We start from the raw sequence: 57182 nt of genomic DNA, 5'->3' as shown, positions 1-57182 counted from the left end.
CCCTCGCCTCCTGGATGCGGCGGGCAAGCTCGGCGCGGTCGATGTCGCCGACGGCCACAGCCGATTCCGCCAGCAGCGTGCAGCCGGCCGGAACGATGTCGGCAAAGCCGCCGAACACCACGTAGCGTTCTTCCTTGCCGGAAGCGGTCTTCAACGTGACGACGCCCGGCTTGATCGTGGTCATGACCGGTGCGTGATGCGCCATCACGGTCATTTCGCCCTCGGCGCCTGGGATGACGACGGATTCGACCTGCTCGGAAACCAAGAGGCGCTCCGGCGAGACCAGTTCGAACTTGAAAGCTTCAGGCATGATCAATTTAGCGAATAGGGAATAGTGAGTAGCGAGTAGTGAAGAAACTCGTCCGGCTCATAGACCCCTATTCGCTACTCCCTATTCGCTATTCGCTTTGGCTTACGCCGCTTCAGCCGCCAGGCGCTGTGCCTTCTCGACCGCTTCCTCGATGCCGCCGACCATGTAGAAGGCGGCCTCCGGCAGGTGGTCATAATCGCCGTTGCAAAGGCCCTTGAAGCCCTTGATGGTGTCGGCGAGGTCGACCAACTTGCCCGGCGCGCCGGTGAACACTTCGGCGACGAAGAAGGGCTGCGACAGGAAGCGCTCGATCTTGCGGGCGCGGGCAACCGTCTGCTTGTCCTCTTCCGACAGCTCGTCCATGCCCAGGATGGCGATGATGTCCTGCAGCGACTTGTAACGCTGAAGGATCGACTGCACCTGGCGCGCGACCTGGTAGTGCTCCTCGCCGACAACCATCGGGTCGAGCATGCGCGAAGTCGAATCGAGCGGATCGACCGCCGGATAGATGCCCTTTTCCGAAATCGCGCGGTTGAGCACGGTCGTCGCGTCGAGGTGGGCGAATGAAGTCGCCGGTGCCGGGTCGGTCAAATCGTCGGCCGGCACATAGATCGCCTGCACCGAGGTGATCGAACCCTTGGTCGTCGTGGTGATACGCTCCTGCAGCGCGCCCATGTCGGTGGCCAGCGTCGGCTGGTAGCCCACGGCCGAAGGAATGCGGCCGAGCAGCGCCGACACTTCCGAGCCCGCCTGCGTGAAGCGGAAGATGTTGTCGACGAAGAACAGCACGTCCTGGCCCTGGTCGCGGAAGTATTCGGCAACCGTCAGGCCGGTCAGGCCTACGCGCGCGCGCGCGCCCGGCGGCTCGTTCATCTGGCCATAGACGAGCGCGGCCTTGGAGCCTTCGCCGCCGCCCTTCTTGTTGACGCCGGACTCGATGAACTCGTGATAGAGGTCGTTGCCTTCGCGGGTGCGCTCGCCGACGCCGGCGAACACCGAGAAGCCGCCATGCGCCTTGGCGACGTTGTTGATCAGTTCCTGGATCAGCACCGTCTTGCCGACGCCGGCGCCGCCGAACAGGCCGATCTTGCCGCCGCGGGCATAGGGGGCCAGCAGGTCGAGCACCTTGATGCCGGTGACCAGGATCTGCGCTTCCGTCGACTGCTCGACATAGGTCGGCGCCGGCTGGTGGATCGAGCGCATCTCGATGCCGTCGACCGGGCCTGCCTCGTCGACCGGCTCGCCGATGACGTTGATGATGCGACCGAGCATGCCAGGGCCGACCGGCACGGTGATCGGCGCGCCGGTGTCATAGACGTCCTGGCCGCGAACCAGACCTTCGGTGGAGTCCATGGCGATGCAGCGTACGGTGTTTTCGCCGAGATGCTGGGCCACTTCGAGCACCAGGCGATTGCCGACATTGATCGTCTCAATCGCGTTCAGGATCGCCGGCAGATGTTCGCCGAACTGCACGTCGACAACAGCGCCGATGACCTGGCGAACCTTGCCCGCCAAGCCGGTTTTCTTGATGGTAGCGGCCGGCGTATTCACGGCGGCGGCCTTGGTTGCTGCCGCCTTCTTGGCCGGAGCGGCCTTTGCTGCCGCCGGAGCCTTTGCTGGTGCCGCGGCCTTAGGGGCTGCCGTCTTCGGGGTCGCTGCTTTCGCCATCGTCTTTACCCTTTTCGTCTCTTTGTTTCTCACACGCTTGAGGTCGATGACCTCCTTGGGAGCGTGCCTAGAGCGCCTCGGCGCCCGAAATGATTTCGATCAATTCCTTGGTGATCTGCGCCTGCCGCTGGCGGTTGTAGGTGATCGACAATTTGTTGATCATGTCGCCGGCATTGCGCGTCGCATTGTCCATGGCGCTCATCTTGGCGCCCATCTCGCCGGCCGCATTCTCGAGCAGCGCGCGGAAGACCTGCACGGAGATGTTGCGCGGGATGAGATCGGAGAGGATTTCGCCCGGCTCCGGCTCGTATTCGTAGACAGCGCTGCCACCATCCTTCGCTTCAGCAGCATCCGAAACCACGCCCGCCGGGATAATTTGCTGCGCTGTCGGGATCTGGCTGATCACCGACTTGAACTGCGAATAGAACAGCGTGCAGATGTCGAAGCCGCCTTCGTTGAACAGGTGGATCACCTTCTTGGCGATGGCATCGGCATTGACGAAGCCCAGCGTCTTGACCTCGCGCAGATCGACACGCTCGATGATCAGCGCCCCGTAGTCGCGGCGCAATATGTCGAACCCCTTCTTGCCGACGCAGATGATCTTGACCTGCTTGCCGTCGGCCAGAAGCTTGCGGATGTGGTCACGGGCAAAGCGGGCGATCTGCGAATTGAAGCCACCGCACAGGCCGCGTTCGGCCGTGCAGACGACAAGCAGATGCACGTCGTCCTTGCCGGTGCCGGTCATCAGCGCCGGGGCATCGCCGCCGCCGCCGATCGCCTGGGTGATGTTGGCCAGCACCGCGCCCATGCGCTCCGAATAGGGACGCGCCGCTTCAGCCGCTTCCTGCGCGCGGCGCAGCTTCGCCGCGGCGACCATCTGCATCGCCTTGGTGATCTTCTGCGTCGCCTTGACCGAGGCGATACGGTTACGAAGGTCTTTTAACGAAGGCATGCTTCAAACCTGATCCCGTCCGGCCCACTCAAGCAAAGGTCTTGGCGAAGGCGTCGATCTCTGCCTTCAGCCTGGCGCGCAGATCGTCGGACAGCGCCTTCTCCTTGCGGATGCCGTCGAGCACGTCCTTGCCGGCCGAGCGCATGTGCGACAACAGCCCCTGCTCGAACTTGCCGACCTGGTTGATCGCCAGCTTGTCGAGATAGCCGTTGACGCCGGCGAAGATCACCGCGACCTGCTCCTCGACCTTGAGCGGCGAGAATTGCGGCTGCTTCAAAAGCTCGGTCAGGCGCGAGCCGCGATTGAGCAGGCGCTGCGTGGCGGCGTCGAGATCGGAGCCGAACTGCGCGAAAGCAGCCATTTCGCGGTACTGCGCGAGCTCGCCCTTGATCGACCCGGCAACCTGCTTCATCGCCTTGATCTGCGCCGAAGAGCCGACGCGCGACACCGACAGACCGACATTGACCGCAGGACGGACGCCCTGGAAGAACAGATTGGTTTCCAGGAAGATCTGGCCGTCGGTGATCGAGATGACGTTGGTCGGGATATAGGCCGACACGTCGTTGGCCTGCGTCTCGATGATCGGCAGCGCCGTCAGCGACCCGCCGCCATTGTCGTCGTTGAGCTTGGCGGCGCGCTCGAGCAGGCGCGAGTGCAGGTAGAAAACGTCGCCCGGATAGGCCTCGCGGCCCGGAGGACGGCGCAGCAGCAGCGACATCTGGCGATAGGCGACGGCCTGCTTCGACAGATCGTCATAGCTGATCAGCGCGTGCATGCCGTTGTCGCGGAAATATTCGCCCATGGTGCAGGCGGTGAACGGCGCCAGGAACTGCATCGGCGCCGGATCGGACGCGGTCGCAGCGATGATGATCGAATAGTCGAGCGCGCCGCGCTCTTCCAGCACCTTGACGAACTGCGCCACGGTCGAGCGCTTCTGGCCGACGGCGACATAGACGCAGTACAGCTTTTCCTTCTCCGGGCCGTTGTCGTGCACCGATTTCTGGTTGAGCATGGTGTCGAGGATGATCGCGGTCTTGCCGGTCTGGCGGTCGCCGATGACCAGCTCGCGCTGGCCGCGGCCGACCGGGATCAGCGCGTCGATGGCCTTGAGGCCGGTCGACATCGGCTCGTTCACCGATTTGCGCGGGATGATGCCGGGCGCCTTGACGTCGACGCGCTTGCGTTCGGTGGCCTGGATCGGGCCCTTGCCGTCGATCGGGTTGCCGAGCGCATCGACGACGCGGCCGAGCAGGCCCATGCCGACAGGCGCGTCGACGATGGCGCCGGTGCGCTTGACGGTATCGCCTTCCTTGATGTCACGGTCGGCGCCGAAGATAACGACGCCGACATTGTCGGCTTCGAGGTTGAGCGCCATGCCGCGGATGCCGCCGGGGAACTCGACCATCTCGCCGGCCTGGACATTGTCGAGGCCATAGACGCGGGCGATGCCGTCACCGACGGACAGCACCTGGCCGACTTCGGAGACCTCGGCCTCCTTGCCGAAATTCTTGATCTGGTCTTTCAGAATTGCGGAAATTTCCGCGGCGCGGATGTCCATCAGCCGACCTCTTTCAGTGCAAGCTTGAGCGAATTGAGTTTGGTTTTGAGCGACGTATCGATCTGGCGCGAGCCGATCCTGACCACCAGCCCGCCGAGCAGCGACGGATCGACGGTGACGGTGATCGCCACATCCTTGCCGGCGACGCTTTTCAGCGCCGCTTTCAGCTCGGTTTCCTGGGCAGGCGTCAGCGCATGCGCCGAGGTGACCTCGGCGGCGGTCTCGCCGCGGTGTTCGGCGGCGATCTGGCGGAACGCCTTGATCATTCCTGGCACGGCGAAAAGCCGGCGGTTCTGGGCAACGACGCGCAGGAAATTGCCAGTGAGGCCCGTGATCCCCGCTCTGTCGGCGATCGCGGCGATCGCCTTGGCCTGATCTTCGCTGGAGAAAACCGGGCTCCTGATCAGCCGCGAAAGGTCAGCGCTGCCTTCGAGCATCGCTTCGAAACTGTTGAGGTCGGTCTCGACGCTGGCCACCGAATTGGCCTGCAGCGCGAGTTCGAACAGCGAACCCGCATAGCGTTCTGCGACACCTGAGATTGGCGATGACGATTGGGCCACGGACCGTCTTTTCTCTTGTCTGACAGGCCGCAGATTGTTGGCGCGAGCAAAAACTCTGGCTAAATCTTTGACCTTACTGCATTTTTCCAAGCACGGAGGCGCGGCTTCCGCTATCCCCGGTCGAAAGTCGATTGCCGTCTAGCACAGGCATTTTCAGACCGCAATGCGTCGTCCGGCATGGTTTTCAGGCACTATTGTCGCATCCGCTCGCCGAGTTCAGCAACCAACCCCGGATTGCTCTGTGATTCAGGGCAAAAAGCCGAAGGCGAACGCGAGCGGCAGCGCCGCCAGCACCAGCTCGACGACGATGGATGCCCAGTTGAACGGCGTATTGGCGCCGTCCGACATCATCGACAGCAGCCGGCCGAAGGCGGTGAATAGCCAGGAGAAGCCGAGCGCCATGTAGAGCAGCGGCTGCGCCAAGAGGATGCAGCACAGGCTGACGCCGAGATAGAAGCCCGACATCCGGCCGCGCCCCTCGGCGATCGCCGCTGCCTTCTCCGGTCTGACCTGCAGCCGCAGGATGCGGAACGCCAGCTGTGGAGCCAGGAATAGCAACAGGCCGAGCAATAGAGTCGCGACCGCGCTCGACCATGCCAGCCACTCGCCCTGGCTCATCGGCCATGGAAACGCAAATTCCATCCTTGTCCCCTCGTAAATGGATATTCAAAATTTCGGGCATTCTAGCGAAGCAACTGACATGCGCCAGATGGGCCGTCGGCAATTTGCAGGGCGCGTCAGCTCAACGCGAGCGCGACCGTTGTCTCGACCGGGCTAACAGGACGTTAAACAATGGGCTGTTTTTTTCTGCACAATTCCTATATTGTGACTACATGAGACCACAAGGGGTTCCGCGCATGAAGACGATGCAACTGCGAGAGGCAAAGGCCAGCCTTTCCGCGCTCGTGGAGGCCGCTGAGAACGGTGAGCCCACGGTTATCACCAAGCACGGCAAGCCCGCAGTCATGGTGGTGCCAATCGGTGAGGGACGGAAACTTTATCCGCAGAACAGCCAAAAAGACTTCGTGGATTTCCTGCTTCGGTATCCAGGCGGCATCGAGCTTGAGCGAAACGAATCGCCGTCGCGGGAAGTGGAGTTTTGACCGGCTATCTGCTTGATACGTCTTTTCTCTCGGCATTTGCACCTGGTCGGCCTCTGCTTCCGTCACACGTGCAGAACTGGGTTGCTGTACAAGGAGAACGCGGCTCTTGGCAGCTCTCGTCGATCGTCATCTTGGAGGTGGAACGAGGAATCGCGAAACTGAAGCGGGCGGGCGGGCATATGAAGGCGGAGCGCATCAATGAGTGGTTCGAAAGGTTGCTTCTAGAGTTCAACCAGCGCATCCTTCCCATCGATTTAGCAATCGCGCGAGAAGCCGGAAAACTGGAAGACGCCACTATCGCCAGAGGCGCCAATCCGGGACTGGCGGACATTCTGATCGCAGCTACCGCCCGTTTGCACGGCCTGTCAGTTTTGACGGCCAACACCCGGCATTTTGCGATTCTCGACGTGCCTTACCTGAACCCATTCACCGAACGCGTCTCGAAAGGGTAATCGACACCTTACAAAAAGCTTTGCGGGTCGATATCGACCTGGACCCGCACCGAGGCCCTTATCTTCGGTCCCTCGGCCAGCATAGTGCGGATGAACCCTTGCATGTCGGCGCGCCGCTCGCCCTGGATCAGTAGGCGAAAGCGATGGCGGCCGCCGATCAATGACAGCGGCGCCTCGGCCGGACCGAGGACGAACAGGTCGATGGCTTGCGGCGCGGCACGGCGCAGGCCGCGGGCGTGCCCTTCGGCTTCCGCCCGAGTCGCCGCGCTGACGATGACGCCGGCGAGCCGGCCGAAGGGCGGCAGCCCCGCCCGCTCGCGTTCGGCGATCTCGCGCTCGTAGAAGGCCTCGGCATCGCCGGAGACGATCGCCCGCATCACCGGGTGGTCGGGTTGGAAAGTCTGCAGCAGGCCAAGGCTCTTCTTGCCGGTGCGGCCGGCGCGGCCGGTCACCTGGCTGAGCAGTTGGAAGGTGCGCTCGGCGGCGCGTGGGTCGCCATTGGCCAGGCCGAGATCGGCATCGACGACACCGACGAGCGTCATGTTGGGGAAATTGTGGCCCTTGGCGACGAGTTGCGTGCCGATGACGATGTCGGCCTCGCCATTGGCTATGGCTTCGAGCTCGAGCCGCAGCCGCCGCACGCCGCCCATCAGGTCGGACGACAGTACGATGGTGCGGGCATCAGGGAAATGCGCGACGACCTCCTCGGCGATGCGCTCTACGCCCGGCCCGCAGGCGACCAGATGATCGAGCGTGCCACATTCCGGGCAGGCCTCGGGCCGGCGTTCATTGTGCCCGCAATGGTGGCAGACGAGCTGACCGCGAAAGCGGTGCTCGACCAGCCAGGCCGAGCAGACCGGACAGCCGAAGCGGTGGCCACAGACCCGGCAGAGCGTCAGCGGCGCATAGCCGCGCCGGTTGAGAAACAGCAGCGACTGTTCCTTTCTTTCCAGCGTCTGCCGTATATGGCCGAGCAGTACAGGCGACAGGAAGCCGCCGCGTGCAGGCGGCGCACGGCGCATGTCGATCGTCTTGAGATCGGGAAGTGCCGCCTCGGCAAAGCGCGCCGAAAGCACCGCCCTGCTGTAGCGGCCCTGGCTGGCATTGACCCGGCTTTCGACCGACGGTGTCGCCGAGGCGAGCACGACCGGAAACCCGCCGATATGGCCGCGCACCACGGCCATGTCGCGCGCGTTGTAAAAGACGCGATCCTCCTGCTTGTAGGCGGGGTCGTGCTCTTCGTCGACGACGATCAGCCCAAGCTCCCTGAACGGCAGGAACAGCGCCGAGCGCGCGCCTGCGACCACCCGCACGCCGCCTTCCGCCACCTGCCGCCAGACCTTTTCGCGCATTCTTGGCGGCAGGTCCGAGTGCCACTCAGCCGGCTTGGCGCCGAACCGCTCCTGAAAGCGCTCGAGGAAGGCGTGGGTCAGCGCGATTTCCGGCAGCAGGATCAACACTTGCGTGCCGCGATCGAGCGCGGCCGCAACCGCCTCGAAATAGACCTCCGTCTTGCCGGATCCGGTTACACCGTCGAGCAGGGTGACGCCGAATATGCCGGCCGCGACATTGGCGCGCAGCATCTCGGCGGCATCGCTCTGGTCGGGCATCAGTGCCGGCACGGCGTAGCCGGGATCGGGTGCTGCGACCACCGGCCGCGGCGGGATCATCACCGTCTCGAATACCCCCTGCGCCCTCAGCCCGTCCACCACCGTCGACGACACGCCTGCCGCATGCGCCAGGCCCGACCGCGTCCAGGCGAGCCCACCTTCGGCCGTTTCCAGCACGCGCGTCCTCGCCTCCGTCATCCGGTCGGGCTTGGCGAAGGTGCGCTGCAGCCCTTCGATCCACGGCTCCGGATCGAACGCCTCCGGCGCCCTGAGCAGCATGCGCGCCACCATGCCGGGCGGCGACAGCGTGTACTGCGCCACCCAATCGACAAAACGCCGCATCGCGCGGTCGATCGGCGGGCAGTCGAAAACCTGCTCGATCGGCCGCAATTTCTTCGCGTCGACCTTTTCGACGGCGCCGTCCCAGACGATGCCGGCGACCTGGCGGGGCCCAAGCGGAACGCGCACGATCGAGCCCGGCACCACGCGCATGCCAGCCGGCACAGCATAGGTGTAGGGGCGCTCAGCAGGCATTGGGACCAGCACCGGTGCGGCCGCGACAAAGGGCGAATCTTCGATCATGAGGCGTGACCTTGCCCCGACTTTGGTCTAGATCAAAGTCCGACCCCGAATGTGCATGACCTGCACATGAAAAATCTTCAGGAGACCGCCATGAAATTTTTTGTCGACACCGCCGATGTCAAGGAAATCCGTGAGCTGAACGATTTGGGGCTGCTCGACGGCGTAACCACCAATCCGTCGCTGATCCTGAAATCGGGCGGCAAGATCGCCGACGTCACCAGAGAGATCTGCGAGATCGTCAAGGGACCGGTCTCAGCCGAAGTCGTTGCCACCGAGTACAAGGATATGATGGCGGAGGCCAAGATCCTGGCCAGGATCGCCGACAATGTCTGCATCAAGGTGCCGCTGACGCTCGACGGCCTGAGAGCCTGCAAGGACATCCGGTCGGACGGCCGCATGGTCAACGTCACGCTGTGCTTCTCGGCCACCCAGGCGCTGCTCGCCGCCAAGGCCGGCGCCTCCTTCATCTCGCCCTTCGTCGGCCGCATCGACGACAGCGGTTGGGACGGCATGGAACTGATTGCCGATATCCGCACCATCTACGACAATTATGATTTCCAGACCGAAATTCTGACCGCTTCTGTGCGCACGGTGAACCATGTCAAACAGGCGGCGCTGATCGGCGCCGACGTCATCACCGCCCCGCCGGCGACGCTCAAGGCGCTGGTCAAGCACCCGCTGACCGACAAGGGCCTGGAGCAGTTTCTCGCCGACTGGGCAAAGACCGGCCAGAAGATCGGCTGAAGCGAAATGTCCTACGTCGAACAAAAAAGGCCGAGCAATCGGCCTTTTGCTGACAGCGCAATCCGCCACAGACGGAGCGCTTCAATCCAGGATGGAAAGACCTAGCTTGCCGCCGGCTTGCCGTGCTTGATCAGATCTTGGGCGATCGACAGCCGCAGCACATCCGCCAGTTCGCGCGCCGCGCGGTTCTCGGCGTCGATCTGCGCCCGATACGACGCGAATTCCTGGCGCGGCCTATCGTATGAGGACGGGATAGAGCGCTTGCCCCTCGCTATGACCGTGCCGGTCTTGGCATCGCTCAGCACATAGTTGGCGGTCAGCGTCACTGTGCCGGCGGTCGGCTCGTCCTCGTCGGTCGTGACCTGCTCGATTGCCGCCGATTCGACGAGTTCGGAGACGCCGAGATCAAGCGAATAGACCGGCGAAGCAGGCTCGCCGGCGCCCTGGCCGAGCGCGAAGATCAGATTGTTGCGGACCTGCTGGGCGTAGCGGGTCTTGACCGGCTTGACCGAGATCGATGCCAGTTCGGCAGCAGCGCCGACCTGAGAGCCGGCGATCAGCGGCGCGCTTGAATAGAGCGGCCGCACCGTGCAGGCGGAAACCAGCGCCACCGAAGCGAGCAGCCCGTAGAGCATGATACGGCGCGGCGTCAGCTCCGCTTTTTTCGGATCAGGCAACAACATTGACGATCCTCTGCGGCACGATTATCACCTTGCGCGGCGCCTTACCTTCGAGCGCTTTCTGCACGAAGTCGAGAGCCAGAACCGCTTTTTCGACCGCACCTTGGTCCGCGTCGCGGGCAATTGTCAAATCGCCGCGCTTCTTGCCGTTGACCTGGACCGGCAGCACGATCTCGGCGTCGACGACAAGCGAGGGATCGTAGTCCGGCCAGGGCCGTTCGGCGACAAGGTCGGTGCCGCCGAGCGTCTGCCAGCACTCCTCGGCCAGATGCGGCATGACCGGCGCGATCAGGTGCACCAGGATCTCGACGGCTTCACGGCAGGCCGCTTGGAGCGCCGGACCGGCCTTGCCTTCGGCTGCCTCGTTGAGCGGTACGGTCAAGGCATTGGCGAGCTCATAGATACGGGCGATGGCACGGTTGAAGGCGAGCTTTTCAATATCCTCGCCGACAGACTTGAGGATCTTGTGCGCGGCCTTGGACACTGTTCCGGCCTCGCCGTCCTTCGCCGCCTCTGGCCGAACTCCGGCGAGCGAATCGGCAGCCGTCAACACCAGCCGCCAGATGCGCTGGATGAAGCGATGCGCGCCGGCCGCACCCTCGTCGGTCCATTCGACATCGCGTTCGGGCGGCGAGTCCGACAGCATGAACCAGCGCGCCGTATCGGCGCCGTAGCCGTCGGTGATCTCTTCGGGGCTAACGGTATTCTTCTTCGACTTCGACATTTTTTCGAGCGGACCGATCACCGCCTCTTCGCCAGTGGCGATTTCGAAGGCGCGGCGCTTGCCGTCGGCGTCCTCCAGCCTGACCTCGCTCGGCGCAAGCCAGCGGCCGTTCGAGGCGCCGCCAACCCGATAGGTCTCGTGCACCACCATGCCTTGCGTGAACAGGCCCCTGAACGGCTCGGCGAGATCGACATGGCCGGTCTCGCGCATGGCGCGGGTGAAGAAGCGCGAATAGAGCAGGTGCAAAATGGCGTGCTCGATGCCGCCAATATACTGGTCGACCGGCAGCCATTCAGTCGCGGCCTTGGGATCGGTCGGATCGTTGGCCCAGGGCGCGGTGAAGCGCGCGAAATACCACGACGAATCGACGAACGTGTCCATCGTGTCGGTTTCGCGCCGCGCATCCTTGCCGCAACGCGGGCATTTGACGTGCCGCCATGTCGAATGACGGTCGAGCGGATTGCCCGGCCGGTCGAACTCGATATCGTCAGGCAGCCTGACCGGCAGGTCGGCTTTCGGCACCGGCACAACGCCGCAATCCTCGCAATGGATCATCGGGATCGGGCAGCCCCAATAGCGCTGGCGCGAAATGCCCCAGTCGCGCAGGCGGAAATTCACCTTGCGCTCGGCCATCGGCCGGTTGCCGATGGTCTTCTGTTCGATCAGCTTCGCCACCTCGTCGAATGCCTGATCCGGCTTCATGCCGTCGAGGAAGCGCGAATTGATCATCACGCCGTCGCCGACATAGGCCTCGTCGATGATCTGGAAGCTTCCTTGATTCTCGCCTTCCGGCATCACCACTGGAATGACCGGCAGGCCGTATTTGTTGGCGAAGTCGAGGTCGCGCTGGTCACCGGACGGGCAGCCGAAAACGGCGCCGGTGCCGTAGTCCATCAGCACGAAATTGGCGACATAGACGGGCAGCGTCCACTTCTCGTCGAACGGATGGACGACGCGGATGCCGGTATCGAAGCCCTTCTTCTCGGCCGTCTCCAGGGCCGCCACCGACGTGCCCATGTGGCGGACCTCGTCGATGAACTTTGCCAGCGCCGGATTGTCTTCGGCCGCCTTTTTGGCCAGCGGATGGTCGGCCGCAATCGCCATGAAGGAGGCGCCGAAGATGGTGTCGGGCCTTGTCGTATAGACTTCGAGCTCATGCTCGCCGGCGACTGGCTTGGCCAGCGGCCAGCGGATCAGCAGGCCTTCAGAACGGCCGATCCAGTTCGCCTGCATCAGCTTCACTTTTTCCGGCCAGTCGTCGAGCTGGTCGAGCGAATCCAGCAGATCCTGCGCATAGTCGGTGATCTTGAAGAACCATTGCGTCAGCTCGCGCTGTTCCACCAGCGCGCCCGAGCGCCAGCCGCGCCCGTCGATGACCTGCTCGTTGGCAAGCACCGTCATGTCCTCCGGATCCCAGTTGACCTTGGAGGATTTGCGCGTCACCAGGCCCTTCTCGACGAAATCGAGGAACAGCATCTGCTGGCGGTGGTAATAATCGACATCGCAGGTAGCGAACTCGCGTGCCCAATCGAGCGACAGGCCCATGACCTTGAGTTGCTCGCGCATGGCAGCGATGTTCTGATAGGTCCAGTCCTTGGGATGGACCTTGTTCTGCATTGCTGCGTTTTCGGCTGGCATGCCAAAGGCGTCCCAGCCCATCGGGTGCAGCACGTTGAAACCCTTGGCCCGCTTGTAGCGCGCCACCACGTCGCCCATCGTATAGTTGCGGGTATGGCCGATATGGATGCGCCCCGATGGATAGGGGAACATCTCCAGCACGTAGTATTTCGGGCGCGGGTCATCGTTGTCGGCTTCGAACAGCTTCTTGGCGTCCCAGGCCTTCTGCCATTTGAGCTCTGACGCGCGCGGATTGTATCGTTCGGTTGCCATCGGGTGTTTTTCACTTAAAAGCATGCGCGAGCCGCCGGACAATGCCCGGGCGGCTCAGGAAATGTCGTCGCGGTGTTCACCATGGATTACCGGACCCGTCAACTGCGGCGATCCGGCGAAAAGCCAAACACAGGCAGGATATAGGCATGGCGAGCGCCGTCGAACAGCTTTTCACCGTCAAGGCAAGGATCGCCACTGCCGAGCGCGAGGCCGGACGCGAGGCCGGGGCGGTGACGCTGGTTGCGGTCTCGAAAACCTTCGATGCCACCGATATCCGGCCGGTTATCGAGGCCGGCCAGCGCGTCTTCGGCGAGAACCGCGTCCAGGAGGCGCAAGCCAAGTGGCCGGCGCTGAAGGAAGCTTTCCCCGACATCGAGCTGCACCTGATCGGGCCGTTGCAATCGAACAAGGCAAAGGAAGCGGTGGCGCTGTTCGACGTCATCGAAACCGTCGACCGTGAAAAGATCGCCGCCGAACTCGGCAAGGAAATCGCCAGGCAGGGCAGGACGCCAAGGCTCTACGTCCAGGTCAACACCGGCTCGGAGCCGCAAAAGGCCGGCATCGAGCCGCGCGAGGCCGTCGCCTTCGTGGCCCGCTGCCGCTCGGTTCACGCCCTCGCCATCGAAGGGCTGATGTGCATTCCGCCGGCGGACGAGAACCCCGGTCCGCATTTCGCGCTGCTAGAAAAGCTTGGGCTTGAGGCCGGCGTTGACAAGCTCTCTATGGGCATGTCCGGCGACTACGAAACGGCGATCGCCTTCGGCGCGACAAGTGTCAGGGTTGGATCGGCGATTTTCGGCGCCAGATGAGGCGCAGCCGGCCTTAGGCCACAGGCTGACGCTGACTATGCCAGCAATAGAAACGGAACGTTTCGTTCCTATATGGTTCGAGTTATCCCAAAGCCTCTGGAGCCACCATGCGTTACAATCAACTTGGAAATACGGGGATGTTCGTCTCCGAACTTTGCCTCGGTACGATGACATTCGGCGCCGCCGGCGAGAATGCCCAATGGGGCCTGATCGCCAGCCTCGACCAGGATGGCGTCGACGAGATCGTCGCCCGCTCGCTCGCCGCCGGCGTCAATTTCTTCGACACGGCGGATGTCTATTCCTTCGGCGCCTCGGAACGGCTTCTCGGCCAGTCGCTGAGAAATCTCGGCGTCAATCGGCAGGACGTGATCATCGCCACCAAGGTTCACGGCGCCATGGGCGGCGGCCCGAACCAGCGCGGTTCTTCGCGCGGCCATATCATGGATTCGGTCGAAGGTAGCCTCGAACGGCTGCAGCTGGACCATATCGATCTCTATCAGCTGCACGGCACCGACACGGTCACGCCGATAGACGAAACGCTGCGGGCGCTCGACGACCTGGTTGCCGCTGGCAAGGTCCGCTATGTCGGCGTCTCGAACTGGCAGGCCTGGCGCATCGCCAAGGCGTTGGGTATTGCCGAGCGCAAGGGCTTTGCCCGTTTCGAAACCGTCCAATCGTATTACTCGATCGCTGGCCGCGATCTCGAGCGCGAGATCGTGCCGCTGCTCAACGAGGAGAAGCTCGGGCTGATGGTCTGGTCACCGATGGCGGGCGGCCTGCTCTCGGGCAAGTACGGACCCGGTGCCCCCGGCAATGGCGAAGGTCGCCGCGCCAGCTTCAATTTCCCGCCGGTCAATGAGGACCGTGCCTGGGCAGCGGTCGCCGTCATGCGCGAGATCGCCGCCAAGCACGGCGTCAGCGTCGCCACGGTGGCGCTCGGCTTTGTCCTGGCCAAACCGTTCGTGATGAGCGTCATCATCGGCGCCAGCCGCATGGACCAGTTGGAACAGAACCTTGCGGCAACCGAGTTGAAGCTCGATGCCGACGATCTTGCTCGTCTCGACGAAGTCAGCGCGCTGCCGCCCGAATATCCGGGCTGGATGCTCGAACGCCAGGCGGCGGGCCGCAGGCCGGCGCCGTTCACGCCAAAGAAGTAGTTCCTTGTCGACGTGACATTTCGGCAGCCAAATTCGGGAGCCAAGTGGCTCCCGAATGCCTTCCGCTTCAGCCCAGCCGCGCGGTTTCGGCCAGGAAATCTAAAATGGCCCGTACCCGCGCCGGCAAATGCTTGCCTTGGCCGACATAAACCGCATGGGTCAGTTCCTCGTCGCCGGGGTTGAACTCTTCCAGCAGCGGCAGCAGCCGGCCGGCGGCAATGTCGGCCTCCACGTGCCAGCGTGCCAGCCGGGCGATGCCCGCCCCTGAGAGCGCCATCAACCGCATCGCCTCGCCGTCGCTGACCAGCGTGTTTCCAACGATCGATATGGTGATCGGCTTGCCGGCCGCGTCGACAAAAGGCCAGCCCTCGACGTGGCGCACGAAGCAGAAGCCCATCCGGTTGTGACGATCGAGATCGGCGGGCGTCTTGGGTGTGCCACGCGCTTCGAGATACGATGGCGCGGCAACGACGACCACTCGGCTCTGCCCGAGCTTGCGCGCCACTAGCCGTGATTCGCCGAGCGGGCCGGCACGTATGGCGACGTCGGCGCGCTCCTCCATCAGGTCGATAACACTGTCGGTCAACACCAGATCGACCGAGATTTCGGGGTATCGTTCTAGAAAACGCGGCAAAAGCGGGATCAGCCGGTGCTGCCCGAAAGGCACGTAGCTATTGATCCGCAGCCGGCCACGCGGCGCGGCGCCCGCCGCTGCCTCGCGCTCGGCTACCGCCATGTCGGCCAGGATGCGCACGCCGCTGTCGAAGAAGGCCGCCCCTTCCGGTGTCAGTCGCAGCTTGCGCGTCGAGCGGATGACCAGCCGGGCGCCAAGACGCCCCTCCAGCCGCGCGATCAGCTTGCTAACCGCCGACGGGCTCATGCGCAGCGCACGTGCAGCGGCCGAAAAGCTGCCGGCCTCGACGACGCGGACGAACACTTCGATCTCGCCGGAGCGGTTGATGTCGGGCCTGGCCATTGGTGAATCTATTTCACAGGCAATGTGCCCTAGGCAAGGCTGGTTCACAGTTCGGTGCATCACGATCTTTCGGGCCGGGCGTGAGAGGACACGGCGCCCGTCGTCGAAACTGGCCGTCATCGAAGTGGGAACCGCCATGCCTCTTGCTCTCTACGCTCTTGCCGCCGGCGCCTTCGGTATTGGCGTCACCGAATTCGTCATCATGGGCCTGCTGCTCGACGTCAGCACCGATCTCGGCGTCTCGATCTCAGCTGCCGGCCAACTGATTTCCGGCTATGCGCTGGGCGTCGTCATCGGCGCGCCGCTGCTGACGATCGCCACCGGCCGGTGGCCGCGCAAGACCGTGCTTCTGGCGCTGATGGCAATCTTCACGCTAGGCAACCTCGCGTGCGCGCTGGCCCCAGACTACTGGACGCTGATGGGTGCGCGCGTGCTCACCGCCTTCGCCCACGGCACCTTCTTCGGCGTCGGCTCGGTCGTGGCGACCGAGCTGGTGGCGCCCAACAAGAAGGCATCGGCGATCGCCCTGATGTTCACCGGCCTGACCATCGCCAACATCCTCGGCGTCCCCTTCGGAACATGGCTCGGCCAGGCCTTCGGCTGGCGCGCGACCTTCTGGGCGGTGACCCTGGTCGGCATGGTCGCTTTCGCCATCATCCTGCTGCTGGTGCCGCGCAGCCAGACAGCGCCTGAGCAAAGCAATTTGCGCGCCGATCTCGCCGTGCTCGGCCGCACGCCCGTCCTGCTTGGCTTTGCCACCACCGTGCTCGGCTATGCCGGCGTCTTCGCCGTCTTCACCTACATCGCCCCGTTGCTGACCGAGATCACCGGTTTTGAGGAAGCAGCGGTGTCGCCGATCCTGCTGGTCTTCGGCGGCGGCCTCATCGCCGGCAACCTCGCTGGCGGCAAGTTCGCCGACCGCTGGCTGGTGCCTTCCGTTCTCGGCAGTCTCGTCGTGCTGGCGCTGGTGCTCGGCACCATGACCTTCGCCCTGCACAGCCAGGTTATGGCCGTCATCTATGTCGGCCTGCTCGGCGCCGCCGCCTTCGCCACCGTGGCGCCGCTGCAGATGTGGGTACTGGAAAAGGCACAAGGCGCCGGCCAGAGCCTCGCCTCGTCCTTCAACATCGCCGCCTTCAATCTCGGCAATGCGGCCGGCGCCTGGCTCGGCGGCGTGGTCATCGCCCATGGCCCCGGCCTCGGCGCCGTCACCTGGGTCGCGGCCCTGCTGCCGCTCTCGGCGCTTTCCGTGGCAGCGCTGGCGCTACGCCTCGATCGCCCAACGCTCGGTGAACCGGCACCCGCCCGCTCGTAGCAACTCGAAGAACCCTTGTACACCATAGGAGAAACAGATGGATTATCGAAATCTTGGCGCATCGGGCCTGAAAGTCCCGGCGCTCTCGTTCGGCGCTGGAACCTTCGGCGGGTCAGGGCCGCTGTTCGGCGCCTGGGGCAACAGCGATGCGACGGAAGCCCGGCGGCTGGTCGACATCTGCCTGGAGGCGGGCGTCAACCTGTTCGACACCGCCGACGTCTATTCGAATGGCGCTTCCGAACAGGTGCTCGGCGAAGCGATGAAGGGCCGCCGCGATGCCGTGCTGATCTCGACAAAGACCTCGCTGCCGATGGGCGACGGTCCCAACGACGCCGGCTCGTCCCGCTCGCGCCTCATCAAGGCCGTCGAGGACGCACTGAGGCGTCTTGGCACCGACTACATCGACCTGCTGCAGCTGCACGCGTTCGACGCCGCAACACCGATCGAGGAGGTGCTATCGACGCTGGATAGGCTCGTGCGCGCCGGAAAGCTGCGTTATGTCGGCGTTTCCAATTTTTCCGGCTGGCAAGTGATGAAGTCGCTCGGCCTGGCGGACAGATACGGCTATCCCCGATACGTCGCCCACCAGGTCTATTACTCGCTGGTCGGGCGCGATTATGAATGGGAGTTGATGCCGCTCGGCCTCGACCAGGGCGTCGGTGCGCTGGTGTGGAGCCCGCTCGGCTGGGGCCGCCTGACCGGCAAGATCCGCCGTGGCCAGAAGCTGCCCGAGAAAAGCCGGCTGCACGACACGGCAAGCTTCGGACCGCCCGTCGACGACGAGCATCTCTATCGGGTCGTCGACGCGCTTGATGTTGTCGCCGAGGAAACCGGGAAGACCATACCGCAGATCGCCATCAATTGGCTGCTGCAGCGGCCGACCGTCGCCTCCGTCATCATCGGCGCGCGCAACGAGGAGCAGTTGCGCCAGAATCTCGGCGCCGTCGGATGGTCACTGACCCCGGATCAGATGAAAATCTTGGACACGGCAAGCGAGGTCACCGCACCCTACCCGTATTTTCCCTATCGCCGGCAGGAGGGTTTTGCCCGGCTGAACCCGCCCGCCGTCTGACGCTCCAAAAGCTGGGCGGCGGCTCCCAGGCTGCCGCCCGCGTGCTTTAATGCAGCACGAACTCGCCGTCGACCTTGCGCCATTCGTTCGGCGCGATCAGCTTCTGGTGCGTGTAGCTGACTGAATGCAGCGGGCCTTCGAGCTTGGCCTGCCAGAACTCGATGAAGCGGATAAGCACCGGAAATTTCGGGGCGATGTCGTAATCCTGCCAGATGAAGCTCTGCAGCAGATGCGGATGATCGGGAAAGTGATAAAGAATCTTGGCCGTGGTCAAGCCATAGCCCTTGAGCATCAGGTCCATTTCGGAATGGTCGCGCATTGCGGTCCCCTGGTTGATTCTCTTTCCTCCCAGCCTGAAATTGTGCACCCCATTTGCTTAATCGTCTATTGATATTTCTGCGGTCGAGCCAGATTTCTGCCGCAAAAACATGCGGTTAGCAGCCGTCTCGCTAGAGTGCTGACACCACCCGGGAAGGGACCTGCGGCATCCCGCCGCGCAAATCCAACGTCTAATGTTGCCGTCATCGCCGAACTGTTAATAATGCGCGCGAATTCGCGGCCGCAACGCTGCGATCCTGCCGGCAGTCAAGCCGGCGGTTTGGTTTCGGGAGGAAGGCGAAGAAATGTCCGATGTTCATGTCCATCGCGTCCAGCCGGCGTGGAAGAAGAACGCGCTGATCGACAATGACACCTACCTGAAATGGTACGCCGACAGCGTCAAGAGCCCGGACAAGTTCTGGGGCAAGCACGGCAGGCGCATCGACTGGTTCAAGCCGTACAGCAAGGTCAAGAACACGTCCTTCGACGGCAAGGTCTCAATCAAATGGTTCGAGGATGGCCAGACCAACGTTTCCTGGAACTGCATCGACCGGCATCTGAAGAAGCGCGGCGAACAGACCGCCATCATCTGGGAAGGCGACAATCCCTACGACGACAGGAAGATCACCTATAACGAGCTTTACGGACATGTCTGCCGCCTCGCCAATGTGATGAAGAAGCACGGCGTCAAGAAGGGCGACCGCGTCACCATCTACATGCCGATGATCCCGGAGGCCGCCTATGCGATGCTCGCCTGCACGCGCATCGGCGCCATTCATTCGGTGGTCTTCGGCGGCTTTTCGCCGGACGCGCTGGCCGGACGCATCGACGACTGCAAGTCGACCTTCCTCATCACCGCCGACGAAGGCCTGCGCGGCGGCAAGCCGATCCCCTTGAAGGAGAACACCGACAAGGCGATCGAGATCGCCGCCAAGGCCGGAACGAAAGTCGAAAAGGTCTTGGTAGTACGCCGCACCGGCGGCAAGACCGGCTGGGCCGCCGGGCGCGACGTCTGGTACCATGACGAGGTCGCGACGGTTAAGGCCGAATGCAAGCCCGAGAAGATGAACGCCGAGGATCCGCTGTTCATCCTCTACACGTCGGGCTCGACCGGCAAGCCGAAAGGCGTGCTGCACACCACCGCCGGCTATCTCGTCTATGTCTCGATGACCCACCAATATGTCTTCGACTATCACGACGGGGACGTCTACTGGTGCACAGCCGATGTCGGCTGGGTCACCGGCCACAGCTACATCGTCTACGGGCCGCTCGCCAACGGCGCCACCACGCTGATGTTCGAAGGCGTGCCGAATTACCCGTCGCAGTCGCGTTTCTGGGACGTGATCGACAAGCACAAGGTCAACATCTTTTACACCGCGCCGACGGCGCTGCGCGCGCTGATGGGCGCCGGCGACGCCCATGTCACCAAGACGTCGCGCAAGTCGCTGCGCGTGCTCGGCACCGTCGGCGAGCCAATCAATCCAGAAGCCTGGGAATGGTATTTCAACGTTGTCGGCAACGGCAAGGTGCCGATCGTCGATACCTGGTGGCAGACCGAGACCGGCGGCATCATGATCACGCCGGTTCCGGGCGCCACCCACCTCAAGGCGGGCTCGGCGACGCGGCCCTTCTTTGGCGTCAACCCGCAGCTGGTTGATGGTGACGGCAAGGTGCTGGAGGGTGAAGCCAGCGGCAATCTTTGTATTGCCGACTCATGGCCGGGCCAGATGCGCACCGTCTATGGCGATCACGACCGCTTCGTGCAGACCTATTTCTCGACCTACAAGGGCAGGTACTTCACCGGCGACGGCTGCCGCCGCGATGCTGACGGCTACTACTGGATCACCGGCCGCGTCGACGACGTCATCAACGTCTCCGGCCACCGCATGGGCACCGCCGAGGTCGAATCGGCGCTGGTTTCGCATGAGAAGGTCTCGGAAGCGGCCGTCGTCGGCTACCCGCACGATATCAAGGGCCAGGGCATCTACTGCTATGTCACGCTGATGGCCGGCGAGACGCCAAGCGAGGAATTGCGCCAGGAGCTCGTCGCCCATGTCCGCAAGGAGATCGGCGCCATCGCTTCGCCCGACAAGATCCAGTTCGCGCCCGGCCTGCCGAAGACCCGTTCCGGCAAGATCATGCGGCGCATTCTGCGCAAGATCGCCGAGGACGATTTTGCCGCGCTCGGCGACACCTCGACGCTGGCCGATCCGGCGGTCGTCGACGACCTGATCGCCAATCGGCAGAACAAGAAGAGCTGATGCAAGCCATATTGGGTGCCGTCACCGAGCTTTGGCGCTATCCCGCGAGCTCGCTCGCCGGCGAGCGCCAGCAGGCGATCTCGGTCGCCCGGCATACCGTTGAAGGCGACCGCCTGTTTGGTCTTATCGACACGTCGAACAATGAAATCGCACGGCCGGACCGCGAAGTGAAATGGCACAAGGTGCCCCGCATCCGAACCCGGCTGTCGCCGGCCGGCGCACTGGAGGTTGCGGTCCCGGATGGCGACTGGCTAGCCGCACCGGGCGCTGATAGCGACGGCGCCATTTCCGCCTATCTCGGCTTTGCGGCCTCCATCCGGCCGTTCCGCCGCGAGAATACTACACCGGGATACGCCGGTCCCCTGCTGGCGGAACGCTATGTCAAAGCCCCCATTCATCTGCTGACCACCGCTTCGCTGGCGCAGTTGAAGTTGCTGCATCCAGACGGCACCGCCGACCCGCGCCGCTTCCGCCCCAACATCGTCGTCGACATGCCGAAGATCGAGGGGTCATTCCCCGAAACCGAATGGATCGGGCGCAAGCTGGCGATCGGCGACCTGCTCCTGACCATCTCCGAGCCGTGCCGCCGCTGCGGCTTCACCATCATTGGCCAGGACGGGTTCGACCACGACCCGGCAATCCTGCGCAGCCTGGTCCGCCACAACGCCCATAATTTCGGCGTCTACTGCACTGTCGATCGACCGGCCCGCGTCGAGATCGGCGCCACGATGCGTCTGTAGCTATTAGTATAAATCCGCCCGCGTCGGCGGCAGGCCGCTTGGGCCGCGCGCGCGCCTGGTGGCGACGGTCTGGAAAATCTGCGCCGAGGCGCGTTCGAAGGTAATCGAGCAGCCGGTGAGATAAAGCAGCCAGAGCCGCGCCTTGGATTCGCCGACCTCGGCGATGGCCTCGTCAAAGCGTGCGTGGAGGCGCTCGGCCCATAGCCGGCAGGTGCGCGCATAGTGCTCGCGCAAGTTTTCGACGTCATAGATGAGGAAGCCGTGCGCCTCGAGATTGCCGAGCGTCATGCCGATCGTATCGAGTTCGCCGCCCGGAAAAATGTATTTGATCAGCGCTTTGAATTCCGGCCCCTTGCGCAGCGTCTTCTTCATGCTGCCCTTGTCGCGGCGGGTGATGGCATGGTGCAGATAGATGCCGCCGGGTTTGAGCAGGCGATGGATGGTCGAAAAATAGGCGGCATGGTTGGCAAGCCCCAGATGTTCGAACATGCCGATCGACGAGATCTTGTCGAAGGAACCGGACAGCTCGGCATAGGACTTTATCTCGATGGTGATGCGATCCTCCAGCCCCTCAGCGCGGATGCGTTCGCGGGCGAACTCGGTCTGTGCCTCCGATAGCGAAACGCCGTGGCCGACGACGCCATAATTCTTCACGGCATGGATGAGCATCGCTCCCCAGCCGCAGCCGATGTCGAGCAATCTGTCGCCGGGCTTCAGCCGAAGCTTGCGGCAGATATGGTCGAGCTTGTCTCTCTGCGCCTGATCGATATCGTTGGCGAAGTCCTTGAAGTAGCCGCAGCTATAGACCATGCGCTCGTCGAGGAAGAGCCGGTAGAATGCGTTGGAAATGTCGTAGTGATGCTGGATCGCCTCCTTGCTCGAACCGCTGACGTAAGGATTGCGGCCGGAAAGATCGGTTCGCGCCGTCATCTGTTTTCGCGAAAACAGCACCGCCGGCAGGTCGCGCAGGATCGCCAGCTTCGGCAGTGTCTTGAGCTTCGTCCTGAGCTTGCCGTGCGTGGGCAAGGCATAGAAATCGAACAGCGATCCGTCTTCGACGTCGACCGCCTTGGCAATCCACATCTCGATCAGCGTCGATAAAGAGGGCCGACGTACGATCTGCCAGACGATGTCCTGGTCGTTGATGGTGAGCACCGGGCCGGCAGCCGGGCCGATCCGCTCGCCCGTCCACAGCCTCACCGCAAAACCCGGCTTCATCGTTTCGATGACCGTCCGAACAATCCGGGCCGCTCTCTCGGCTGCCTCCATCCCCGTCCTCCCTTACCCGGCAAAATAGTGGCCCGGAACAATAGCGGCCCGATCTTGCCTGCCAGATCGGCCGGCCGCAAGCCGCCTGGGTGCGCAAGCACGCTTGTTCAGGATTTTTGGATGCCGCGCCTTGCCATTTCCCGGGTGACACCCCATCATGGGGGAGTGTTCAACAAATCGAAAGGAGGTGATCCGATGTCGAGTGATTTCGTTTTCCAGAACGTGGCCTCAGCGGATTGCACTTTCGGGAAGCAGTCTTCCCGTTAAGGCGCGAGATGCGCGGCTGGCGACCAGTGTCGCCGCCAGGAGCCGCGCCATGGACGGAAACACGGAGGGCCGCCGACTTCGCAAGAAGCGGCGGCCTTTTCCTTTTGAGCTGTTGTCCCCTATCTGGTTACGGTCAACATCTCGACGTTGCGCGCTATATCCTGGAAAGCCTGGTTGAGTTCGGTTCCATTGGCCGCCTGATAAAAGTGCTTGATCTTGGCGGTGTCCGGGCTGGCGCAATCCTGGAGCGTCGCCTTGGCATTCGTTTCGTTTAGGTCAAACCCAATGGTGAAGACCTCAATGCCCTTGTTGCGCATGGCAGCGCAGAGTGTCTTGGCGGCCGTGCGGGTCGGCTCCTTGCCGGCGTCATTGTAAACGTCGCTCACCGTGCTCGCATCGAAGTAGGATAGGTTGAATTCGCCGTCGGTCATCAGGATCGCGATTTTGGCGACCTTTTTTGGATCCATCTTGGCCGGCCGTTGCGAAGTCCTCATGATGCTCCCCCAGTTCTCCGACAGCATGTACCAGGTCCACTGCACGCCGATATGGCCGGCGGTGCCGCCGGATGCGACGAAATTCTTGATGACCGTCTTGAGCGCCGTCGCATCCGCCGTCAGCGGCATCAGCGTGGCGGCCGGGCAGGCGGCGGTGCCGGTTTGCCAAGCGAAGGACGACAGCAGGTAGTCGCGGTTGACCATGCTGGCGTCGGGGCCCGCGTCCGAATATTGATAGATCCCCTTGCGTTCGGTGGCGCAATTGTCCGGACGGATGAAGCCCGAGATATATTGCACGGCGTCATTGGCCGGCGCCTGTTTGCGTTGGCTGGTGCTGGTTTCCACATAGACGCTGCTGGGCGCAAGTGTACCCGCATTCACCGAATTTGCGTAAGGCACGATGGCAACCCGCACTCGTGGCTTGGAGGGGTCCTGACCGCCCAGGAAACTGTCGACGGCATTCGCCGCAGCCGTCCGCAGATCGATGATTTTCTGGCCGGCCATCGACCCGGTCACATCGAGCATCATTGCGACTTCGATCTGCTTGTCCGAATAGAGCGCCATCGTCGATGCGGGAACGCTTTGCATGCCACTCGTGCCGAAAAGCGGGAAATAGTAGCTGACATTGACATGGACATCCGCCTGGACCGTGTTTGCAGTCCGGTCGACGGTCAGCTTGTCGAGAACGATCTGGTTGTCCTGCAGGATACCCGCCGTGCTGTTGGCATCGAGAAAGGCCTGCACTGATTTGCTGGCGTCGGCCTCGCTGATGACGCCGGTTGTCAGGTCCCGCGCCGTCGAGGTGACCGCAGCGTCGACGACGCCTTGCAGGCTCGATTTCACATTGTAGAGTTGGGACACGTTGACGGCAAAGCCGACACTCAGCGCCAGCACCGAGCCGATTATACCAAACAGCACCGCGAAATTTCCGCTGCGATCCCCGGCAAAGCCGCCGATCGCCTGAACAAGACCCCCGAAACGCTGCATTCCTTCCGCCTCCATTCGCCACAGCCTGCAGCTGTCCGAAGGCGCATTGCAGGAATCCGGCCGGATCGCGCCGCCAGGCGCGAGAAAGCGAGCGGCTCTCGCTCAGGCCATTGTTTCCAAACGGTTTCAAGCGACGGCAAGGTAAACAGCCGGTAAATGAAAGTCGCGTCAGCGCGGCTTTGTTGACAAAGCGCTTACCATGATCAGGCTCGCAATTCAGGACGGCTGGACTGCGTCCCAATCCGGTACAGACGAGATGTATCGAACCGGATCAGCACGACCGCGGTGGCGGGAGATGGAAATCTGGACTGTGAAAGGACTATGCCAGCATCCGTGCGCTGATGGTCTTGTCGACGCCGCGATAAGGCGGCTTGAAGAGATTGCCTTCCTGCTCGTGCGTCCAGACCTTGAATCGGCTGAGCCGATGCGGGCCGAAACTGTGCAGCAGCGGCACGTCGGTGGCATCGCGGCCGCGCGCTATGACGACGCGGCCGATCCTCGGCACATTGTGGCGAGGATCGAACGTGTACCATCTGCCGTCGAGGAACACTTCCACCCACGCCGAGAAATCCATCGGCGCCGGATCGGCGGGTACGCCGATATCGCCAAGATAGCCGTTCACGTAACGGGCCGGGATATTCATGCAGCGGCAGAGCGTGATCGCCAGATGGGCAAAGTCGCGGCAGACGCCGACGCGCTCCTCATGCGCCTGCGCCGCCGTGCGGGTCGGGCGCGCATAGCCGTAGCCAAAGGACAGGCGGTTGTGGACATAGTCGACGATCGCCTGCACCCGCGCCCAACCCGGCGGAAGCTGGCCGAAAAGTTGCCAGGCGAGATCGCTGAGATGATCGGTCTCGCAGTAACGGCTGCCAAGCAGATAGCCGAGCACCTCGTCCGGCAATTCCGCGACCGGGACTTCCCCGGCCAGCGTGTTGACCTCGTCCGTCTCGCCACCGTCCTCGATCACCGCGTCATAGAGGATGCGAAAGCTTCCTGCCGGCGCCGTGAAGCGGCGGCAGCTATTGCCGAAAAGATCGTGGTAGACCCTGGTGGGCACGGATGGCGACGTCAGTACGCGCGTCTGCCGCTTGATGTCGGCCTGACGATCCCCGTGGATGTCGAGCAATGAAACGACCGGCGTTGGTGCAACGCATTCAATGCCAATTTCATAGCCGAGCCGAATCAGCATCGCCCTCCCCTGCGATCGTCATGGAAGATAGTGCTGGTCAACGCAGGAGAGTGCGCGCGGTTCCTTGCGAACGTCGAAAACGAGGTCTCGCGGCTTCCCATACGGACGCGGCAACGTTACGGTCGATCGATATGCTCCCTTCGAAATAATCCTTCCAAGATGACCCCGGGAAAACCGATGTTTGCAGGCAGAAAATTCGCGGCCTTCCTGTTCGATATGGACGGCACGATTCTCAATTCGATTGCCGCGGCGGAAAGGGTCTGGGCAGCCTGGGCGCACCGGCAAGGTCTTGACGTCGCTGCATTCCTGCCGACCATCCACGGCGTGCGGGCGATCGAGACCATCGGCCGGCTGGCGCTCCCAGGGATCGATCCTGCCCGCGAAGCCGATGCGCTTTTGCAGGCCGAAGCAGCCGACGTCGAAGGCATCCACCCGATTACCGGCGCCGCGGCATTCCTGGCGTCGCTGCCGCCCGGGAGCTGGGCGATCGCCACTTCGGCGCCCCGTGAACTCGCTCTGCTGCGCCTGCAGGCCGCCGGCATTCCGGCTCCCGCCGTGATCGTTGCGGCAGAGGATGTGTCCCGCGGCAAGCCGGCGCCCGACTGCTTCCGGCTGGCGGCCGAACGGCTCGGCGTCGACGTGCGCGATTGCCTCGTCTTCGAAGACGCACCGGCAGGCATAGCAGCAGCCGAGGCCGCGGGCGCCGCGGTCGTCGTGATCAGCGCCACGCACCGGCATCCGTTGGAGACGCCGCATGCCGCCATCGCCGGCTATGACGCGATCGGCGTCGCCGTCGATGCCAGCGGCTGGATTGCCATCGAAGCGGAGCGGGCCGCCCAGCCTGCTTAGCTGGTACCCTGCTTAGCCAGCACCCTGCCTGGGCTAAAAGTCGCTGGTCAGGCCCTTGACCTCCCAGTCGCCGTAGCGGCCGGGTTCCTTGCCGCCGCGCCCACCGATCTCCCTCGGCAGCGTGGCTTCCTTCTCGCGATATTGCTCCCGCCGGGCCTCGGCCTCGGCCAAGGCGCGCCGGGCTGCCGGCGTCAGTGGCTTGTGCGGCGAGCCGTTAGCATGCGTTTGGCTGGTTTTGTCGATCATGCGATCTTCCGCTAGATTGAAACAGGCCCCGATTGAAACGGGAACCGCTGTTTCCCATCATATAGCGATGGGCCCACAAGGATCGACCCCTTTGTTGGGCCAGAACGGAGCAGACGATGAACACCCTTCGCACCGCCATGCTTTTGGCCGCAATGACGGCCCTGTTCATGGGTGTCGGCTATCTGGTCGGCGGATCCGGCGGCATGATGATCGCCTTGCTGATCGCCGCCGGCACCAATTTGTTCAGCTATTGGAACGCCGACAAGATGGTGCTGTCGATGCACCGTGCGATCGGGGTCAACGAAAGCAACGCGCCCGAATATTACGCCATCGTGAAGGGTCTCGCGCAACGCGCCGGCCTGCCGATGCCGAGAACCTATCTCATCGACAATCCTCAGCCCAATGCCTTCGCCACCGGCCGCAATCCGCAAAATGCCGCTGTCGCCGCCAGCACCGGCCTGCTCGAGCAGCTCTCACATGAAGAAGTCGCGGCGGTGATGGCGCATGAGCTTGCCCATGTGCAGCACCGCGACACGCTGACCATGACGATCGTCGCGACCTTTGCCGGCGCAATTTCGATGCTCGGCAATTTCGCTTTCTTCTTCGGCGGCAACCGCGACAACAACAATTCCTTCGGCATCGTCGGCGTGCTGGTGGCGATGATCGTCGCGCCCCTGGCCGCCATGATCGTGCAGATGGCGGTGAGCCGCACCCGCGAATACGAGGCCGACCGGCGCGGGGCCGAAATCTGTGGACACCCGCTGTGGCTCGCCTCGGCACTTGACAAGATCGCGCGGGGCGCCGAACGCATCCGCAACCCGGATGCCGAGCGCAATCCGGCAACCGCCCATCTCTTCATCATCAATCCTCTTTCCGGCGAGCGCATGGACAGTTTGTTTTCCACTCACCCGAGCACAGAAAACCGCATCGCCGCATTGCAGAGGATCGCGAGCGAGATGGCCGGCGCAGCCGAAGCGGCCGCGACGCCAAAGCCGGCGCCGAAAGAGACCGGGCAGCAGCCGTCAGGTCCGTGGGACAGGGCCGCCCGGCCCGAGGGGCCGGTTGAGCCGGCCAAGCCGAGACCCAATCCCTGGGGACGCAATCCGACCGGACCCAAAGGTCCGTGGTCGTGAGCGCAGCACAACGCCGGCACGCAATTCCAGGTGATCGCGAGCACAATTCGGGCAGCGAGGCCGTAGCCGGTCTCGCCGCGCGCAAGGCAGCCGCGCGCCTGCTTGCCGCCGTCATCGACGCGAGGACGCCGCTCGACGGGCTGACCGACCATGAAAACGGCCATCCGCAATACAAGGCGCTCGACCTGCGCGACCGCGCCCTGGTACGCGCCATTCTGGTCACCGCCCTGCGCTACCGCATGACCATATCGGGCCTTTTGGCCCGCCGCCTGGAAAAGCCGCTGCCGCCCAACGCCACTGCGCTTTCGCACATCTTGCATGTAGCGGCGGCACAGATCCTGTTCCTCGATGTTCCCGACAGCGCCGCCGTCGACCTCGCCGTCACCCACGCCAAGTCCGATCCGCGCACGGCGCGCTTTTCCGGCCTCGTCAACGGCGTGCTGCGTACGCTGGCGCGGTCCAAGCAGGACGAGCTCGCGGCAGCACTTGCCGCCACCGACGAGGCGCCGAAATGGTTTTCCGACCGTTTGAAAACGGTCTACGGCCCCGACAAGGCCAGGCAGATACTGCTCGCCCATCGCCATGAGGCGCCGGTCGATTTCTCGGTCAAGTCGGACCCGGCGCTGTGGGCCGAACGGCTCGGCGGCTTCGTCTTGCCGACCGGCACGGTGCGGGTCGAAAAGCTCAGCGCTTCCGTGACCGAACTGCCCGGCTTTGGGGAAGGCGCCTGGTGGGTTCAGGATGCAGCGGCCGGCCTGCCGGCCCGGCTGTTCGGCGACATCAATGGTTTGCGAATCGCCGACCTCTGCGCCGCGCCGGGCGGCAAGACCGCCCAGTTGATCCTCGCCGGCGCCCATGTCACCGCGCTCGACATGTCCAGAACGCGGCTGGCACGGCTGACGCAGAACCTCGAAAGGCTCGGCTTGGCCGCGGAGATCGTCGAGGCCGATCTGCTCAAATACGAGCCGAAGAACCGCTTCGACGCCGTCCTCCTCGACGCACCTTGCTCTTCGACCGGCACGGTGCGGCGGCATCCCGACGTTCCCTGGACGAAGGCGGCGGCCGACGTCGAAAAATTGGCCGACCTGCAACGCCGGCTGCTTGCCCGCGCCATCACCCTGGTCAAGCCTGGCGGTCGCATCGTCTTTTCCAACTGTTCGCTCGATCCGCTGGAAGGCGAAGAGCTCTATCGCGACTTTCTCGCCGGCAATGCGGAGATCATCGACGACCCGCTTCGGCCGGGCGAGATCGCCGGCATCGACCCGTTCCTGACGCCGCAAGGCACGTTGCGCACCACGCCGGCCGATCTGGAGCTTGGCTCACCGGCGCGTTCCGGGCTGGACGGTTTCTTTGCCGCCCGCATGCGCAGAGCGGCTAAGGGCCGATCTTGAAGCGCCATCCGACTTCTTGGGGCGAGGAGGCATGGAAAACAGGCTGAACGGCCCCACTGCCGCGGAATTCGCCTTCGCACAAGTTCTTGAATCATATAAACTTGTGCTTGGGTGAGGACGATCAGGAGGGGTTTTGGCAATCGCTGCCGGTAACACGACGCGTCTGTGGACGCTTGTCGCGAGGGAGTTCTGGCGCAAGACGCGCCGGCGCTTGCGTGCCGGGCCACTCTATCGCTGGCGCTACTCCGGCCGCACGCCGGAGCGCGTCCTGATTGCCCCGCCGGACCTGCGACTCGCCGATCCTCAGATCGCACTCGAGATCTACTACGGCCGCTATCCGCTTTCGGGGCATCTGGTCGAGACCGGCGGCAAATCGCCCTTCCAGATCGACGTGCCCAATCCCGGCTGGCAAAAGACGCTGCACGGCTTTCGCTGGCTGCGCCATATGCGTGCCGCGGGTACGGAGCTCGCCGCCGCCAACGCGCGGGCGTTGGTTTCCGACTGGATTGCAATCCATGGCAGCCATATTTCCGGCGTCGCCTGGGAGCCCGGCACGACGGCCAAGCGTGTCATTGCCTGGCTGCAGCATTCCTCGATCGTGTTGCAGGGCGCCGAGTTTCCGTTCTACCGTGCGTTCCTGAAATCGCTTGCCGTCCAGATCCGCTATCTGCGCGCCATGGTGCGCGAGATGCCGGACGGCAAGGACAGGCTGCGCGCCCGCATTGCGCTGGCCTTTGCCGCTTTGTCGCTGCCGGCGCCGGCCTCGGCGCTGCGCGGTGCCACCCGCAATCTCGCCGAGGAGCTCGACCGCCAGATCCTGCCTGACGGCGGCCATATCTCGCGTAATCCGATGACCGTGCTTGAAATCCTCGCCGACCTTCTGCCATTGCGCCAGACATACTCCAATCAGGCCGAGACACCGCCGGCCGCCCTGATCGGCGCCATCGACCGGATGCTGCCGGCACTGCGCTTCTTTCGCCATCAGGATGGCAGCCTTGCCCGCTTCAACGGCATGGGCGCCACCATCCACGACCGCATCGCCAGCATCCTGCATCACGACGACACCGCCGGCGCACCACTGCTGCACGCGCCGCATTCGGGTTATGAGCGCCTGTCGATGGGTGGTGTCACGGTGATCGCCGATACCGGCCCGCCGCCGCCCGTCGACGTGTCCAATGCCGCTCACGCCGGATGCCTCGCCTTCGAATTGTCGTCGGGCCGCCAGCATTATATCGTCAATGCCGGCATAGACACCTATGGTGCCGCCGAGTTCCGGCCGCTTGCCCGCGCCACCGCCGCCCACTCCACCGCTACCATCAACGACACGTCGTCGGCGCGCTTCAACCACTCCTTGCGCGTCAACGACCTGCTCGGCACGCCTTTGATAGGCGGGCCGCAGCATGTGCCTTGCAAGCGCACCGACCAGAAGGGCAGCCAGGGCTTCATCGCCCGCCATGACGGCTATGTGGCGCGCTTCGGCTTCCTGCATGAGCGCGAGCTGAAATTGTCGACCGAGGGCAATGTGCTTGCCGGCAGGGACCGCTTCCTGCGGCCGGGCGGCGCTTCTATCCGCAACAATGGCCGTGATTTCGTTACAGTGCGTTTCCATGTCCATCCCGACATAAACGTGCTCCAGGATGAGCATGACCGTCTGGTGCTGACCGCCGACCACGCCGATACCTGGGTGTTTACCTCCACCGAAGTGGCACCCGAGGTCGAGGAATCGATCTATTTCGCCGGGCTCGGCGGTCCACGCCGCAGCCGCCAGATCGTGCTTGCCTTCAAGGCCTCGGAGATTCCCGAGGTCCATTGGCAATTAACGCGGACAATTATCGCCGGCCGTCAAGAAAAAACTGATGCCGGTGGCAACGGCAGACACTGATCAAGCCTTGCGGCTTGATTTCCGGGCCTCATATGCTACGGCCCGCGGACGCTCTCCAACCACACGTGGAAAGGCCGCCAGCCCATGGCCGTCGCCGCCAAGAATATTCCCGCGCCCGACCTTGTACCCATCCGTCGCGCGCTGCTCTCCGTCTTCGACAAGACCGGCCTGATCGATTTCGCCAGGGCGCTGGCTTCGGCCGGCGTCGAGCTGGTCTCGACCGGCGGCACCGCAAAGGCCCTCGCCGATGCGGGCATGGCGGTGCGCGACGTATCCGAGCTCACCGGCTTTCCCGAGATCATGGACGGGCGCGTCAAGACGCTGCACCCGTCGGTGCATGGTGCACTGCTCGGCGTGCGCGACGATCCAGAGCACGCCGCGGCGATGCGCGACCACGGCATTGAGCCGATCGATCTCGTCGTCTCCAATCTCTATCCATTCGAGGAGGTGCGCCGCTCCGGCGCCGACTACGCCGCGATCGTCGAAAACATCGACATCGGCGGCCCGGCGATGATCCGTGCCTCGGCCAAGAACCACGCATACGTCGGCATCGTCACCGACCCTGACGACTATGCCTCGGTGCTCAACGCGCTGGAGATGAATTTCGGCTCGTTGTCGCTGGATTTCCGCAAGAAGTTGGCAGCCAAGGCCTTTGCCCGCACCGCCAGCTACGATGCGGCGATCTCGGGATGGTTCGCCGAGGCGCTGGAGATCGAGCATCCGACATGGCGCGCCTTCGGCGGCAGGCTGCAGTCGGTGATGCGCTACGGCGAAAACCCGCATCAGGGCGCCGGCTTCTATGTCAACGGCGACAGGCGGCCGGGCGTCGCCACGGCACGCCAGCTTCAGGGCAAGCAGCTTTCCTACAACAACATCAACGATACCGACGCCGCCTTCGAGCTGGTCGGCGAGTTCGATCCGACCCGCTCCGCAGCGGTAGCCATCATCAAGCACGCCAACCCGTGCGGCGTCGCCGAAGGCGCTTCGCTGCAAGCGGCCTATGCCAAGGCGCTGGCCTGCGACCCGGTCTCGGCCTACGGCGGCATCGTCGCCATGAACCGTATCCTCGATGCCGCAGCCGCCGAAGAGATCGTCAAGACCTTTACCGAAGTGATCATCGCACCGGAGGCGTCCGATGGTGCAATCCGCATCATTGGCGTCAAGAAGAATCTACGCCTGCTGGTCACCGGCGGCCTGCCCGACCCGCGCGCGGCGGGCCTTGGCTTGAAATCGGTTGCTGGCGGCTTGCTCGTCCAGGGCCGCGACAATGCGGTGGTGGATGACCTCGAGCTGAAGGTGGTGACCCGGCGCGCTCCGACGCCGGCCGAAATGGCCAATCTGAAATTCGCCTTTCGCGTGGCAAAGCACGTCAAGTCGAACGCGATCGTCTATGCCAGGGACGGCGCCACCGTCGGCATCGGCGCCGGCCAGATGAGCCGTGTCGATTCCTCGCGCATCGCCGCGCGCAAGGCGCTCGACGCGGCCGACGCTGCCGGTCTGACGGAGCCTTTGACCAAGGGCTCGGTCGTCGCCTCGGATGCCTTTTTCCCGTTCGCGGATGGGCTTTTGTCGGCAATCGAAGCCGGCGCCACCGCCGTCATCCAGCCCGGCGGCTCGATGCGCGACGACGACGTCATCGCCGCCGCCGACGCTCACGGCATTGCCATGGTCTTCACCGGAGTGAGGCACTTCCGGCATTGAACTCCCTCCCCCTGTGGGAGAAGGGAAGAGCAGCTCACTCCGCCGGCCGATCCGCCGGATAGGGCGTGCCGATCAGGATCGCCATGCCTGCGCCGAGGAACAGCACGATCGCCGCCATTCCGAGCCGCGCCGAGCCGCTGGCCAGGGTGATCGTGGCCACCATGAAGGGCGCTGCAAAACTTGTTGCCCGACCGGCCAGCGCATAGATGCCGAAATAGCGGCCGGATTCGGCTGCGGAGACGCTGCGCGCCATGTAGGAGCGCGACGATGCCTGCACCGGCCCGAAGGCAAGCCCGATCAGCAGGCCGTAGAAAATGTAGGCCTTTTCCGCCGCCGTGCCGAACAATCCGCCACCGTCCAGTCCGGGCATCACCCAGGCGCCGAACAGCGTATAGCCCGGGCCGGTCGAGACGATGCCGATCGTGGCAATGCTCAGCATGACCAGCGAAATCATCACGATGGTCTTGGAACCCAGTGCAGTGTCGAGGCGTGCGGCAACCAGGCAGCCGACGATGGCAACGACGTTGAGGATGATGCCGAACAGGCCGATCTCGGTGATCGACCAATGGAACATCGCCGCCGCAAACGTTCCGCCCAGCGCCAGCAGCGCGTTGACGCCGTCCTGATAGATCATGCGGGCGACGAGAAAGCGAAAAATACCGCTGCGCTTGCTTACTTCGGCTAGCGTCGACTTCAGTTCCGACAGGCCCTCGCGCACCGCCGGCCCGATTGGAATGCCTTTGATCGCATCAGGCGTGAAAAAGAACATCGGCAGGATGAACAGGAAATACCAGGCCGCCGACAACGGTCCGGTGGCGCGCGCGTCCTCGCCGAGCCTGGGGTCAAGGCCGAAGATCGGGTCGAGCCCGACGACGGTCTTGCCGGTTTCAGGCGAGCCGGCCATGACGGTAACGACGAAGATTAGCGCGATCATGCCACCGAGATAGCCGAGCCCCCAAGCCATGTTCGAGATCCTGCCGATGTCGCTCTTCGGCACCAGGCGCGGCATCATCGAGTCATTGAACACGGTCGAGAATTCAGCCGCGACCGATGCCAGCGAGAACAACGCCACGACCAGAAAAAGGTTGGAGCCGGGCGCGGCGAACCACAGCAAGGTGAGGCTGGTGATCTTGACCGCGGCGAAGAAGGCTATCCACGGTTTGCGTGGTCCGGTCTGATCGGCGATCGAGCCGAGGATCGGCGACAAAACGGCGATGACGAGGCCGGCGGCGGCGATGCCGTAGCCCCAGGCCGCTTGCCCCGTCTCGGGATTGCTGGCCATTCGCGAGACGAAATAAGGACCGAAGATGAAGGTGGTGACGACCGTGAAGAACGGCTGGGCCGCCCAGTCGAACAGCATCCATCCCCAGATGCCGCGTCCCGACGCACGCTGCACTGCCACCTCAGCCATGTCCCCTCCGCTGGAGCTCTCCATGCCGATCGAATCGGCATGATGCTCCGTCTTCTTGTTGAGCACGATCTTGTCCAAAAGCCGATCGTTACGTTCGCGATCATGCTCCGGGCGCCCCAACGCCGCGCGCCGTTCGCTCTATAGCGCAGTTCTTCCCGGCAATCCCGCGCGATGTGGAAGACTTCTCACAGCGCCGTCAGATCACTCATCAGGCCGGACGCCACCGACAGCCGGGACACGGTGATGTCGCCGCCCTCGGTCAGCGCCTGCAGCCGCTCGCGGATGCGTCCGACCCGTTCGCCGCCGGACTCCAACCATCCAGTCACCGGATCCGCCGCCTCGGCATGGCCGGTGAGTGCCGCCACGGCGATGCCGCGCCTGGCCGCCCCAATCGTGTCGGTGGCGCGGGAAAGGGCCAGCTGATCGTAATAATCCGAGGGCGTGATCGAGCGCGCCGCGTCCTCGACGCGCGGGATGCGGAAGACATCGCTGACTGCAAAGAACGCCTTGGCGGCAGCGACGATGCCGGCACTCGCCGTCCGCGCCGTCAGCGCGATGTCGGGGATGAGTTCCGCCACGTCGGTCAGCGCCAGCTGTTCGGCAAGACTCTCCGGCGCGCCGCCCTTCGACAGGCCGTGCCGCCGCTCCTCGATCCGCTCGCGAGAGAAGGCCGGCAGCAGCGACACGAGCTTCGGCTCCAACGCCTTGCGCGCATCCTGCAATTCGGTGATCCGCTGCCCGAGCGGCGCGGTGCCGGCATCGTTCTTCAGGTACCAGCCGCTGGTCACATAGATCAGCCGGCTGACCGCCTGATAGAGGTCGAGCTGGATCTGTCCGTCGATCTGGTTGTCGAGCGCGTCGATCTGCCGGTAGAGCGCCGGCAGCGCAAAGCCATCCCGCACCACGGCGAAGGTGCGCACGACATCGGCGGCACTGCGGCCAGTCGCTTCCTGCAGCCTGTTGACGAAGGACGGGCCGCCGCGATTGACCAGATCATTGGCGACGACACGGGCGATGATCTCGCGGCGCAGCCGATGGCCGTGGATTTCTCCCGCATATTTCTTCGCCATGCGATCGGGGAAATAGCCCATCAGATCACGGTCGAAATGCGGATCGTCCGGCACGTCGCTGGCGACGATATCGGAAAACAGCACGATCTTGGCATAGGCGAGCAGCACGCCGAGCTCGGCCCGGGTCAGCGGCTCACCGCGCGTCTCGCGCTCGGCAAAGGCCGCCGGCGACGGCAGCGCCTCGACGGCACGGTCGAGCAGTCCGCGCGCCTCCAGCGCCGCCATGAAGCGGCTCTGATGGGCGATGTCGGCGAGCCCGCGCTTACGGGCAAGGGACAGCGCCAGCGTCTGCTGGTAATTGTTGGACAGCACCAGGGCGCTGACCTCATCGGTCATCTCGGCCAGCAATTTGTTGCGCGCCGGCCGGGTCAGCGATCCCTTGCGCATGGCGGAAGCCAGCGCGATCTTGATGTTGACCTCGACGTCGGAGCAATTCACGCCGCCCGAATTGTCGATCGCATCTGAGTTGCAGCGGCCGCCATTCAATCCGAATTCGATGCGCGCCCGCTGCGTGACGCCGAGATTGGCCCCCTCACCGATGACCTTGGCACGCAGGTCGAGCGCGGTGATGCGGATCGCGTCATTGGCACGGTCGCCGACGTCCTGGTTGGTCTCGCCCGATGCCCTGACATAGGTGCCGATGCCGCCAAACCACAAAAGGTCTGCCGGCGCCTTGAGAATGGCACTCATGATCTCGACTGGCGTGGCCGTTGTCTTGCCGAGGCCGATCGCCGCAGCCGCGGGCGCCGGCAAGGTGATCGACTTCTGGCTGCGCGAGACGATGATGCCGCCCTCCGACAGCTTCGTCTTGTCGTAATCCTGCCAGCTTGAACGGGCGAGAGCGAACATACGCCGGCGCTCGGCCATCGAAGCCGCCATGTCGGGATCGGGATCGATGAAGATGTCGCGATGATCAAAGGCGGCTATCAGCCGGGTCTGCTCCGACAGCAGCATGCCGTTGCCGAACACGTCGCCCGACATGTCGCCGACGCCGACGACAGTGAACGGCGTGGTTTGGATGTCGCGGTTCATCTCGCGGAAATGCCGCTTGACTGCTTCCCAGGCGCCCTTCGCGGTGATGCCCATCTTCTTGTGGTCGTATCCGGCCGAACCGCCGCTGGCGAAAGCGTCGTCGAGCCAGAAGCCGTGCCTTTCGCTTATGGCGTTGGCGGTGTCCGAGAAGGTCGCCGTTCCCTTGTCCGCGGCGACGACGAAATACGGATCATCCTGATCGCGCCGCACCACGCCGGCTGGCGGGATGACGCCGTCCAGGCCGATATTGTCGGTGATCGACAACAGGCTGGAAACGTAATTCTTGTAGGCGGCCGTGCCGGCCTCGAAAATGGCGTCGCGCCCGGCGCTCATCGGCAGCTTTTTCGGGTAGAAGCCGCCCTTGGCGCCAACCGGCACGATCACCGCATTCTTGACCTGCTGTGCCTTGACCAGGCCAAGCACCTCGGTGCGATAGTCCTGCGCACGGTCCGACCAGCGCAGGCCGCCGCGCGCGACCGGGCCGAAGCGCAGATGCACGCCCTCGACCTCGGAGCCATAGACGAAGATCTCGCGCCATGGCCGCGGCGCCGGCAGCCCGTCGACCGATTGCGAATCGAGCTTGATCGCCAGTGATTGGCCCTTCTCTTTCGTATCGGCAACGAAATGATTGGTGCGCAGCGAGGCTTCGATCAGGTTCAGATAACGTCGGATGATGGTGTCGTCGTCGATGTTGGGAACGTCTTCCAGCGCATCCGTGATCTTGGCCTTCAGATGTTTGGCCTGAACGACGCCTTCCGTCTCATCCGTCGGGCCGAGGCGGGCGACGAACAGCGCATGCAGTCCGCGGGCGATCTCGGGATAGCGGTTGAGTGCGGCGGCGATGAAATCCTGGCTCTGCGGGATACCGGCCTGCTGCAGATAGCGGCCATAGGCGCGCAGGACGGTGATCTCGCCCGACCACAGGCCTGCGGTCTGGGCGAGGCCGTTATAGCCGTCATTGTCGACATTGCCGCGCCAGACGGAAAGGAACGCGTCCTCGAACAGCGCGCCGCCATTGCCGAGGTCGATCGGCCTGCCGTAGCTGTTCTCAAGTTCCATATCGTGGATGAAGACCATGCCGGATTGATTGTCGCCGACCTCGAAAGTACGCTCGCTGATGACGCGAAAACCGATGTTTTCCAGCACGGGCACGCGCCGCGACAGCGCCACCGGGCTGCCATGGTGATAGATCTTCAACGCCGCCTGATGCGGCTTCTGGACGGCGTGACGGTAATAGTCGATGGCGATCGGATTCGACGCATCGAGCCTGGCGATGCGCCCGGCATCGGCCAGCGCCACGGCCGGCGGGAAACTGTCGCGATAACTTTCCGAAAAGCGCGAGGCGATGGCCGTGAGTCTCGCTTCGGCGCCGGTCTCGGTCGCGGTCTCGCGCAGTGCATCGTCCCAGGTCCGTACGATGTCGCGAATCGCCGCCTCGATCGTCGCCTGCTCGACCTTCGGCGTCTTGCCGCCGGAGCGGCCGATGATGAAATGGACGCGCGCCAGCCCGCCTTCCGGGAAGGCCGGATAATAGGCCGACAGCCGGCCTTCGAAGACGGTCTTCAGATAGGTGCCGATCTTCTCGCGCACGACGCTGTCGTAGCGGTCGCGCGGCACGAAGACGAGCACGGAGACGAAGCGGTCGAACTGGTCGACACGCACCAATGCCCTGACGCGCGGCCGCTCGATCAAGCCCAGTATGGCTTCGGCATGCTTGCGCAGGATCGGCACCGGAACCTGGAACAACTCGTCGCGCGGATAGCTCTCCAGCACGTTGATCAATGCCTTGCCGGAGTGGTCGCCGGGATTGAAGCCGGATTTGGCAATGACGGTTTCGGCCTTCGAGCGCAGATAGGGGATTTTCATCACCGAGCGCGTATAAGCAGTCGAGGTGAACAGTCCGACGATGCGCAGCTCGCCCGAAAGCACGCCTTTGCCGGTGTAGGTCTTGACGCCGATGTAGTCGAGGTAGATGCGGCGGTGCACCGATGACTTGGCGTTGGCCTTGGTGACGATCAGCGGTTCCGGCCCATGCAGGAAGGCGCGGATTTCCGGCGTCGTGCTCACCGCTTCGGTGCCACGCCTGAGCACCAGCACGTCGGGATCGGAAAGGATGCCGAGGCCGGGCTTTTCGGCACGCTCGAGCATGCCGCTCTTCTCGCCGCCGGTGTATTTGAATTCACGCATGCCTAGAAAGGTGAAATTGTCGTCGCGCAGCCATTCGAGGAAGGCGATCGCCTCGGTGACATGGGCCTTGTCGAGCGGCACCGGCGAGTAGCGGAATTCCGAGATCGCCTGGTCGAGGCGGGCAAGCATCGGCTTCCAGTCGATGACGGCGGCGCGCACCTGACCGAGCAGCTTCGTCAGGCGTGCGGAAAGGCCTTCGGCCTGCTCGGCCGAAAGGCGGCCGATATGGACATGGATGACGCTCAGCCGGTCATGGCTGTGCTCGCCCTTGGCATAACCGCCATCGCCGAGGATTTCCTCGACGCCGTTCTTGCCGTGCCTGACCACGATGACCGGGTGGGTAACCAGCAGCGGCTCGCCGGCGCTCTCTGTAATCTCACCGAGGACGGAATCGAACAGGAACGGCATGTTGTCGTTGACGACGGTGATCACCGTCATCGGCCGGCCTTGGCGGACGACACCGGAATCGACGTCTATGGCAACGACGCAGTCGTCCTTCTTGTGCCGGGCGACAGCGCGGCCGGCGAGTTCGGCAGCGCGTTCGAGATCGATGACGTCGTAGGCGGCGACATCTTCGGCCGGAGCTCGGGCCAGCAAGTAGTCGGCAAGCCTGCCGGGCTTTTCGCTGCCCTTGGCCGGACTCATCTTTTCAACTGGCTTGCGGATTTCAGGCCGGCCATGAGCTAATTCCCTCCCGTCATGTTTTTACAACTATCGTAGCAGATGACGGGTATTTGGCGACAAAGGTTTGACGGCTTGCGACGAAATGTCGGAATTCACCGGCAGCCTGGCGGAAAACGAGGAGAAATCCCCTATGACAGACAAAATCACCGCGCTTGACCTCGCACCGGCGGAGCTGAGCGAAGCGACCAACGCCTATTTCGCCAAATGCCGGGAGAAGCTCGGCCTCGTTCCCAATGTGCTGCTCGCCTACGCCTTCGACGAGAAGAAGCTGCGCGCTTTCACCGACATGTACAATGATTTGATGCTGGGTGAATCCGGCCTGTCGAAGCTGGAGCGAGAGATGATCGCGGTGGTCGTCTCATCGGTCAACCATTGCTATTATTGCCTGGTTGCACATGGCGCGGCGGTGCGCCAGCTTTCCGGCGACCCGGCCTTCGGCGAGATGATGGTGATGAATTTTCGCGCCGCCGAGCTGTCAGACAGGCAGCGCGCCATGCTCGAATTCGCGGTGAAGCTGACCGAGCAGCCGGCAAAGATCGTCGCAGCCGACCGGGCGGCGCTGCGGCAAGTGGGCTTTTCCGACCGCGACATCTGGGATATCGCCTCGACTGCCGCGTTCTTCAACATGTCGAACCGGCTGGCATCGGCGATCGATATGCGGCCGAACGATGAATATCACGCGATGGCGCGATAGGGCACCGCGGTCGTATATATTAGCTACATCGCATTCTCGTTGCTTGTTTGCCGGTTTGGTCCGATGATCGGCATGCGGCATGACCGCATGCCGGTTCGATGCCGCCGATCAAAGGAGGAGAACATGGCGAAATTTCTCTACGTCTATCACGGCTCGGGCAAGATGCCGACCGAGGAGGCCGAACGGAAGGCAGCGATGGATGCCTGGAACGGCTGGTACGGCAAGCTTGGCTCAGCCGTGGTCGACGGTGGCAATCCAGTCGGCATGTCGAAGACCCTGCTGCCCGGCGGCAAGGTCGAGAACAATGGCGGCAGCAATCCGACCGCCGGTTACACCATCATCGAAGCGAAAGACATCGACGATGCCGTCCGCAAAGCCAAGGATTGTCCTATCCTGACGGACCCGGGTTTCAGCGTCGAGATCGCACCGATAATCGAAATGGGTTGACGCGGCGGCTCAAGACCGCGCCGCGATCGCCGCCGCAGCGCCGGCCATGGTGCCGGCGCTGACGCGGTTGGCGATCTTCATCGCCCGTTTGCTCCTCAAGAGCTTGCGCGCCTGCGATGCGGCGAGCACCCAGGTCAAATCGATGGCGACCAGCACCACGGCCATGGTCGCCGTCAGCTCGACCCAGCCGATCACGCTGACTGAACCGAGATCGATGATGGTCGGCAGCAGCGCCAGGTAGAACATCATGATCTTGGGGTTGCCGAGCGTTACCGCCATGCCGGCAAAGAACAGTCTGACGGGCGAATCTTCGCGCGGCAGCGAACCTTCTTTTGCCTCGACCGGTGCGGTCCACATCTTCCAGGCAAGCCAGGCGAGATAGACGACGCCAACCCATTTCACGACGACAAAGGCGAAGTGGAACGTCTGCGCCACCACGGCGAGGCCAAACACCGCCAGTGATAGCCAGATCGCTTCGCCGATCCACATGGCAAGCAGGAACGGAAACACGTCGCGAAACCCTTTTGCGATGACCCGCGCCACAAGTGCGGCAATCGACGGGCCCGGCGAGCCGGCGGCAACAAGCAGGGCGCCGGCAAAAATCAGAAGCGACGTGAAATGCATGACGCGGATCTCGTTAGAAATTTTTGGACGCTTCAACATAACCCAACTGTTCCGGCGACGGTAGCGTCCACCGAAAGAAGGCTTGTCGGCCAGGCACCTCGCGGCTAGAAGTGTCGTCTCGAAATCCTTTCCGAGCTTCACTTTGCCTACGTAACCGCCGGTCTCGCCAACTCCCCCGACACAGAGCAGGGCGTCGCAGTCGCGGTGCCTGTTTTCACATCATCTGTTCTTCAGGGTGGCGGTTCGAGACCGGTTTGGCACTGCTGAACCGCTGTCGCGCATAACCCGCGACACCTGATTTCCAACTGCCGCAGTCTCTCGCCACGCCGTGCCCGCAGGGGCATCTCGACATCGCCGATCTGACGAACTTCCCGACGGGAAGGGCTTTTCGGCATGCCTTCGATACTGCGTATCCGCTGGACGATCGCGCCCAAGACCGCACCGCGACCTCACCTCAACTGCAATCGCTGCGGCGGTCTGAAAGCCTATCGCTGCAGCGGCAAATTCCGGGTCAATGCCAATGGCAAACGCATTGATGCCTGGTTGATCTACCGCTGCATCGATTGCGACAATTCCTGGAATTTCGGCATTCTGGAGCGATGCAGTCGCCGCGATATCGAACCGGCAATATTGCAGGCGCTCGAACGCAACGATCCGGTCCTGGCGCGGCGCCATGCTTTCGATACTGCCGCACTGCGAAGCAGGATCGGGCGCGTCGAGGAGTTTCCTGAAGCCGCCGTTCATAAGCAGGTGCTCGGGGACAGGCCGGAAAACACCGCCGCCCTCGAACTCCAGCTCGAGCTCGAAATGCCGACAGCGCTGCGGCTCGACCGGTTGCTCGCCAACGAACTCGGTGTCTCGCGATCGCGGCTTCAGGTTTGGGAAGAGAAGCGATTGCTGGTGGTTGGTCCGGATGGGGCCAAAGCCTTGCGCAGGCCGGCCCGGGCGGGAACGGCGATCCGCATCGACCTGTCTAGCGATCCAGACCGGGACGGCATTATCGCGGCTGCCGGCGGGTAAGATAAAGGGAGGAAGCACGCACGTGCTCCCTCCCTCATAGTGGCTGAGAAAAGTGGCTTACGCCGCGCCGACCACTTTCGCCGACTTCTCGAAACGCTTGCGCTCGTTCGGGTCGAGATAGAGCTTGCGCAGGCGGATGGTCTTCGGCGTCACCTCGACCAGCTCGTCGTCCTGGATCCAGGCCAGCGCGCGTTCCAGCGTCATGCGGATCGGCGGCGTCAGTTTTACCGCCTCGTCCTTGCCGGCGGCGCGGATATTGGTCAGCTTCTTGCCCTTGAGCACATTGACTTCGAGGTCGTTGTCCCTGGAATGGATACCGATGATCATGCCCTGATAGACCTTGACGCCGGGGTCGATGACCATCGGGCCGCGGTCTTCCAGGTTCCACATGGCATAAGCCACCGATTCACCCTGTTCGTTGGAGATCAGCACGCCGTTGGTGCGGCCGGGCAGCTCACCCTTGTAAGGCTCGTAGGCATGGAACAGCCGGTTCATCACGGCGGTGCCGCGCGTGTCGGTCAGCAGTTCCGACTGGTAGCCGATCAGGCCGCGCGTCGGCGCGTGGAAGACGATGCGCTGGCGATTGCCGCCCGAAGGGCGCAGCTCGACCATCTCGGCCTTGCGCTCCGACATTTTTTGCACGACGACGCCGGCATGCTCCTCGTCAACGTCGATGACGACTTCCTCGACCGGCTCCAGCAATTCGCCGTTCTCGCCCTTCTGCATGACGACGCGCGGCCGCGACACGGCGATCTCAAAACCTTCGCGGCGCATCGTCTCGATCAGCACGGCCAGCTGCAATTCGCCGCGTCCGGAGACGAAGAACGAATCCTTGTCCGGCGATTCCTCGATCTTCAGCGCGACATTGCCTTCGGCCTCGCGCAGCAGGCGGTCCCGGATGACGCGGCTGGTCACCTTGTCGCCTTCGGTGCCCGCCAGCGGTGAATCGTTGACCAGGAACGACATCGTCACCGTCGGCGGATCGATAGGCTGCGCGTGCAGCGGCTCGGTCACCGACAGGTCGCAGAACGTGTCGGCGACGGTGCCTTTCGACAAGCCGGCGATGGCGACGATGTCGCCTGCCTGCGCTTCGTCGATGGGCTGGCGCTCGAGCCCGCGAAAAGCAAGGATCTTCGAGATGCGGCCGGTTTCGACCTGGGTGCCATCATGGTGCAGCACCTTGACCGCCTGGTTGGATTTCAGCGTGCCGGATTCGATACGGCCGGTGATGATGCGGCCGAGGAACGGATTGGCTTCCAGAATGGTGCCGATCATGCGGAACGGGCCAGGATGAACGGTCGGCGCCGGCACGTGCTTGATGACGAGGTCGAACAGCGGCGCCAGAGCCTGGTCCTTCGGACCTTCGGGGTTTTCGGAGACCCAGCCGTCACGGCCCGAACCGTAAAGGATCGGGAAGTCGAGCTGCTCGTCGGTCGCGTCAAGCGCGGCAAACAGGTCGAACACCTCGTTGACCACCTCGACGTGGCGGGCATCCGGCCGGTCGATCTTGTTGATGACGACGATCGGCTTCAGTCCGACCTTGAGCGCCTTGCCGACGACGAATTTGGTCTGCGGCATCGGCCCCTCGGCGGCGTCGACCAGCACGATGGCCGAATCCACCATCGACAGGATGCGCTCGACCTCACCGCCGAAGTCGGCGTGGCCGGGCGTGTCGACGATGTTGATGCGGGTGCCCTTCCAGTCGACCGAGGTCGCCTTGGCCAGGATGGTGATGCCGCGTTCCTTTTCGAGATCGTTCGAATCCATGGCGCGCTCGGCGACGCGCTGGTTGTCGCGGAACGAGCCGGACTGTTTCAGGAGCTGATCGACGAGGGTGGTTTTTCCATGGTCGACGTGCGCGATGATCGCGATATTGCGGATTTTCATGTTTTGGTCTCGGGAGCGTTGCAGGCAGCAGGCCAAAAGGCGCTGCCTCTTTCGGTTGGGCGGCTCATACAGGGTTTTTCGCAATTGCGAAAGAGGAGGCGAGTCACCAAATAAAGTCACCAAATCTTAAATGTCTTGGTGTGAAGTGGAATTATTAACCAAGGCGGAACCTTTCATGGTCCGGGCAGTTCGAATTTCATGATCGACGCAGGCAGCAGACTCCGGCCGATTTTGGCATGTAGCGCACTCGCCGTCCTCCTCGCGGCAGGCGCGGCGCAGTCGGCCGCGTCGTTCAAGGAGACGCGGACTGCCCTGCCGTCCGACAAGCGGTCGGCGGAGCAGCTTTTTGCCGATGCTCCCGATGGCGTCGACCCGGTGGTGACCGGGCCAGTCAGCGCCGCCTTCAAGCAAAGGCAGCAAAATGCCGGATGCGACAGCGCCGTCTGGCCCAACATTCCCGTCGTCTGCTATCCCGATTGATACACGTCCTACCCTCGGGCTGGCCCGAGGATAATGGTGCAGTCGCTCACGCCGACCGGACCGGATCGAGCGTGACCTTGTAGAGTTCGCTGTCGTCGCGATCCATCAGCCGCACCGTCAGCTGCTCTGTAGCGCCATCGATATCGACAAGTCCGAAGAACTGCAGGCCGGCCGACGGCGGCAGGTTCTGACCCTGCTCGGCAGTCGGTGCCTTGATGAACTTCAGCTCCGGGCCGAAGGTCATGTCGAAACCATTCGGTCCGAATGTGCCTGAATGGATCGGACCCGAAACGAATTCCCAGAACGGATTGAAGTCCTGGAACTGCGCCTTGTCCGGATTGTAGTAATGCGCGGCCGTGTAATGCACGTCTGCGGTGAGCCAAACGGTATTGCTGATGCCCGCGTTCTTTATATAGCGAAGAAGGTGGGCAATTTCCAGCTCGCGCCCCTTGGCCGGGCCATTGTCGCCATTGCTGACTGCCTCGGCCCCGACCTTCTTGGTACCGTCATTCCAGACCACGAGGCCGAGCGGCATATCGGCGGCGATGATTTTCCACGTCGCGTTGGAATTTGCCAGCTCACGCTTCAACCACTTAATCTGCTGTTCGCCTAGGATGCGCGATTGCGGCGTCATCGTCTCCTGCATATCCGGGCCGTTGGGGCCGCGGTAGGAACGCATGTCGAGGAAGAACACATCGAGCAGCGGCCCATAAGCGATCTTGCGGTAGACGCGGCCCGGCTCCGACAGTTCGTAGCGGATCGTCGTCATCTCGTGGAAGGCGCGCGCAGCACGTGCCGCCAGCACATGGATCGATTTTTCGGTGTAGCGGTCGTCGGCGGTCAGGTCCTTCGAGTCCGACCAGTTGTTAAGCACCTCATGGTCGTCCCACTGATAGAAAGTCGGGCAGATGGCACTGAGCGCAAGAACGTTCTTGTCCATCATGTTGTATTTCCACTGCGCCCGGTATTCGTCCAGCGTCTCGGCAACCTTGCGCTTTTCGTCGATCAGCACTGTGTTTTTCCACTTGTCGCCATTGGGCAGGTCGACCTCGTCCTTCATCGCACCATCGGCATAGACCGTATCGCCCGAATGCAGGAAGAAGTCGGGCGTGTGCTTGGCGATCGTGGCGTAGGTCTTCATGCCGGTCTCGTCGATGCCCCAGCCTTGGCCGGCGGTGTCGCCCGACCAGGCGAAACGAATGTCGCGCTTCGAGGCAGGTGCCGTGCGGAAGCGGCCGACGATCGGCTCCGAAACGGCGTTGATGTCGGCAAGATCGGCCGCGACCATGCGGTAGAAAATGTCCTGGTCGGAGGCGAGATCGGTAAGCAGCCGCTTCACCGTATAGTCGCTGGCCGGCGACGTATCGAGCGGCGCCAGGCGGACGGCATTGGCGAAATTTTCCGTCGACGACACTTCGAACATGACGCGCGACGGCCGGTCCGTGCGCGTCCAGACCATGCCGCTGGTCGCGTCGACATCGCCGGACTGAATGCCATGGGTGAAGGCCGGGCGCTGATTGGCGCGCGAGTAATAGGGAAGGGCGAGACCCGAGGCGCCGACCAGGCCAACGGCGCTGGCCGACGTGACGAAAGCGCGCCGCGTCATTGAAATCTTGTTCATGGCTGTCTCCTGGATGGCGTTGAACGTCGCCGCCAAGCTCCAGCTTCAATGTTTCAGGCACATTTCGAAACGATGAAGGTTTTCTGACATCAACAAGCGGGAAGGCTGGACCGCTCGGCGGCGAAGCTGTTGATCTCCCCCCTTGCGGGTCCCTTGCGGGGGAGATGGCCGGCAGGCCAGAGGGGGGCGCTGTCCCGCCGATGTACAAATCAGAAAGAAATCAGACGGAGCAGCGGAGTTTGGGCAGAACATTGCGTAAAGTCGGAGGCTGGCGAACCTTCGCGCCCCCTCTGCCCTGCCGGGCATCTCCCCCACGAGGGGGGAGATCGGCAATTTGGCCGACGGCATCTCCTGCAACGAGAAGCTATGCCGCCTGCGGTTCAGGATCGAACGCCGGGCGGCTGGTGTTGATCAGCAGCGAGATGCAGGCGGCGGCTATTGCCGTCATGCCGGCGATCAGGAAGGCAAGCTCGTAATTGCCCTGCAACTCACGCATAGTGCCACCGAAAAAGGCCGCTGTCGCTGCGCCGACTTGATGGCCGGCGACGATCCAGCCGAAGACGATCGGCCCGCTGCGGTCGCCGAACGCCTCGTTGGAAAGCCGCAACGTCGGCGGCACCGTGGCGATCCAGTCCAGTCCGTAAAATACTGCGAAGATGATCAGGCTGGTCGCCGAGAAGCCGGAATAGGGCAGATAGATCAGCGACAGGCCGCGAATGCCGTAATAGATGCCGAGCAGCTTGCGCGGGTCGAAACGGTCGGTGAGCCAGCCCGACAGCGTCGTGCCAATAAGATCGAAGATGCCCATCATCGAGAGCAGGCCTGCGGCCTGCACTTCGCCGATGCCCATATCGCCGCAAAAGGCGATCAGGTGCGTGCCGACCAACCCGTTGGTGGTGAAGCCGCAAACGAAGAAGGTGGCGAACAGGTACCAGAACACACGCGTACCGGCGGCGCGGCGCAACGTGCTCAGCGTATGCGCGAGGAAATTGCCTTGCGCGGCCGGCGGCGACGGCGGCACGTCGTCGGCCTCGGCACCGTAACGCACCATGCCAATCGCGGCCGGACGCTCCGGCACCAGCATGTAAACCAGCGGCACCAAGGCGGCGGTGGCCACGGCAATGGCAATGGCGACCGGCTTCCAGCCACCCGACTGGGCGAGCGAGGCGAGCAGCGGCAGGAAGACCAGCAGCCCGGTGGCGCTGGACGCCGACATCAGTCCCATCACCAGGCCGCGATTGGTCTTGAACCAGCGGTTGACGATGGTCGCGCCGAGCACGGTGGCGACGGCGCCCGAGCTGATGCCGGAAAACACGCCCCAGGTGAGGAGCAGATGCCACGGCTTGGTCATTAGTAGGCTGAGCGCAGTCGATCCCGACATCAACAGGAGCGCGGCAAGCAAGGTGCGGCGCAGCCCGATCCGCTCCATCAGCGCCGCGGCAAACGGCCCGGTCAGGCCATAGAGGAAGATGCCGGTGGCCGCGGCCAGCGAGACGACGTCGCGCCGCCAGCCGAAACTATTCTCCAGCGGCAGCATCATGACTGCCGGTGCCGAACGCAGGCCCGCGGCGATCAGCAGGCAGAGGAAGATGACGGCGACCACGACGAAAGCGTAGCGCTGGCCAAACGGGCGGGATTGAGCTATCATGTTACTGACCGGTACGTTTCAGGTGTGCGGAACATACGTACCGACCGGTAACATTGTCAACCAGGCAATCGGCAAACCAGACATGAAAAGCATTGAACCAACGATCAAGGAGAATGGCGCACCGCTGCCTCGCGCCGCCGAACGGATTCTCCAGGTGGCGCGCGACCTGTTCTACCGGCAAGGCATCAGGGCGATCGGCGTCGACGAGATCGTACGGCGTGCCGGCGTCACCAAGCCAAGCCTCTACCGCAGCTTTCCGTCCAAGGATGAGTTGGCCGCATCCTATCTTCGGCACTATGACCTCGAATTCTGGGAGCGCTTCGACGAGGCGGTGAATGCCCATCCCGGCGATCCGCGCGCGCAGATCGTCGCCTTCCTGACGCGTGTCGGCAAGCGCACGCAAAGGCCCGACTATCGCGGCTGCGGCATGACCAATGCCGCGGTCGAATATCCCGAACACGGCCATCCGGCCCGCGTCGTGAGCGAGGCCAACAAGCAGGAATTGCGCCGGCGCCTGCGTGCCATGGCGGCGGCGATGGGCGCCGGCGACGCCGACACGCTGGGTGACGGGCTGCTGCTCCTGATCGAGGGCGCCTATATCAGCGGCCAGTTGTTCGGTGCCGGCGGACCGGCGCAGTCGGTGGCCCGCAACGCCGATCTTCTGATCGAGGCAAGCTTGAGGAAATAGCGTTCCGTTTACCAGGTCACTGTGAGCAGCCTGACTTCGTCTAGGCTGCTGCTGAATTTGACGGTACGCTGCGGCAGCCCGAACGGAGTTGTCCGCCATGCGCGCTCTTTTGATCCCGCTTGTCCTCGCCGGTTTCTGCCAGGCGGCTCGGGCTGGCGACATATCCAGCGTCTATACCGATCTCGTCTGGGAGAAGGACTGCGTGACTTATGCCCAGGCGGAGGAAGGCGACGGCGACTGGGCCGACCTCGCCTGTTCGGGCTATGGCGGCTACCCGGTGATGGTTTCCTACGACGACGCGCGGGAATCTCTGTTCTACGGGTTTCCACCTGGCGACATGACCACGGTCTGGGAAAGCTTTTCCGGCCTCAACTCGGCTGGACCCAAAGTCGAGTGGCGTATCGAAACCAAGGGCGATATGGCCGTTCCTTTCGCAGTCATCCATCGTCGCTCGATCAGCGATAGCGAGGGCGAGAACAAGTCGACGGAAGTGCTGATCGTCGCCAAGGTTGCCCAGCCTGGCGCCCACGAAGGCTGCACGATCGCTCTTGTGCTCGCCACCGGCAATCCCGCCGCCAACGATCAGGCGCGCAAGCTTGCCGACGAGAAGGCACGCACCTTCGCCTGCGGCAAGGACAAGCGTGTGGTGATCGGCAACACGCCCGATTTCGGCCGCGTCGACAACTGACGATTTGCGCCCGTTAATTACTTGCGCTTGGCCCGCTCGATTGCCTCGACGATCATCTTCTTGGCATAGGCGGCATCGTACCAGCCCTCGATCTTGACCCATTTGCCGGGTTCGAGATCCTTGTAGTGCTCGAAAAAGTGCTGCACCTGCTGGCGGGTGATATCAGGCAGCTGCGTGTATTCGTGAACGTCCTCATAGCGCAAGGTCAGCTTGGGCGAAGGAACCGCGATGACCTTCTCGTCCTGGCCGGCATTGTCCTCCATCACCAGCACGCCGATCGGCCGCACATTGATGACGCAGCCCGGCACCAGCGCGCGTGTGTTGCAGACCAGCACGTCGATCGGGTCGCCGTCGCCCGACAGCGTGTGCGGTACGAAACCGTAATTGCCGGGATAGCGCATCGACGTGTGCAGGAAGCGGTCGACGAACAGCGTGCCGGCCTCCTTGTCCATCTCGTACTTGATCGGCTCACCGCCGATCGGCACCTCGATAATGACGTTGACGTCCTCGGGCGGGTTCTTTCCGCTGGCAATCGCTTCGATACGCATCGCTTTATCCCTCTCTCGATTGAAGATCGATAGCGGGCGACGGCGAATGGTGCAATGCGGCGAATGGTACTGGGGGATCGTCCGAACCGAAACCGGTCGGATCATGCGCTGGCCGTCATTCCCAGACGAAAGCGACCTTCTTCAGCGCCTTCTGCTCGAATATCTCGACGCCCTCGGCCACATCGCGACCGCCGGCGCCGGCATAGAAGGCAAGTGCGTTCTGATTGTCTTCCAGCGCCCACACGACCATGCCCTTCAAGCCATGGTCGGCCAGCCGTGCCCGTGCCGCCGAGAACAGCCGGCTGCCGAGCCCGATGCCTTGATATTCCGGCCGCAGGTAAAGCTCGTAGATCTCGCCCTGCTGCCTGAGTTCGCGGGCACGGTTCTTGCCGATCGTCGCGTAGCCGGCAATTTTGCCGCCGATTTCGACGACCAGGACGGTGGCGGCGCGGCGAATGGCATTCGCCCACCAGTCGGCACCGCGGCGGTTGATCATCGATGTCAGAGTGCGGTGTGGGATGATGCCCGAATAGGCGCCGCGCCAGGCCTCGAGATGCACGTCGGCAATGGCGGCTGCATCGCGCGGCTCGGCTTTCCTGATGTCGATGCTCAGCGTATTCATGATTGGTTAACCATAAACCCGCGGCGCCCGATTGCAAGAGTCCGGTCAGCCACTGCGATGCTTTCGCACAGCCGAACGGTGCGTCCTTGAGACGCTGCAAAACCGCCTTTAGCGAGATCAAATCTCGACCAGATGGTCGTCCAGTTCGTTGCTGTCGCCGGTCGACACCGGAAAATGCTCGGCCAGTACCGCACCGACCGCTTCGACCGCCCTGACGAAGCCGTCGGCAAGCCGATCGTCGCCGGCATGCGCCGTAAGGTCGCGGACGACACCGTCCCAGACATGCTGGCCGACACGAGAATCGATGCCGCTGTCGGCGACCACTTCAGCATAGCGCTCGGCGATCGAGACGAACACCAGCACGCCGGTGCGCGCCGCGGTGCGGTGGACGTTGCGGGCGAGGAACTGCTTCATCGCATTGGCGTGGGCGGCCTGGTAGCGCAGCCGCCTCGGCACCAAATGGATGCGCAATGCGGGCAATGCCCACAACAGGATGAGCACACTGGCAAGCGCCAGAAGCTCGGCTATGACGAAATGCGGCAAGCGGATCGACAGCCACCAGGCTTCCAGCCCGTAACCGACGGCGAGGCTGACGACGAGCATGCCGAGCATCGCCATGAAGGCGGCCGGGAAGAAATAGCCGTCGCTTGCATGCGCCACGACGCAGTAGATCTCGCCGTCGGTCTTTGATTCGGCAGCGCGGATCGCATCGGCGATGCGCTCATGATCCTCGGGGCTGATCGGTCGTGTTGCCATGATTGATGTCTCACCAGCTTCCTGAAGAACCGCCGCCGCCGGACGAACCGCCGCCGCCGGAAAACCCGCCGCCGGAACTTCCTGACGACCAACCACTGCCTGAACTTCCCGACGACCAGCCACTGCCGGACGAGGTCCCCGACGTCCAGGCACCGCCACCGGAGGGTGACGAACCTGGCCCGCGGCCGTAGCGGAACGTCATGCCCAGCCACTTGTACACGCCCGGCGACAGTTTCGTGCCGAAGATCGGCGGCAGGAACGCCATTGCCAAGCCGCCGAAGAACATCGTCGCCCACAGGATGATGAACAGCATGAAGATGGGATCGACAGGATTGTCATTCGCCGGATTGCGCTTGCCGCGCGCCTCCAGCTCTTCGGGATTGCCTTCCAGCACCATGATCATGTCGTCGACGGCCTTGCTGATGCCGCCTGAGAAATCGCCGGCACGGAAGGCCGGCACCATGTCGTTTTCGATGATCAACTTGGTGTGCAGGTCGGTCAGCGTGCCTTCAAGCCCATAGCCGACCTCGATGCGCATCTTGCGGTCGTTCGGCGCCACCAGAAGCAGCACGCCGTTGTTCTCCTTCGCCTGGCCGAGTTTCCAGGCGCGAAACAACCGGTTGGCGTAAGGCTCGATCTCCTCGCCGTCGAGGCTGGGAATGGTCGCGACGACGATCTGGTCGGACCCCTTGGTCTCGAAATCGGCAAGCTTCTGCGTCAGCGCCACCTCGGTCGCGGCATCGATGATGCCGGCATTGTCGACGACCCGTCCGGTCAGCGCCGGCAATTCGGCGGCGAAGGCCGCGAAGCCGAACAGCAGCACCGCTATGGCCAACAGTGCGATGCCGGTCATTTTGATGAAACGGCCGGATTCCACCGGGCTGACGGCGTGTCTTGTCATCTCGTCACCAGCTTCCCGAGGAGCCGCCGCCGCCGGACGAACCGCCGCCGCCGGAAAACCCGCCACCGCTTGAACCCGACGACCATCCCCCGCCGGAACCTCCCGACCAGCCGCCGGACGACCGCCGGCTCGGCTCGAAGGTCATGCCCAGCCAGCGATAGCGGCCGGGACCGATCTTCTGGCCGAAGATCGGCGGCAGGATGGAGGCTGCGAGGCCGCCGAAAAAGATGATTGCCCAGATGGCTATGAAGATGGTGAAGAACAGATCGTCGCTGTTGAACGGCGGCTGCTGGTTGCGTTCGCCGCGCGCTTCCAGCTCTTCGGGATTGCCTTCCAGCACCATGATCATGTCGTCGAGGGCCTTGCTGATGCCGCCGGAGAAATCGCCGGCACGGAAGGCCGGCACCATGTCATTTTCGATGATCAACTTGGTGTGCAGGTCAGTCAGCGTGCCTTCAAGCCCATAGCCGACCTCAATGCGCATCTTGCGGTCGTTCGGCGCCACCAGCAAAAGCACGCCGTTGTTCTCCTTCGCCTGGCCGAGTTTCCAGGCGCGAAACAACCGGTTGGCGTAAGGCTCGATCTCCTCGCCGTCGAGGCTGGGAATGGTCGCAACGACGATCTGGTCCGAACCCTTGGTCTCGAAATCGGCAAGCTTCTGCGTCAGCGCCGCCTTGGTCGCGGCATCGATGATGCCGGCATTGTCGACGACCCGTCCGGTCAGCGCCGGCAATTCGGCCGCGAGAACGGTGAGAGGGAGGAGGAGAAAGCTTAGAACGAAGCCAAAAAAAATCCGGCCGGCATTTCTTCCCACCCCCCTCTGTGGGGAGATGGCCGGCAGGACAGTGGGGGGTGGGACGGAGTACAAGGCCAACGGGAACAGACCCGCTAAGCGCCGTTCACCCGCCCTGCTGCGTGCCGAAATCGACCTTCGGCGGCTGCATCTTGTCCTCCTCGATGGTGAAATTCGCAAACGGCTGGTTGCCGCGGAACCACAAGCTCGCCCAGATCACCGACGGGAAGGTCCTCAGCGTCAGATTGTACTCTCTCACCGCCTGGATATAGTCGCGGCGGGCGACCGTGATGCGGTTCTCGGTGCCTTCGAGTTGTGCTTGCAGCGCCAGAAAGTTCTGGTTGGCCTTGAGATCGGGATAGTTCTCCACCACCGCCAGCAGGCGCGACAGCGCGCTGGTCAGGCCGGCCTGGCTGTCCTGGAATTTCTTGAAGGCTTCCGGATTGTTCAGCGTTTCCGGCGTCACGGTCACCTGCGTCGCCTTGGCGCGCGCTTCGACCACGGCATCGAGCGTGTCCTTCTCGTGCGCGGCATAGCCCTTGACCGTGTTGACCAGATTGGGGATGAGATCGGCGCGGCGCTGGTATTGATTCAACACCTCGCTCCATGCGGCCTTGGCGTTTTCCTCAGCCGTCGGGATGGTGTTGTAGCCGCAGCCGGCAAGCAGCGGCAGCATGACGGCCATCACCAGGAACGCAGCTAAATTACGGAAGATTGGCGGTAAAGCAAGGCGCTGGACAAGCATGATAAGGTCCCCTCGATAGCATTGGCACGCGAAGCATTAGCACAATCCTTGCGCAAGAAAATGACTTCGGCCGAGAAGCGTTACTGGTTTCTACCATTCGCCGTCAGGCCCTGTGACAGACGAGGCGAACGGGTTAAGCTCGGCATGAAACGGGATATCACCATGGCGAAACGCCACGACAGCGACGCGGAATCGCGCCGCATCATCGAACGGGTGGCGCGCGAGACCGACCCGGGCGGCACCTCGTTCCTCGCACGAACCGCCAGAGGCGCGCGCGACCACGTCACAGCGGCCGATGCCGACCGATCGGACCCGATCGAATATTGGGGCACCCGTATTGGTCGGGCGGCAGGCTTGCTTATTGCCATCGGCCTGTTGATCTGGCTCGTGCTTTTCATCACCAGGGGCGGTTAGGACAAAGATCAATGAGCGCCGAAAAAGCCGACGCGCCGCGCGCGGTCATCGTCGTCTCCAGCCATGTCGCACGTGGCTCGGTCGGCAACCGTGCCGCCGTGTTTGCGCTGGAGACGCTGGGGTTTCCGGTTTGGGCGGTGCCGACCGTCATTCTGCCCTGGCATCCGGGGCACGGCCGGGCCACCCGCATCGTGCCGCCGCTGGACCAGTTCAAGGCGCTGATGACCGACCTCGAGCGCGCGCCGTGGCTGGGCGAGGTCGGCGCCGTGCTGTCCGGCTATCTCGGCGAGGCTGGCCAGGCCGAAGCCGTCGCTTCGCTGGTCGGCGCCGTCAAGGCGAAGACGCCGGACGCCCTCTATATCTGCGACCCGGTGATGGGCGATTCGGGCGGCCTCTACGTACCTGAGCCGACCGCAATCGCCATGCGCGACCGGCTGATGCCGATCGCCGATATCGCCACGCCCAACCGCTACGAGCTGGAATGGATGGCCGGAGCGCCGCTGCCCGACCTGAAATCGGCAATGGCTGCTGCCCTGCAAGCCGGCCCACCGGCCATGCTGGTCACTTCGGCACCGGCGATGATGGCCGGCGGCATCGGCAATTTGCTGCTCAACGGCAGAGAGGCGCTGCTTGCCGAACACCGGCTAATCGACAAGCCTCCGAATGGGCTCGGCGACCTGACGGCGGCCGTCTACCTGGCGCGCATCCTGTCCGGCCAAACGGCCGCCAAGGCGCTGCAATCGACCACGGCAGCGGTCTACGAGATCCTGGCGCGCACCGCCAAGCGCGGCGGCGACGAATTGCAGCTCGAGACCGATGCCCAGAGCCTGTCGCACCCGATGGCGATGGTGCAGCTTCGCCATCTCCTGCATCCGGGACGGGATCGCCGGGCGTGACGCAGGCCGAAGACGCCGTGCCCCAGGATGATGCGCCCAAGGGTGCTGCGCTCGACCATGTTGTGCCTGGGGATGTTGTGCCCGAGGATGTTGCGCGTAGGGATGTTGTGCTTGTCGGCGTCGACGGTTGCAAGACCGGCTGGATAGCCGTCCGCCGCGATTCCGGTGCCGCACCGTCGACAGCCGTTTTCCCAAGCTTCGCGGCGTTGCTCGACCAGCTACCCGTCAATGCAATCGTAGCGGTCGATATGCCGATCGGCCTGCCCGATTTCTCGCAAAGAGGCGGTCGCGGTCCGGAGGCGCTGGTGCGGCCATTTCTTGGCGCCCGGCAATCCAGTGTCTTTGCCATCCCCTCCCGCGCCGCGCTCTATGCGGAGATCGAAGCCTTCACCACGGTCGAAGCCTGGTACGCGGCACATCGCAGGGCAAGTGACGTGGCCAAGACGACCTCAGATCCGCCGCGCGGTGTCTCGATCCAGGCCTTCGGCATCTTTGCCAAGATCCGTGAGATCGATTCGCTGCTGATCGCGCGGCCCGAACTGCGCAGCCTCGTCTTCGAATCGCATCCGGAAGTTGCCTTCTGCAGACTGAACGGCGACCGGGCGATGCGTCTGCCGAAGAAGATCAAGGGCAACATCAATCCGGCCGGCATGGCCGAACGCAAGGCGCTGCTTGCCCGGCATGGTTATGGCCAGCATTTTCTCGACCAGAGGCCGCCGCGCGGCGCGGCCACCGACGATTTCCTCGATGCCGCGGCGATGATGCTGATTGCCGGCCGCATCGCCAGAGGCGAGGCAATGCCGTTTCCGGATCCGCCGCTCGCCGATCGTTTCGGCATTCCCGTCGCCATCTGGGCTTGAGGACCAGGGCTAACGTTTTAGGTGGCATGCGTCAGGAGCGTGATCTGAGCGCCTCGTTGAGCGCCCACATATCCTTCTCCTCGGGCGCGGTCTCCAATCCGAGCACGGGAATTTGCTTGCGCAAATGGTCGTGGTGGGTGCGCACGCCATATTCGAGATCGGAGAGGTAAAAACCTCCGAAGGCTTCTGACAGCATGGATTCGTTGGACCATATCGAAAGCTGTACATCTTCGGCCAGCGTGTCGCGGTCGATGCGGTAGGATAGGTAGCGGGCCGCCGCCTGCTCCCTGCTCTCGTCGCGATAGCGGTAGATGGCGCCGCGCAGCAGCGTCTCACCCGTCGACAGCGGGAACTCCTGATAGAACTGCACCGACTCCGGCATGATCGACAGCGCGTTGTTCGGGAAGATGCCGTAATAGATCCAGGCCTTGCGCAGGTGCTCCGGCAGTTGCTTCGCCTCGGGTGCGAGCTTGATGTATTGCGCGACGCTCCAGCGCCGTCCGGCATGCGGGTTGTAAGTGGCGAACGAGCGCGACACGCCGTTGACGAACGGCTCGTCGAAGTAGGTCGCGCCATAAAGATCCTGCAGCGCCGGATGCGCCATGGCGACGTGGTAGCCTTCATTGTCGACGTCGCGCACCGACTTCCAGTTGACCGGCGTCTTTTGGGTCCAGATGCCCCAGGACGGCACCATCTCGGCGACGCCGTAATGGGCAATCTCGGCTTCGATCGGCTTCAACAGTTCGGCCACGGATGGCTGCGGGCCACCCTTGCGGAAGCGGATGAAGATGAAGCCCATCCAGATTTCGAGCTCGAGCGGCATCAGGCCGAATTCGGTCTTGTCGAGGTCGGGGAAGGACCGCGGGCGGGCAGCGCCGCGCAACGTGCCGTCGAGATTGTAGACCCAGCCATGAAAGGGGCAGACCAGCGCATTCTTGCAAGTGCCTTGGCTATCGGCAACGACGCGACTGCCGCGGTGGCGGCACATATTGTTGAAGGCGCGCACCACGCCATCCTTGCCGCGCACGATCAGCGCCCGCTCGCCGACCACATCCATCGTCAGATAGTCGCCGGCGTTCGGCAGGTCGCAGACATGGCCGGCGATCTGCCAGTGATTGCGGAAGACGTGCTCTTTCTCGAGTTCGAGCAAGGCGTCGGAATGATAGCTCCAGCCCGGCAGGCCCCGCCGATCCCAATCGTTGGGGATTGCCACGTCACGCAGATGCGGGTTCATAAAAGGCTCTTATTTATTGAATGGCCGTTCAATACAAGCATATTTTCTGTTGAAATGCAATAGCTTGCGAGAATAGGGCGAATTCCCGACGCGAAACCGATCGGTAATTGAGAGCCGAGCTCGAACGATCGAAGCCGGGAAAATCCCGGGAATTCCGGGCGTTAATCCCCTTACGCTTGTTGAGCGCCCAGCCCTCCGTGGACCGGAAAAGTCGACGTGGATCCGGTGCCGTGGATAGCGGAAAACGAGCGCTGAATGTCACCGGTGCGGCCAGCTACGCATCGTCGGTTTGCCCCCGGAATGGCCGCGGGCCTGGTTTCATGCCGGTTACACAATCGTTAAT

51 protein-coding genes (1 of these 51 running past the window's edge) are annotated in these 57182 nt (G+C 63.3%); 23 read left to right on the top strand and 28 right to left on the bottom strand.

Annotated elements, in window-relative coordinates:
* The 6 genes from NKJ09_RS06785 to NKJ09_RS06760 all read right to left on the bottom strand — a co-directional run.
* Positions 1-310 carry the 5' portion of a F0F1 ATP synthase subunit epsilon gene (locus tag NKJ09_RS06785; protein ID WP_023719703.1) on the bottom strand. It extends 98 nt beyond the left edge of the window, so only the first 310 of its 408 coding nucleotides appear in the window; its start codon is at positions 308-310; its stop codon lies beyond the left edge, outside the window.
* 102 nt (positions 311-412) lie between these two features.
* Complete coding sequence (gene atpD, locus NKJ09_RS06780; protein ID WP_352494126.1) at positions 413-1978, bottom strand: F0F1 ATP synthase subunit beta; 1566 nt, start codon at positions 1976-1978, stop codon at positions 413-415.
* 67 nt (positions 1979-2045) lie between these two features.
* A complete protein-coding gene (locus tag NKJ09_RS06775) occupies positions 2046-2930 on the bottom strand; it encodes a F0F1 ATP synthase subunit gamma (RefSeq protein ID WP_023719705.1) in 885 nt (294 codons plus the stop codon).
* A gap of 28 nt (positions 2931-2958) precedes the next feature.
* The gene (gene atpA, locus NKJ09_RS06770; RefSeq protein ID WP_023719706.1) at positions 2959-4488 is read right to left on the bottom strand and encodes a F0F1 ATP synthase subunit alpha; all 1530 of its coding nucleotides are present in this window, start codon (positions 4486-4488) and stop codon (positions 2959-2961) included.
* Positions 4488-5048: a F0F1 ATP synthase subunit delta gene (locus NKJ09_RS06765; protein WP_023719707.1), complete on the bottom strand. Its 561-nt coding sequence runs from the start codon at positions 5046-5048 to the stop codon at positions 4488-4490. Before NKJ09_RS06765 ends, atpA begins: the two co-directional genes overlap by 1 nt.
* 246 nt (positions 5049-5294) lie before the next feature.
* Complete coding sequence (locus NKJ09_RS06760; RefSeq protein WP_023719708.1) at positions 5295-5690, bottom strand: AGROH133_08824 family phage infection protein; 396 nt, start codon at positions 5688-5690, stop codon at positions 5295-5297.
* A gap of 215 nt (positions 5691-5905) precedes the next feature.
* Here NKJ09_RS06760 and NKJ09_RS06755 point away from each other — a divergent pair, with 215 nt between their 5' ends.
* Both NKJ09_RS06755 and NKJ09_RS06750 read left to right on the top strand, forming a co-directional pair.
* On the top strand, positions 5906-6151 hold the full coding sequence (locus NKJ09_RS06755) for a type II toxin-antitoxin system Phd/YefM family antitoxin (RefSeq protein ID WP_023719709.1): 246 nt from the start codon (positions 5906-5908) through the stop codon (positions 6149-6151).
* Positions 6148-6603, top strand: a complete 456-nt coding sequence (locus NKJ09_RS06750) for a type II toxin-antitoxin system VapC family toxin (protein WP_023719710.1) — start codon at positions 6148-6150, stop codon at positions 6601-6603. Before NKJ09_RS06755 ends, NKJ09_RS06750 begins: the two co-directional genes overlap by 4 nt.
* A gap of 8 nt (positions 6604-6611) precedes the next feature.
* Here NKJ09_RS06750 and NKJ09_RS06745 read toward each other — a convergent pair whose 3' ends face one another.
* Entirely contained in the window at positions 6612-8795 is a 2184-nt protein-coding gene (locus tag NKJ09_RS06745) for a primosomal protein N' (RefSeq protein ID WP_352480965.1), read from the bottom strand.
* A 90-nt stretch (positions 8796-8885) separates the two neighbouring features.
* Between NKJ09_RS06745 and fsa the strand changes: the two genes are divergently transcribed.
* Positions 8886-9539, top strand: coding sequence for a fructose-6-phosphate aldolase (fsa, locus tag NKJ09_RS06740; RefSeq protein WP_023719712.1), 654 nt, complete (start codon positions 8886-8888; stop codon positions 9537-9539).
* A gap of 101 nt (positions 9540-9640) precedes the next feature.
* On the opposite strand, the gene NKJ09_RS06735 is transcribed toward fsa, so the two are convergent.
* Together NKJ09_RS06735 and leuS are read right to left on the bottom strand one after the other, a co-directional pair.
* A complete protein-coding gene (locus NKJ09_RS06735; RefSeq protein ID WP_023719713.1) occupies positions 9641-10222 on the bottom strand; it encodes an LPS assembly lipoprotein LptE in 582 nt (193 codons plus the stop codon).
* Positions 10209-12833 carry a leucine--tRNA ligase gene (gene leuS, locus NKJ09_RS06730; protein WP_352494123.1) on the bottom strand — a complete coding sequence of 875 codons (2625 nt, stop codon included), beginning with the start codon at positions 12831-12833 and terminating at the stop codon, positions 10209-10211. The genes NKJ09_RS06735 and leuS overlap by 14 nt, the downstream gene beginning before the upstream one ends.
* Positions 12834-12979: 146 nt before the next feature.
* On the opposite strand from leuS, the gene NKJ09_RS06725 reads away from it, so the two are divergent.
* Both NKJ09_RS06725 and NKJ09_RS06720 read left to right on the top strand, forming a co-directional pair.
* Complete coding sequence (locus NKJ09_RS06725; protein WP_023719715.1) at positions 12980-13642, top strand: YggS family pyridoxal phosphate-dependent enzyme; 663 nt, start codon at positions 12980-12982, stop codon at positions 13640-13642.
* A gap of 107 nt (positions 13643-13749) precedes the next feature.
* Positions 13750-14799 (top strand): aldo/keto reductase, encoded by a 1050-nt coding sequence (locus tag NKJ09_RS06720; RefSeq protein WP_352515617.1) that lies wholly within the window; start codon positions 13750-13752, stop codon positions 14797-14799.
* 67 nt (positions 14800-14866) lie between these two features.
* Here NKJ09_RS06720 and NKJ09_RS06715 read toward each other — a convergent pair whose 3' ends face one another.
* Complete coding sequence (locus NKJ09_RS06715) at positions 14867-15775, bottom strand: LysR family transcriptional regulator (protein ID WP_023719717.1); 909 nt, start codon at positions 15773-15775, stop codon at positions 14867-14869.
* A 136-nt stretch (positions 15776-15911) separates the two neighbouring features.
* On the opposite strand from NKJ09_RS06715, the gene NKJ09_RS06710 reads away from it, so the two are divergent.
* Positions 15912-17090, top strand: a complete 1179-nt coding sequence (locus tag NKJ09_RS06710) for an MFS transporter (RefSeq protein WP_352494121.1) — start codon at positions 15912-15914, stop codon at positions 17088-17090.
* Between the two features lie 37 nt (positions 17091-17127).
* On the top strand, positions 17128-18162 hold the full coding sequence (locus NKJ09_RS06705; RefSeq protein WP_023719719.1) for an aldo/keto reductase: 1035 nt from the start codon (positions 17128-17130) through the stop codon (positions 18160-18162).
* A 46-nt stretch (positions 18163-18208) separates the two neighbouring features.
* Here the strand turns inward: NKJ09_RS06705 and NKJ09_RS06700 are convergent, their stop codons facing one another.
* Entirely contained in the window at positions 18209-18481 is a 273-nt protein-coding gene (locus NKJ09_RS06700) for an usg protein (RefSeq protein WP_023719720.1), read from the bottom strand.
* Positions 18482-18785: 304 nt separating this feature from the next.
* Here NKJ09_RS06700 and acs point away from each other — a divergent pair, with 304 nt between their 5' ends.
* Positions 18786-20741, top strand: a complete 1956-nt coding sequence (gene acs, locus NKJ09_RS06695; protein WP_023719721.1) for an acetate--CoA ligase — start codon at positions 18786-18788, stop codon at positions 20739-20741.
* Positions 20741-21481 carry an MOSC domain-containing protein gene (locus NKJ09_RS06690; RefSeq protein WP_352494120.1) on the top strand — a complete coding sequence of 247 codons (741 nt, stop codon included), beginning with the start codon at positions 20741-20743 and terminating at the stop codon, positions 21479-21481. The genes acs and NKJ09_RS06690 overlap by 1 nt, the downstream gene beginning before the upstream one ends.
* Before the next feature lie 3 nt (positions 21482-21484).
* Here NKJ09_RS06690 and NKJ09_RS06685 read toward each other — a convergent pair whose 3' ends face one another.
* From NKJ09_RS06685 to NKJ09_RS06675, 3 genes are all read right to left on the bottom strand, one after another.
* Positions 21485-22750, bottom strand: a complete 1266-nt coding sequence (locus tag NKJ09_RS06685; RefSeq protein WP_023719723.1) for a class I SAM-dependent methyltransferase — start codon at positions 22748-22750, stop codon at positions 21485-21487.
* A 386-nt stretch (positions 22751-23136) separates the two neighbouring features.
* Positions 23137-24498 (bottom strand): pilus assembly protein TadG-related protein, encoded by a 1362-nt coding sequence (locus tag NKJ09_RS06680; RefSeq protein WP_352494119.1) that lies wholly within the window; start codon positions 24496-24498, stop codon positions 23137-23139.
* 319 nt (positions 24499-24817) lie between these two features.
* Positions 24818-25687 (bottom strand): transglutaminase-like domain-containing protein, encoded by an 870-nt coding sequence (locus NKJ09_RS06675; protein ID WP_352494118.1) that lies wholly within the window; start codon positions 25685-25687, stop codon positions 24818-24820.
* A 177-nt stretch (positions 25688-25864) separates the two neighbouring features.
* On the opposite strand from NKJ09_RS06675, the gene NKJ09_RS06670 reads away from it, so the two are divergent.
* Positions 25865-26536, top strand: coding sequence for an HAD-IA family hydrolase (locus NKJ09_RS06670; protein ID WP_023719726.1), 672 nt, complete (start codon positions 25865-25867; stop codon positions 26534-26536).
* A gap of 33 nt (positions 26537-26569) precedes the next feature.
* On the opposite strand, the gene NKJ09_RS06665 is transcribed toward NKJ09_RS06670, so the two are convergent.
* Positions 26570-26782, bottom strand: a complete 213-nt coding sequence (locus NKJ09_RS06665) for a DUF1674 domain-containing protein (RefSeq protein WP_023719727.1) — start codon at positions 26780-26782, stop codon at positions 26570-26572.
* A gap of 116 nt (positions 26783-26898) precedes the next feature.
* Here NKJ09_RS06665 and htpX point away from each other — a divergent pair, with 116 nt between their 5' ends.
* The 4 genes from htpX (at position 26899) to purH (ending at position 32889) form a co-directional block, all read left to right on the top strand.
* Positions 26899-27915 carry a zinc metalloprotease HtpX gene (htpX, locus tag NKJ09_RS06660; RefSeq protein ID WP_352494117.1) on the top strand — a complete coding sequence of 339 codons (1017 nt, stop codon included), beginning with the start codon at positions 26899-26901 and terminating at the stop codon, positions 27913-27915.
* A complete protein-coding gene (locus NKJ09_RS06655) occupies positions 27906-29306 on the top strand; it encodes an RsmB/NOP family class I SAM-dependent RNA methyltransferase (protein ID WP_352494116.1) in 1401 nt (466 codons plus the stop codon). The genes htpX and NKJ09_RS06655 overlap by 10 nt, the downstream gene beginning before the upstream one ends.
* 133 nt (positions 29307-29439) lie before the next feature.
* A complete protein-coding gene (locus tag NKJ09_RS06650; RefSeq protein ID WP_352762505.1) occupies positions 29440-31188 on the top strand; it encodes a heparinase II/III family protein in 1749 nt (582 codons plus the stop codon).
* Positions 31189-31272: 84 nt separating this feature from the next.
* Positions 31273-32889 (top strand): bifunctional phosphoribosylaminoimidazolecarboxamide formyltransferase/IMP cyclohydrolase, encoded by a 1617-nt coding sequence (gene purH / locus NKJ09_RS06645; protein ID WP_352494114.1) that lies wholly within the window; start codon positions 31273-31275, stop codon positions 32887-32889.
* Between the two features lie 34 nt (positions 32890-32923).
* On the opposite strand, the gene NKJ09_RS06640 is transcribed toward purH, so the two are convergent.
* Together NKJ09_RS06640 and NKJ09_RS06635 are read right to left on the bottom strand one after the other, a co-directional pair.
* Positions 32924-34300, bottom strand: coding sequence for an MFS transporter (locus NKJ09_RS06640; RefSeq protein WP_352494236.1), 1377 nt, complete (start codon positions 34298-34300; stop codon positions 32924-32926).
* Positions 34301-34485: 185 nt separating this feature from the next.
* Positions 34486-39234 (bottom strand): NAD-glutamate dehydrogenase, encoded by a 4749-nt coding sequence (locus NKJ09_RS06635; protein WP_352515618.1) that lies wholly within the window; start codon positions 39232-39234, stop codon positions 34486-34488.
* 169 nt (positions 39235-39403) lie between these two features.
* Between NKJ09_RS06635 and NKJ09_RS06630 the strand changes: the two genes are divergently transcribed.
* Positions 39404-39967: a peroxidase-related enzyme gene (locus NKJ09_RS06630; protein WP_023719735.1), complete on the top strand. Its 564-nt coding sequence runs from the start codon at positions 39404-39406 to the stop codon at positions 39965-39967.
* Between the two features lie 123 nt (positions 39968-40090).
* On the top strand, positions 40091-40414 hold the full coding sequence (locus tag NKJ09_RS06625; RefSeq protein ID WP_352494112.1) for a YciI family protein: 324 nt from the start codon (positions 40091-40093) through the stop codon (positions 40412-40414).
* Positions 40415-40423: 9 nt separating this feature from the next.
* Here NKJ09_RS06625 and NKJ09_RS06620 read toward each other — a convergent pair whose 3' ends face one another.
* The gene (locus NKJ09_RS06620) at positions 40424-41038 is read right to left on the bottom strand and encodes a LysE family translocator (protein ID WP_352480973.1); all 615 of its coding nucleotides are present in this window, start codon (positions 41036-41038) and stop codon (positions 40424-40426) included.
* A gap of 393 nt (positions 41039-41431) precedes the next feature.
* On the opposite strand from NKJ09_RS06620, the gene NKJ09_RS06615 reads away from it, so the two are divergent.
* Positions 41432-42058 carry a DUF1062 domain-containing protein gene (locus NKJ09_RS06615; protein WP_352494111.1) on the top strand — a complete coding sequence of 209 codons (627 nt, stop codon included), beginning with the start codon at positions 41432-41434 and terminating at the stop codon, positions 42056-42058.
* A gap of 57 nt (positions 42059-42115) precedes the next feature.
* On the opposite strand, the gene typA is transcribed toward NKJ09_RS06615, so the two are convergent.
* A complete protein-coding gene (gene typA / locus NKJ09_RS06610) occupies positions 42116-43945 on the bottom strand; it encodes a translational GTPase TypA (protein WP_023719738.1) in 1830 nt (609 codons plus the stop codon).
* Positions 43946-44143: 198 nt separating this feature from the next.
* Between typA and NKJ09_RS06605 the strand changes: the two genes are divergently transcribed.
* Entirely contained in the window at positions 44144-44425 is a 282-nt protein-coding gene (locus NKJ09_RS06605; protein ID WP_023719739.1) for a hypothetical protein, read from the top strand.
* Positions 44426-44471: 46 nt separating this feature from the next.
* Here NKJ09_RS06605 and NKJ09_RS06600 read toward each other — a convergent pair whose 3' ends face one another.
* Complete coding sequence (locus tag NKJ09_RS06600; protein ID WP_352494110.1) at positions 44472-46046, bottom strand: alkaline phosphatase D family protein; 1575 nt, start codon at positions 46044-46046, stop codon at positions 44472-44474.
* A gap of 364 nt (positions 46047-46410) precedes the next feature.
* A complete protein-coding gene (locus tag NKJ09_RS06595) occupies positions 46411-47694 on the bottom strand; it encodes an MFS transporter (RefSeq protein ID WP_352494109.1) in 1284 nt (427 codons plus the stop codon).
* A gap of 82 nt (positions 47695-47776) precedes the next feature.
* Here NKJ09_RS06595 and NKJ09_RS06590 point away from each other — a divergent pair, with 82 nt between their 5' ends.
* Positions 47777-48382, top strand: coding sequence for a TetR/AcrR family transcriptional regulator (locus NKJ09_RS06590; protein WP_352480978.1), 606 nt, complete (start codon positions 47777-47779; stop codon positions 48380-48382).
* Positions 48383-48479: 97 nt separating this feature from the next.
* Positions 48480-49070 carry a hypothetical protein gene (locus NKJ09_RS06585; protein WP_352494108.1) on the top strand — a complete coding sequence of 197 codons (591 nt, stop codon included), beginning with the start codon at positions 48480-48482 and terminating at the stop codon, positions 49068-49070.
* 17 nt (positions 49071-49087) lie between these two features.
* Here NKJ09_RS06585 and ppa read toward each other — a convergent pair whose 3' ends face one another.
* The 6 genes from ppa to NKJ09_RS06555 all read right to left on the bottom strand — a co-directional run bounded on the left by ppa (position 49088) and on the right by NKJ09_RS06555 (position 53435).
* Positions 49088-49618, bottom strand: a complete 531-nt coding sequence (gene ppa / locus NKJ09_RS06580; RefSeq protein WP_023721304.1) for an inorganic diphosphatase — start codon at positions 49616-49618, stop codon at positions 49088-49090.
* A gap of 115 nt (positions 49619-49733) precedes the next feature.
* On the bottom strand, positions 49734-50240 hold the full coding sequence (locus tag NKJ09_RS06575) for a GNAT family N-acetyltransferase (protein ID WP_023678138.1): 507 nt from the start codon (positions 50238-50240) through the stop codon (positions 49734-49736).
* Between the two features lie 117 nt (positions 50241-50357).
* Positions 50358-50996 (bottom strand): TPM domain-containing protein, encoded by a 639-nt coding sequence (locus NKJ09_RS06570; protein ID WP_352494107.1) that lies wholly within the window; start codon positions 50994-50996, stop codon positions 50358-50360.
* A gap of 10 nt (positions 50997-51006) precedes the next feature.
* Positions 51007-51849 (bottom strand): TPM domain-containing protein, encoded by an 843-nt coding sequence (locus tag NKJ09_RS06565; protein ID WP_352494235.1) that lies wholly within the window; start codon positions 51847-51849, stop codon positions 51007-51009.
* A gap of 52 nt (positions 51850-51901) precedes the next feature.
* Positions 51902-52711: a TPM domain-containing protein gene (locus NKJ09_RS06560; RefSeq protein WP_502895830.1), complete on the bottom strand. Its 810-nt coding sequence runs from the start codon at positions 52709-52711 to the stop codon at positions 51902-51904.
* Between the two features lie 85 nt (positions 52712-52796).
* Positions 52797-53435, bottom strand: coding sequence for a LemA family protein (locus tag NKJ09_RS06555; RefSeq protein WP_352494106.1), 639 nt, complete (start codon positions 53433-53435; stop codon positions 52797-52799).
* 162 nt (positions 53436-53597) lie between these two features.
* Here NKJ09_RS06555 and NKJ09_RS06550 point away from each other — a divergent pair, with 162 nt between their 5' ends.
* The 3 genes from NKJ09_RS06550 (at position 53598) to NKJ09_RS06540 (ending at position 55605) form a co-directional block, all read left to right on the top strand.
* Positions 53598-53849, top strand: a complete 252-nt coding sequence (locus NKJ09_RS06550; RefSeq protein WP_023721310.1) for a hypothetical protein — start codon at positions 53598-53600, stop codon at positions 53847-53849.
* Between the two features lie 11 nt (positions 53850-53860).
* The gene (gene pdxY, locus NKJ09_RS06545; RefSeq protein WP_023721311.1) at positions 53861-54745 is read left to right on the top strand and encodes a pyridoxal kinase PdxY; all 885 of its coding nucleotides are present in this window, start codon (positions 53861-53863) and stop codon (positions 54743-54745) included.
* 107 nt (positions 54746-54852) lie between these two features.
* Positions 54853-55605: a DUF429 domain-containing protein gene (locus tag NKJ09_RS06540; RefSeq protein ID WP_502901313.1), complete on the top strand. Its 753-nt coding sequence runs from the start codon at positions 54853-54855 to the stop codon at positions 55603-55605.
* Positions 55606-55636: 31 nt separating this feature from the next.
* Here the strand turns inward: NKJ09_RS06540 and NKJ09_RS06535 are convergent, their stop codons facing one another.
* A complete protein-coding gene (locus tag NKJ09_RS06535) occupies positions 55637-56839 on the bottom strand; it encodes an aromatic ring-hydroxylating oxygenase subunit alpha (RefSeq protein ID WP_352480981.1) in 1203 nt (400 codons plus the stop codon).
* Positions 56840-57182 lie beyond the last annotated feature (343 nt).

This window comes from Mesorhizobium sp. M0189 (genome assembly GCF_040322135.1).
Lineage (GTDB): Bacteria > Pseudomonadota > Alphaproteobacteria > Rhizobiales > Rhizobiaceae > Mesorhizobium.
This window is presented reverse-complemented; position numbering and strand designations above follow the sequence as displayed.

Bases quoted from the DNA above. Each gene is read 5' to 3' on its own strand.
- atpD (WP_352494126.1), bottom strand. From the start codon at position 1,978: ATGGCGAAAGCAGCGACCCCGAAGACGGCAGCCCCTAAGGCCGCGGCA.
- NKJ09_RS06775 (WP_023719705.1), bottom strand. From the start codon at position 2,930: ATGCCTTCGTTAAAAGACCTTCGTAACCGTATCGCCTCGGTCAAGGCG.
- atpA (WP_023719706.1), bottom strand. From the start codon at position 4,488: ATGGACATCCGCGCCGCGGAAATTTCCGCAATTCTGAAAGACCAGATC.
- NKJ09_RS06760 (WP_023719708.1), bottom strand. From the start codon at position 5,690: ATGGAATTTGCGTTTCCATGGCCGATGAGCCAGGGCGAGTGGCTGGCA.
- NKJ09_RS06755 (WP_023719709.1), top strand. From the start codon at position 5,906: ATGAAGACGATGCAACTGCGAGAGGCAAAGGCCAGCCTTTCCGCGCTC.
- NKJ09_RS06745 (WP_352480965.1), bottom strand. From the start codon at position 8,795: ATGATCGAAGATTCGCCCTTTGTCGCGGCCGCACCGGTGCTGGTCCCA.
- fsa (WP_023719712.1), top strand. From the start codon at position 8,886: ATGAAATTTTTTGTCGACACCGCCGATGTCAAGGAAATCCGTGAGCTG.
- NKJ09_RS06735 (WP_023719713.1), bottom strand. From the start codon at position 10,222: ATGTTGTTGCCTGATCCGAAAAAAGCGGAGCTGACGCCGCGCCGTATC.
- leuS (WP_352494123.1), bottom strand. From the start codon at position 12,833: ATGGCAACCGAACGATACAATCCGCGCGCGTCAGAGCTCAAATGGCAG.
- NKJ09_RS06725 (WP_023719715.1), top strand. From the start codon at position 12,980: ATGGCGAGCGCCGTCGAACAGCTTTTCACCGTCAAGGCAAGGATCGCC.
- NKJ09_RS06720 (WP_352515617.1), top strand. From the start codon at position 13,750: ATGCGTTACAATCAACTTGGAAATACGGGGATGTTCGTCTCCGAACTT.
- NKJ09_RS06715 (WP_023719717.1), bottom strand. From the start codon at position 15,775: ATGGCCAGGCCCGACATCAACCGCTCCGGCGAGATCGAAGTGTTCGTC.
- NKJ09_RS06710 (WP_352494121.1), top strand. From the start codon at position 15,912: ATGCCTCTTGCTCTCTACGCTCTTGCCGCCGGCGCCTTCGGTATTGGC.
- NKJ09_RS06705 (WP_023719719.1), top strand. From the start codon at position 17,128: ATGGATTATCGAAATCTTGGCGCATCGGGCCTGAAAGTCCCGGCGCTC.
- NKJ09_RS06700 (WP_023719720.1), bottom strand. From the start codon at position 18,481: ATGCGCGACCATTCCGAAATGGACCTGATGCTCAAGGGCTATGGCTTG.
- acs (WP_023719721.1), top strand. From the start codon at position 18,786: ATGTCCGATGTTCATGTCCATCGCGTCCAGCCGGCGTGGAAGAAGAAC.
- NKJ09_RS06690 (WP_352494120.1), top strand. From the start codon at position 20,741: ATGCAAGCCATATTGGGTGCCGTCACCGAGCTTTGGCGCTATCCCGCG.
- NKJ09_RS06685 (WP_023719723.1), bottom strand. From the start codon at position 22,750: ATGGAGGCAGCCGAGAGAGCGGCCCGGATTGTTCGGACGGTCATCGAA.
- NKJ09_RS06680 (WP_352494119.1), bottom strand. From the start codon at position 24,498: ATGCAGCGTTTCGGGGGTCTTGTTCAGGCGATCGGCGGCTTTGCCGGG.
- NKJ09_RS06675 (WP_352494118.1), bottom strand. From the start codon at position 25,687: ATGCTGATTCGGCTCGGCTATGAAATTGGCATTGAATGCGTTGCACCA.
- NKJ09_RS06670 (WP_023719726.1), top strand. From the start codon at position 25,865: ATGTTTGCAGGCAGAAAATTCGCGGCCTTCCTGTTCGATATGGACGGC.
- NKJ09_RS06665 (WP_023719727.1), bottom strand. From the start codon at position 26,782: ATGATCGACAAAACCAGCCAAACGCATGCTAACGGCTCGCCGCACAAG.
- htpX (WP_352494117.1), top strand. From the start codon at position 26,899: ATGAACACCCTTCGCACCGCCATGCTTTTGGCCGCAATGACGGCCCTG.
- purH (WP_352494114.1), top strand. From the start codon at position 31,273: ATGGCCGTCGCCGCCAAGAATATTCCCGCGCCCGACCTTGTACCCATC.
- NKJ09_RS06640 (WP_352494236.1), bottom strand. From the start codon at position 34,300: ATGGCTGAGGTGGCAGTGCAGCGTGCGTCGGGACGCGGCATCTGGGGA.
- NKJ09_RS06635 (WP_352515618.1), bottom strand. From the start codon at position 39,234: ATGAGTCCGGCCAAGGGCAGCGAAAAGCCCGGCAGGCTTGCCGACTAC.
- NKJ09_RS06630 (WP_023719735.1), top strand. From the start codon at position 39,404: ATGACAGACAAAATCACCGCGCTTGACCTCGCACCGGCGGAGCTGAGC.
- NKJ09_RS06625 (WP_352494112.1), top strand. From the start codon at position 40,091: ATGGCGAAATTTCTCTACGTCTATCACGGCTCGGGCAAGATGCCGACC.
- NKJ09_RS06620 (WP_352480973.1), bottom strand. From the start codon at position 41,038: ATGCATTTCACGTCGCTTCTGATTTTTGCCGGCGCCCTGCTTGTTGCC.
- NKJ09_RS06615 (WP_352494111.1), top strand. From the start codon at position 41,432: ATGCCTTCGATACTGCGTATCCGCTGGACGATCGCGCCCAAGACCGCA.
- typA (WP_023719738.1), bottom strand. From the start codon at position 43,945: ATGAAAATCCGCAATATCGCGATCATCGCGCACGTCGACCATGGAAAA.
- NKJ09_RS06605 (WP_023719739.1), top strand. From the start codon at position 44,144: ATGATCGACGCAGGCAGCAGACTCCGGCCGATTTTGGCATGTAGCGCA.
- NKJ09_RS06600 (WP_352494110.1), bottom strand. From the start codon at position 46,046: ATGAACAAGATTTCAATGACGCGGCGCGCTTTCGTCACGTCGGCCAGC.
- NKJ09_RS06595 (WP_352494109.1), bottom strand. From the start codon at position 47,694: ATGATAGCTCAATCCCGCCCGTTTGGCCAGCGCTACGCTTTCGTCGTG.
- NKJ09_RS06590 (WP_352480978.1), top strand. From the start codon at position 47,777: ATGAAAAGCATTGAACCAACGATCAAGGAGAATGGCGCACCGCTGCCT.
- NKJ09_RS06585 (WP_352494108.1), top strand. From the start codon at position 48,480: ATGCGCGCTCTTTTGATCCCGCTTGTCCTCGCCGGTTTCTGCCAGGCG.
- ppa (WP_023721304.1), bottom strand. From the start codon at position 49,618: ATGCGTATCGAAGCGATTGCCAGCGGAAAGAACCCGCCCGAGGACGTC.
- NKJ09_RS06575 (WP_023678138.1), bottom strand. From the start codon at position 50,240: ATGAATACGCTGAGCATCGACATCAGGAAAGCCGAGCCGCGCGATGCA.
- NKJ09_RS06570 (WP_352494107.1), bottom strand. From the start codon at position 50,996: ATGGCAACACGACCGATCAGCCCCGAGGATCATGAGCGCATCGCCGAT.
- NKJ09_RS06565 (WP_352494235.1), bottom strand. From the start codon at position 51,849: ATGACCGGCATCGCACTGTTGGCCATAGCGGTGCTGCTGTTCGGCTTC.
- NKJ09_RS06555 (WP_352494106.1), bottom strand. From the start codon at position 53,435: ATGCTTGTCCAGCGCCTTGCTTTACCGCCAATCTTCCGTAATTTAGCT.
- NKJ09_RS06550 (WP_023721310.1), top strand. From the start codon at position 53,598: ATGGCGAAACGCCACGACAGCGACGCGGAATCGCGCCGCATCATCGAA.
- pdxY (WP_023721311.1), top strand. From the start codon at position 53,861: ATGAGCGCCGAAAAAGCCGACGCGCCGCGCGCGGTCATCGTCGTCTCC.
- NKJ09_RS06535 (WP_352480981.1), bottom strand. From the start codon at position 56,839: ATGAACCCGCATCTGCGTGACGTGGCAATCCCCAACGATTGGGATCGG.